The sequence below is a fragment of the Nocardia sp. NPDC058666 genome, from assembly GCF_042714895.1.
Taxonomy (GTDB): Bacteria; Actinomycetota; Actinomycetes; order Mycobacteriales; family Mycobacteriaceae; genus Nocardia.
Genome location: NZ_JBHXRY010000013.1, coordinates 1 through 57,671, shown reverse-complemented (window position 1 = coordinate 57,671; position 57,671 = coordinate 1). Strand labels below are relative to the sequence as shown.

Sequence of the window (57,671 nt, the reverse complement as noted above, 5' to 3'; positions counted from 1 at the left end):
GATCGACGCGGCGTGCGCACCGACGGCGCCCACGGCCACCCCGGCCCACTGGCGGCGGCGCGGCTTGTCGACCAGCCAGCCGGCGGCGGCGATGCCGACCCAGCCCAGCGCGTGTTCGCCGAAGTGCGACATGCCGCGCGCGGCGGAGATCACGGCCGGGTTGGTGCCGATGGTGCCCTGCACGGCGTTGAGGATGGCGACCTCGACCGGGACCTCGACGTAGTCGCCGCAGCAGCCTTCACCGCAGCAACCGTCTTCGGCCATCTCGATCTCGGGAACTTCTGACTGGGTCACTTGGCGGTTCCGTTCAGGCCGAAGGTCTTCTCCCACGCCGCCGTGCTGGTGAGCTCGGCGTGCGCGGCCCGGTAGCGCTGCTGCATTTCCGGGAAGCGGGCGGTGAGTTCCTTGCGCAGGCGCAGGGCTTCCTTGAGCAGGTCGCGGGCCTGGCGCGGGTCGCGCTTGCGGTAGACGACGCCGCGGCCGTCGGCGGTGGTCACGGTGACACCGTCGACCTGCGAGAGCAGGTACCAGCGCGCGTCCAGGGTCGGCACGTTGAGCTGCGGGGTCTCGTAGGTGGCCGGGTCGGCCTTGCGGAAGTTGTGCACCACACCCTTGGCCAGGCGGGCGACCTTCGCGAGGGGGTTGCCCGGTTCGCCGACCGCGCCGACGCCGTGGCGGTTGGCCAGGGGCAGTTCGGTGGACGAGGGGACGACGACCGCGTCCGGGAACTGTTTGCGCATGGCGTGGATCTTGCCCAGCGCGGTGGGGAGCAGGTCGAACAGGCCTTCGGGTCCGGCCAGGAAGTCGCGGATCGCCTCGTTCTGGATAGCGACCGTCGAATATTCCAGGCAGAGAAGGTGTTTCAGCGTGGCCTTGACCGTGTTCACGATCATCGGCTTGCCGTCGCCGGGCAGGTACATCGAGGCGACGACCAGGCGGTTGCGCAGGTGGAAGTAGGCCTGCCAGTCGATGGCGTCGTCCTTGTCGGACCAGGCCATATGCCACACGGCAGCACCCGGCAGCGTCACCGTCGGGTAGCCGGCTTCGCGGGCGCGCAGGCCGTATTCGGCGTCGTCCCACTTGAGGAACAGCGGCAGCGGCTGACCGATCTCCTCGGCGACCTGGCGCGGGATCAGGCAGGTCCACCAGCCGTTGAAGTCGACGTCGATGCGCCGGTGCAGCAGCTTGGAGTTGTCGCGATCCTTGAGCGGGTTCTTGGAGAAGTCGTGGTCGTATTCGACGTTGGGCGCGGCGCCCCACATGAAGATGCCGCGGTCGATGACCTCGCCCATCACGTGCAGGTGCGAACGTTCCTGCAGGTTGAGCATCTGCCCGCCGGTCAGCACCGGCGACTTCGCGAAGCGGGAGAAGGCCAGGGCGCGCAGGATCGAGTCCGGCTCGATCTCGATGTCGTCGTCCATGTAGGCGATGAACTCGGCATCGGTGGACTTCAACGCCTCGTACATGACCCGGCTGTAACCACCGGATCCACCGAGGTTGGGCTGGTCATGGATGGCCAGGCGATCACCGAGAACGCTTGCGGCTTCGGCGAATCCGGGCTCGTCGACGACCTTGCGGGTGCCCTGGTCGGGGATGATCACCGCGGCGATCTTCTCCAGGACGAGGGGGTCGGAGCCAAGGGCGCCAAGGGTTTTCACCGCGTCGGTGGGGCGGTTGAAGGTGGGCATGCCGACCGCGATGGTCCCGGTGCCGGGCGCTTCCTGCGATGCGTAGTACCCGCCGGACAGCAGCGTGACGGCGGTGTCGGTGGTGATGTCGAACCAGATCCAGCCGCCGTCTTCGAACGGGCCCAGATCGGTTTCGAACTCCACGACGACCGAGTCCGCGCCCTGTGCGACAGCGAATTCCTTGCCCTGCACGTGAATTCGCGAACCGTCGGCCTTGGAGCGGTAGACGTCGGCGCGGCCGTGCCCGGCAAGTTCCAGGCGAAGCACGACCGACTTCAGCACGCTCCAGCGACGCCAGTAGCTCGCGGGCAGCGCGTTGAAGTAGGTGCAGAACGACACCTCCGACTCCGCGCCGATCGACAGCGCGGTGCGGCTGGTGGCGTGTGCGCGGCGGGCGTTGGTGGTGGATTCCTCCAGGTAGAGGGTCCGCACGTCCAGTGGCTCGCCCGGGCGCGGCAGGATGACGCGCTGCAGCAGCGAGATGGCGCGGGTTTCGGTCTGCACGTCTTCGAGCATCGCCTTGGTCATGCCTCGTCCACCAGCGGCGCGCCGGATTCCAGGTGCGGGCGCAGGACATTTTCGAACATGGTCAGCGCCGAACCGATCGCCATGTGCATGTCCAGGTACTGGTAGGTGCCCAGTCGGCCGCCGAACAGCACCTTCTTCTCGGCGGTTTCCTTCTTGGCGCGCTCGCGGTAGGCCAGCAACTTGGCACGGTCGTCGGGGGTGTTGATCGGGTAGTACGGCTCGTCGCCGGTCTGGGCCGAGCGGGAGAACTCGCGCATGATGACCGTTTTGTCGGTCGGGTAGTCGCGCTCGGGGTGGAAGTGGCGCGGCTCGATGATGCGGGTGAAGGGGACGTCGGCGTCGTTGTAGTTCATGACGCTGGTGCCCTGGTAGTCACCCTGTTCCAGCACCTCGGTCTCGAAATCGATGGTGCGCCAGCCCAATTCGCCTTCGGCGTAGTCGAAGTAGTGGTCGAGCGGGCCGGTGTAGACGATCGGGGCATCCGGGTTGGCGGCCACGATCTCGTCGCGCACGTCGAACCAGTCGGTGTTCACCCGCACGTCGATGAGGTCGGAGGCGGCCATGTTCTCCAGCCACTTCGTGTAGCCCTCCTTGGGCAGGCCCTCGAAGGTGTCGTTGAAGTAGCGGTTGTCGAAGTTGTAGCGCACCGGCAGGCGGGTGATGTTGCCCGCGGGCAGCTCACGCGGGTCGGTCTGCCACTGCTTGGCGGTGTAGTCGCGCACGAACGCCTCGTACAGGGGACGGCCGATCAGCGAGATCGCCTTCTCCTCGAGGTTCTGCGCGTCACCGGTCTCGACCTCGGCGGCCTGCTCGGCGATCAGCGCCTTGGCCTCCTCCGGAGTGAAGTACCGGCCGAAGAACTGCGAGATCAGACCCAGCCCCATCGGGAACTGGTACGCCTGCCCCTTGTGCATCGCGAACACGCGGTGCTGGTACCCGGTGAACTCGGTGAACTGGGTGACGTAATCCCAGACCTTCTTGTTCGACGTGTGGAACAGGTGCGCGCCGTACTTGTGGATCTCGATCCCGGTCTGCGGCTCGGGCTCGGAGTAGGCGTTGCCACCCAGGTGGTAGCGGCGGTCCAGCACCAACACCCGCTTGCCCAGCACATTCGCTGCACGCTCGGCGACGGTCAGCCCGAAGAAACCGGAGCCGACCACGATCAGGTCGTACTGGTTTGCCGGGGCAATGGAATCTGCGTTGACGGATTTACCCGAAGACGATGCGGCGGTCACGGGTGCCCAGCGTATCGGAAGACCGCAAATTATCCCGGCGGAGTCTGCGACCAGTCTTTGACCTGGGGTTATGCCGTCGGTCGGCAAGCGGGGTTGTCGGGCGGGCTCGCACCGCTGCCTTCGACGTGCAGAACGGCGCCGGACCTCAGTACTGCGGGTAGGGGTGGTGGCCGGCCCGGCCTGCCCGTATCCAGCGGCCGGTGGATGGGGCGGCTGCCAGGAGCAGGATCAGCAGGGGCGTCGCGCCCACCACGGCCACCCCGAGTAACGCGAAGCCCACCTCCCGGCCTTCGACATCCATCGGAGTGAGCGCCGCTGAGCCCCCGATGGCGAGCAGGGCGATCGACGACAGAAGTATGAGTAGTACCCGACCGGCGGTCTTGCGTCGGAACAGCAGGATGGAGCCGAGCAGCAACAGCAGGGCGGGCGTCGCGCCGACCATGAGAGCGACCGTCGCCTCCTCGCGACCCGCTTCGTCCGTCGCGCTCGTAGCTTCGGTGCTCAGCAGGAAAGCCAAGCCGAGGCCGAGGCCACCCAGCGAGACCAGCGACAGCAGCAGTGCGATCACCGCGGCGGTGATCGCGGTGCCACCGCCGGGGCGAGGCTGTCCGTAGCCGTATGGGTACGGGGCGTAAGCCGGTGCGCCGTAACCATTTTGGGCGTACGGCTGCTGCCCGTAACCCGGTTGGCCGGCGTACGGGTCCTGCCCGTACCCCGGTTGCGCGTACCCCTGTCCCGCGTACGGGTCGTGGCCCTGTTGGCCGTACGGATACCCCATGGTGTCCCCCTCCTTGCGTGTCGCCGCTGCCTCGTGCCCCGGTTCCGCACCGTCGGCGGCGATGCTGACCTGCTGAAACTATACGTTCGGTCCGACAACACTTTCCAGGCGAGCGCGGGTGTAGGCCGCGGTCCACGGTAGGACCGCGGGCAGCAGTACGAGCGCGCCGAGCACGGTGGCCGAAAGTGCCGCTGCCCAACTGTGATTCACGATCGCTGTCACCGCACCGGGTACCCCACCGAGGCCGATCGGAATCGAACGGATCACCGATTCCTGCGCGAACCAGTGGATTCCGTACCCGGAGTTGTAGTTCACCAGTGTCGCCAACAGGCCGAGCAGGCCCAGACCTATCTGAGCGGAAGCGGCGACGATGATCATCCAGCGGCCGGTGTCGTCGCGACGGGCCAAAAGCACGCCCCCGTAAGCGAATACGAAGGTCGCGACCAGTGCGCCGAGGGTGGCGAACAGGGTCAGCGAATCGTCGAGTTCGCCGGGGTCGCTCACGAACGACCGCACCAGCACCACCGCGCCGACCAGATTCGCCACCGCGGCGAGCCCGGCCAGGCACGCGGCGACGATCGCCGTCACCTCACCACTGTCGGATTTCGTCTCCAGCACGACCATGCTCCGACCGTATCCCGTGCCGCCGCCCGGCGTGGTGCGGCCGCGCTACCGGGTGATGATCCACCGTCGCGTCGGCTCGCTCAGGCCGAGCAGCGCGATCACCACGTTGAGCACGAACCAGAAATCCAGCGGCCCGAACCGCCACCCGTGACTGGCCGCGTTGAGCCCGATCACCAGCAGCGTCGCCCCCGCCATCACCCCCGCCATGGTGAGCAACACCCGCCGACCGACCATCCGCCGCCGCAACAGCAACACCGCCCCCAGCAGATAAACCACCCCCAGCCCACCCACGATCCCGGCCCCCACGTAGTCGAGGTCGATCTCCCGCCCGACCACCCGCAACACCGCGGTCGTCGCCCCGACCGCGATCCCCGCGACACCGACCAGCACCCCGAGCCACCCCGCGATCCGCGCTGTCACCCCCCGCGAAGGCCGCTGCACCTGTTCCACCACTGTCCCCGCTATGTGTCGACGTCGCCGTCAGTTATACGGCGCGATGCCCGTTCGAGCACGCGGTAGGCCGATCGGCCGCCCCTGTCGCACATTCGTGCGGGTTTCGGCAACGCGGTGTCACCGACGAAACCGCGTCCGGACAGTGATCGTCCGGACGCGGTGGTCACCTCTACGTCGGATTGGCCGCGGCATAAGCGCGGACGGCTTCCAAGATGTACTCGGCGGTCCCCTCGCCGTGCACGTCATAGTTCTTTCGGAAGCGCGGGTCCGCCACGTACATTTCGCCGAGGTCGACCAGGTACTCGTTGGTGACCGGCTTGCCCTGCGTGCCGCCACCGAGCCAGGCGCGATGGCGGTCGACGATTGCCTGAACTTCTGCGCTGTCGACGGGAAGCTGTGCGGCAGCGGCACTTCCGAAGTCGGCGGCGATGTCGAGTTGGGTCTGTTTGAACGACTGTTTCTCCGCCTCGGTCAGCGACCGCCACCAACGGTCGCCGCTCGCGTAGGCGTCCTTGCCCCAGCGCTGCGTGACTTCGTCCTTGTACTGCGTGTGGTCGAAACCATCGAAAACCTCTGCGGCCATGAGGGGTTCACCTCTTTCTGTCTTGTGCAAAGTGGTCGACACCGATTCGATCTGCCGCGCTACCCGATCCTGTTGTTGCCGAAGCAGTTCCAGGTGGGTGCGCAACGCACCGGCGGTGTCCTGTTCCCCGGCGAGGACCTCGGCGATCACGGGGAGTCCGAGGCCGAGTTCGCGCAGCAGCAGGATGCGCTGCAGTCGAACCAGAGCGGTCTGGTCGTAGTAGCGGTAGCCGTTGGCGCCGATGCGGGTCGGCTCCAGCAGTCCGAGTTGCCCGTAGTGGCGCAACGTGCGACTGGTGGTTCCCGCGGCTTTCGCGAGGTCCTGAATGGACCATTCACCGACCATGACCTGCTCCTTTCCCGTCGATACCTCCACTGTGCAGGTTGACGCTACGTCAAAGTCAAGCGCCGGCGGCCACCCGTTCGCGACCGGGCCGGACGACGGGGCGCGTGCCGGGGTCGCGCGGCACCGACTTCGCCGGGATCTGCGCCAGGACCGTGCCCGACAGCGCGACAGCCAGCCCGACGATCTGCAGCACCGTCAACGCCTGCCCCAACGCGATCCACCCGATCACCGCCGCCGAGATCGGACTGAGCAACCCGAGGAACGACACCGAAGTCGCTGGTAGGCGCGAGATTCCGCGGAACCACAGCCAGTAGGTCAGCGCGGTACCGATGATGCCCAGGTAGAGGTAGCCGCCGATCGCGCGCCCGTCGAGTGCGGGCGGTGCGCCTTCGAGCAGCAGGGCCAGCGGGGCGATGAACAGCCCGCCCGCAGTGAGCTGCCAGCCGGTCATGGCCAGCGGGCCCACGCCCGCCGGTCGCCCCCACTTCTTGGTGAGCACGTTCCCGGCCGCCATCGACGCCGCACCGACCAGCCCGGCGACCACGCCGACCGCGTCCAACTCGGCGTTGCCGCGCAGCACGACCAGCGACACCCCGACCACGCCGATCAGCCCCGCGACCACCTTCCGCCGCGTCGGCGCTTCGGCCAGCAGCACCGCCGCGAAGCCGAGCGCGAACATCGGCACGACCGCGCCGAGCACCCCGGCGACACCACCGGGCAGCCGGTACGCCGCCAGGAACAGCAGCGGGAAGAACGCGCCGATATTGAGCACGCCGAGCACCGCGGCCCGCCCCAGCCACTTGCCGTGCGGCAGCACCCCGGTCACCGCGAGCAGTACGAGACCGACGGGTAGTGCGCGCATGAGGGCGGTGAACAGCGGCCGGTCAGGGGGCAGAAATTCGGTGGTGACGGCGTAGGTGGAGCCCCACACGATCGGGGTGACGGCGGTGAGCACGAGGGTGCCCGCGAGGCCGGTCGTGCGGGTTACGGTCGTCATGATCACTCCTCATTGATAATCTCAACATTGAAATATCTACTCGCGAAGGTATCTCCGCGTCAAGTAGATGAACGTTAAGAGTTTCAATCGAGAGGGAACTGATGCGCGACGCCGTCGACCTGATCACCGAGCACTGGCACCAAGCGCGACCCGACGTCGACGTGTCGCCGATGGCGATCATCGGCCGGATCAACCGGATCTCCCGCATCCTCGAACAGGAACTGAAAGCCTTCTTCGCAGGTCACGGCCTCGAACGCTGGGAGTTCGACGTGCTGGCCACCCTGCGACGCTCCGGCGGCGACACCGGCCTCACCGCGGGCGCGCTCAACCGCGCCGCCATGATCACCTCCGGCGCCATCACCAACCGCATCGACCGCCTGGCCGCGAAAGACCTGGTCCGCCGCGTCCCCTCCCCCGACGACCGCCGCTCGATCTTCGTCCAACTCACCGACGAGGGCCGCGAACTGGTCGACCGACTGCTCCCCCTGCACGTGGCCAACGAGCAGCGCCTGCTGTCCACACTGGGCGCGCGGGATCGCGAACAACTCGCCGAGCTGCTGCGCACGCTGGCCGTCGCACTGGACGACACCACGCTCGATTGAGCCGAAGGACCGGCGTAATCGCCCAATTCGCGTCGTTTTAGTCAGTTTTCTGATTTTTCGACGGCGTTTTGGGTGATTACGCCAGTCACTCCCCGTCGTGGGGTCCGGGCACGGTGCCGTGGATCGGCTCGCCGAGGACGTCGGCTTCCGAGGGGATCTGCACGGCTTGCGGATCGCCGGGCGAAACCACCAGGGGCACAGGGGCCGGTGGCGTTTTCAGTCTCGGCCTGCCCGAAGCGGTGGACGGCAGCTGGTCGCCGGCGTCGGGGACGAGTTGGAGCAGGGTGGAGAAGTCGACGACTTGGGCGCCCAGCGTCTGCGTGGCGACGATGACGCCGTTGGTGTACATCCGGTAGGTGCCTGCCCGTTGCGGGAGCAGCATTTCCGGGCCGATCGGCTCGCCCACCACACTGTTCGGGCCGCCGATGCGGCGGTATTCGGTATCGATCACCGACTCGCCTGCCAGCGCTTCGATGGTCAGATCGGGCTGGGGCTCGGGAAGCCTTGGAGCAGGGGCAGTTTCGACGAGTTCGTCGGGAGCGGGGCCGACTTCGAAGGTTTCGATGTCGGCGGGCCTGCCGCCGTCGGGGGCCGCGGAGTATTCCGAGCGCAGGATCTGCCCGTCGCGCAGCAGGACGGTGCCGGTGGTGGCGGCGACGGCGTCGGTGGTGCGCGAATCCTCTTTCACCGTCCCGGGATACGCCTGGCAGTCGGTGGTGTCGCAGGTCTGCGCGTAGGCGTAGCGGCTCTCGGCCAGCGCGTAGGAACGGGCCGCGATCGCTTGTGCGCGTAGGGCTTCGAAGGCACCCTGGTCGGCCCAGTTGGCTTGCATTTCCGCGGGGAGCACGCCCGCGAGGTAGTCGTCGAGGTCGACGCGGTTGACGGTGCGGTAGGACTCGCCGTCCAGCGCCACCCCGAGCGCGCCTCGGTAGCCGGTGCCGCCGCACAGGGTCAGGTGTTCGTCGGCCGGTCGGCCCGCGCCGGCACCGAGCGGGTAGACGAACGGATCGTCAGTTGCGTCCTGCCACAACACTTCTCCGTCGCAGCCCTGGGTGACGACCACGTTCGCGCCGCCGTCGGGGAGCGGGGTGAGGTGGGCCGCTTCGCCGGGGCCGATGGTGCGGCCCGCGACGTGCGCGCCCGCGGCCGCGAAGGTGTCGAGGGTGGCGTCGTCTTGCGCTTGGAGTCGGACGCCGATCGTGGTGGGCCCGATTTGCCCGAGATCCGCTCCGGGGTAGTAGTGCCCGAGAATGTCCTCCGCCGACCAGCCCGCTTGCGCGTTCTCGAAGGCGCCGACCTGGCTCATGCCGCGGCCGTGTCCCGCGCCGACGGTGGGCGTGATCTGACCCGGCAGGATCTGCCACAGTCCGATCGCCCCGGTCAGCGCCAGGACAGTGCCGCTGACCAGCACCGGAAGTGGCACGGTCTTGACGATCGGCACGGTCCGGCGGCGGGTGTTGCGGTTGGTCTCGGTCTTGGCTCTCATCATGCGCTCCCACGGGTTTCGCGGTTCTACCGGCGGAACTCGCGTCGGCATGTCGTCGTCGCCGGGCGGGATCCGAGGGCTACATTCGAGCAATCACATAAGTCTCGAGTAAAGGTTGAGATGTGTGACGTATGTTAACTAGTGTGATGTGTGAGGTTAGAGGAAGCAAGCATCACATGCACTGAATGCCTGACTCGAATTCGTTCGCGGCCCGCCTCGACCTGGACTGCCAGAGGCTGCGACGAGGCAGTACTCGCGGAAGCGGAAGGTCGAGGCCCACGGAGCCGCGAACACGCGGCACCAGCCGCCGGAAAACGCCTGCTCGACCCTGATAGGAGTCGCACGTGCGATACCGAAAGCCGAAACGTTCCCTAGTGCTCCCGGTGGTCACGATCCTCGCTGTCGGCGCTCCGATCGGCGCGTTCGCCCTCAGCGATTCCACCGACTACCGCAGCGCGAACGATTCCCAGCTCGCGGCCGTGCCGACGCAGTTGGCCGAGGTCGCGCTCACCTCCGTCCCCGACATCACCATCCCGCTGCGCGACCTGACAGGGCTTGACCTACCGGACCTGCACTTGTCGGACCTGCGCATGTTGCAGCTGCCGAACTCGATCCCGATCCCGCCGGGATTGCCGGTGCCCCCGGGCGTGGCGCTGCCCACGGAGATCCCGCTGCCGCAACTACCGACGAAGCCGCAGCCGACCCCGCAGCCCGCACCGGGCGCGGCGGCACCCGGCGCACCCGCGGCACCCAACGCTGCCGCTCCGCCCGCGCGTCCGCCGGTTCCGAGCACTGCGGTCCCGACGGCCCCAGCCCCGGCCCCGGCCCCGGCTCCGGCTCCGGCCCCAGCTCCCGCGCCGGCACCGGCACCGGCAGCACCCCAAGCTCAAGCCCCTGCTCCGGGCGCACCCATCCCAGCGCCAGCAGCTCCGGCCCCGGCCGCTCCGGCCCCCGCCGCGCCTGTCCCCGCAGCACCCGCCCCCGCCGCGCCTGCCCCCGCAGCACCGGCGCCGAGCGCTCCTGCCCCCGGACAGGACGCGGGAGCTCCGGGTGTCCAAGCAGCTCCACCGGCACCGGCGGCTCCCGTTCAGGCCGCACCGATCCCCGCCCCGTCACCCGCAGCCGCACCGATCTCCCAAACCCGCTCAGCGGGAGCACAATTCATCTCCATCCCCGAAAACCTGGAACCCGGCACCACCCCCGACACCCCCGCCCTCTCCCCGGGCGCAGTCGGCTCCGACGTCATCGACCAGGTCGGCGCACAGGTCAAAGAGCTCACCCAGGAAACCCCGTTCAGCATGGTCGCCGTCACCGCACGCGACCTCGCCAACACCACCACGAAACTGCGTGCGCGCCAGAAGGATGGCGTCTGGGGCCCCTGGTACGACGCCGATCCGGTCGACACCAGGGCCACCGATCACACCCCCGCCGACGCACCGACGGGCACCGAACCGATCTACGTCGGCGAGACCACCGCGGTGCAGATGTTGGTGACCCGCAAGCCCGCTTCCGGCCCCGATCACGACCCGGCGCATCTCACCGACGCCGCGCTCAAGGCCGTGCTGATCAACCCGGGTCGGGCCGCGATCGATGCCGCGCTCAACGATGTCGCCGCGGCGCTACCCGGTGGCGGTCCGAAGGTCATCACCCGCGCGCAGTGGGGTGCCGACGAGTCGATCCGCTGCCAGGAACCGACCTATGACGACGGTGTCGGCGGTGTGACCGTGCATCACACGGCCGGTCGCAACGACTACAGCCGCGCCGAATCGGCGGGCATCGTGCGAGCGATCTACGCGTATCACGCGGAAACGTTGGGCTGGTGCGACATCGGCTACAACGCGATGGTCGACCAGTACGGCCAGATCTTCGAGGGTCGCTACGGTGGCCTGGATCGGGCGGTGCAGGGCGCGCACGCCGGTGGTTTCAACGAGAACACCGTGGGCGTGGCGCTGATGGGCAATTACGAGACCGAGCAGCCCAGCAACGAGTCGGTCACCGCGATAGGCAAGTTCATCGGCTGGCGGTCGAAGCTGGCCGGGATCGACCCGCAGGGCGAGACCACGATGTATTCCGAGGGCACCGAGTTCACGTTCTACGAGCAGGACGAGGCGGTCGAGCTGCCGGTGGTGTTCGCGCACCGCGATGTCGGCAATACCGACTGCCCCGGCGACGCCGGTTACGCGATGATGGATCGAATCCGGGCGATCGCGGCGGGCAATTCCAGCACCTACACCTCGCCCGCGACGGCCTACCGTCCGCAGAGTCAGCAGGCCCGCGCGCCCCAGGGCAATATGGCCGAGCTGGGCGCCATGGTCGACAAGTTCCTCGGACTGTCCGGCGATAACGCCATCGCCAAGCACTGGGTGGCGAAGGGCGGGGTCGACGGACCGTTGGGCGCGCCGCAGTCGGATCTGATGTCGGCGGCGCAGGGCCGGCAGTACGCGAAGTTCGCCAACGGGTTCGTGTATGCGGGCGAGAACGGCGAGGTCTTCGAGGTGGTGGGTGCGATTCTGGATCGGTACCTGAGCTTGGGTGCGGATGCGGGCGTGCTCGGAGTGCCCACTGCCGGTTCGTATTCGGTGCCCAACGGGCTTCGCACGGATTTCCAGCACGGGTCGTTGGTGCTCAACGAGCTGACGGGGATCGTCACGACGTTCTGGAAGACGTACGACGAGACCTACAAGCAGGAAATGAACGATCCGAAGCTCACCGCGCCTACGTCGGAAGTGCCTGCCGTGGAACCGATTCCAGCGCAGCAGCCCGCCCCTGAACCCGCCCCGGCCGGTTGACCCCGGCCACGGCGAAGAACGGCCGGTGCACCCTCTTCAGAGGGGCACCGGCCGTTTTATGTCAGCTCCACCAACGTTCGAGAACCATCGCGACACCGTCGTCCACGTTGCTCCCCGTCACTTCGTCGGCCGCGGCGCGAGCCTCGGGATGCGCGTTGCCCATCGCCACTCCCAGTCCGGCCATGGTCAGCATCGGCACGTCGTTGGGCATGTCCCCGAACGCCACGATCGACGAATTCTCCACGCCGATCCGAGCGGCGACCTCGGCCAAACCGGACGCCTTGGTCACCTTCGGAACAGCCAGTTCGATCAGACCGCTCTCGGTGGAGTAGGTGATCTCGGCCCGGTCGCCGATCAGCGGCGCCAGCACCGCGCGCATGTCGGAACTGCGCGCCGAGCTGAGGCGGATCAGCATTTTGATCGCCGGTGAGTCGATGACTTCGGCGTGCGACACCACGGTGTCGTCGGGGTTGAGCCAGGCGTGTTCGTACGTGGGCGAGCTGACGAACTGCTGGGTCACGGCGTCGTGCGCGCTGGCGCCGACCCGCTCGGTGGCCAGACCGCAGCCGGGTAGGGCGTGTTCGGCCAGGTCAGCGAGCCAGCTCAGGGTGTCCACGTCGAGGGTGTGGCTGGCCAGGACCCGGTCGGTGGCGCTGTCGTAGATCACCGCGCCGTTGCCGCAGACCGCCAGCGGCGCGTACCCGAGTTCGCTGACCACCGGTTCGATCCAGCGTGGTGGTCGGCCGGTGGCGAGCACGAAGGTGGCGCCGTCGGCCACCAGAGCTTCGACGGCGGCCTTGGTGCGCGGAGACACCTTGTCGGAGTCGTCGATCAGCGTGCCGTCGACGTCGCTGGCCACCAGCCGTGGTTTCGGGTGCAGGTGCGTCATCCAACTATCCTGCCGCACGTCACCACACACCGACGCCTGACTGTCCCTATGATCAGGGCCTGATTACCCGATCCAGAGGGGACTGATGACCGGCTTCCTGTTGCGACGCACAGTCAATTACGTTGTGCTGCTGCTGCTGGCATCTTTTTTGACGTTCAGCCTCGCCTCGCTCACGTTCAACCCGCTCGAGAGCCTCGAGCAGCGCAATCCGCGACCGCCGCAGTCGGTGATCGACGCCAAGGCCGAGCAGTTGCATCTGAACGAGCCGATCCCGCAGCGCTATCTCACCTGGCTGGGCAGCGTCGCGCACGGCGACTTCGGGACCACCCTTGCTGGGCAGCCGGTGAGCGAGGAGCTGGGCCGACGGGTGGCGGTGAGTCTGCGGCTGCTGATTCTCGGGTCGATCATCGGCACCGTGCTCGGCGTGCTGATCGGTGCGGCGGGCGCGATCCGGCAGTACAAGTTCAGTGACTATTTCTCGACGGTGCTGTCACTGCTGATCATCTCGACGCCGATCTTCCTGCTCGCGACATTGTTGAAATACGGTGCACTGCAGATCAATACGATGACCGGTTCGCAGATCTTCCTCTACACCGGCGAGACCTCGGCCACCCAGATCACCGGCTTCTGGAACCAAATGGTCGACCGCGCACAACATTTGGTGTTGCCGACCCTGGCGCTGGCGCTGGGCGGCATGGCCGGTTACAGCCGCTACCAACGCAACGCCATGCTCGACGTGCTGCAGAGCGACTTCATCCGAACCGCGAGAGCCAAAGGCCTGTCCCGCAATCGGGCGCTGTACAAACACGGCTTGCGCACCGCGCTGATCCCGATGGCCACCCTGTTCGCCTACAGCCTGGGCGGCCTGATCACCGGCGCCACCTTCGTGGAGAAGATCTTCGGCTGGCACGGTGTGGGCGAGTGGCTGATCGATGCGATCAACGCCCAGGACCTCTACGTGGTGGTCACGGTGACCGCGTTCGCCGGCCTGGTCGTGTTGGTGTCGGGCCTGCTGTCCGATGTCGTGCTGGCCCTGCTCGACCCGAGGGTGCGTGTGTCGTGACCGAGACCGAACTCCTCGTCGTCGGCGCTCCCGAGGTGGCAGCTGCCGGCCGCCGCAGACTGGTGTGGCGTCGTTTTCTGCGTAACAAGCCCGCCGTGGTCGGCGCGGTGATCCTGGTGCTGCTGCTGGTGGCCAGTTTCGCGCTGCCGCCGCTGCTGCCGTGGGACTACCAGCAGATGGACTACAAGGCGCTGCTGAAACCGCCGAGTCTCGAGCACCCGTTCGGCACCACCCAGATCGGCCAGGACGTGCTCGCGCAGACGATGCGCGGGCTGCAGAAGTCGCTGATCATCGGTTTCTGCGTGGCGTTCTTCTCCAGCATCATCGCCGCGACAGCGGGCGCGGTGGCCGGGCTGCTGGGCGGGTGGACCGACCGCGCGATCATGTGGCTGGTCGACCTGTTGCTGGTGGTGCCCGCGTTCATGATCATCGCGCTGTTCGCGCCGCGCACCAAGGGTTCGGGGTCGATCGTGATCCTGATCGTGTTGCTGAGCGTGTTCGGTTGGATGATCGCCGCGCGCATCATCCGCGGCCTCACGTTGAGCCTGCGCGATCGCGAATTCGTCCGTGCCGCACGGTATATGGGCGCACCGACCCGCACGGTGATCATCAGTCACATCGTGCCCAACATCGCCTCGATCCTGATCATCGACACCACCCTGGCCGTCGGCGCGGCCATCAGCGCCGAAACCGGTTTGAGCTTCCTGGGTTTCGGTGTGCAGCCGCCGGACGTTTCGCTGGGTTCGCTGATCGCGGCGGGCACCAAATCCGCACTCACCTACCCGTGGTTGTTCCTGTTCGCCGGTGGCCTGCTGATCACGATTGTGTTGTGCGCCAACCTCGTTGGCGACGGTCTGCGTGATGCCTTCGATCCCGGTGCCCGTGGTGCGCGCAAGGATCGCAAGAAGGTCGTCGAGCGCAAGGACCAGGCGCAGGTGGAGTTGAAGAAAGCCGAGAAGCGATGACCGTGTCGACCGCGCCCCTGCTCGAGGTCACCGACCTGCGGGTGTCGTTCCCCGGCGAAGAAGGCCGGGTGGAGGCCGTGCGCGGGGTGAACTACACCGTCGCCGACGGCGAGGTGCTGGCCATTGTCGGCGAGTCCGGTTCGGGCAAGTCGGTGTCCTCGCTGGCGGTGATCGGCCTGCTGCCCGACCAGGCGCGGGTGCAGGGGTCGGTGCGCCTGCGCGGGCGTGAACTGCTGGGTCTGGGCGACAAGCAGATGTCGAAGCTGCGCGGTTCGTCGATCAGCATGGTCTTCCAGGACCCGCTGTCCGCACTGACCCCGGTCTATCGTGTCGGCGACCAAGTCGCGGAAGCTCTTCTGGCACACGGGAAGATGAGTCGCAAGGAAGCGGGCGAACGGGCGATCGAGCTGCTGGAACTCGTCGGCATCGCCGATGCGCGGGCCCGATCGCGGGCGTTCCCGCACGAGTTCTCCGGCGGGATGCGCCAGCGGGTGGTGATCGCCATGGCCATCGCCAACGATCCCGCCCTGATCATCTGCGACGAGCCCACCACCGCCCTCGACGTGACCGTGCAGGCCCAAATCCTGGCGCTGCTGCGCAAGGCCCGTGACATCACCGGTGCGGGCGTGGTCATGATCACCCACGACATGGGCATCGCGGCCACTGTCGCCGATCGGGTCGCGGTGATGTACGCGGGCAAGATCGTCGAAACCGCTCCTGTCGCAGAACTTTTCGCCGCTCCACGGATGCCGTACACGGTCGGCCTGCTCGGCTCCATCCCCCGCATGGACGGCCCGCCACGCACCCCGCTGATCCCCATCCTCGGCGCCCCACCGGCCATGCACGCGCTGCCGCCCGGCTGCTCGTTCGCGCCGCGCTGCCCGGTCGCCATCGACGACTGCACCGCCGCCGAACCGCCTTTGGAAAAGGTGAGCCCCGGCCATTCCGTGGCCTGCATCCGCACCGCCGAGGTCGGCACCGAGCAGCTGTTCGCGGCCTACCGCAAGGAGATCCCGACACCAGCGCACCCCGACCGGACCGACGAGAACGTAGTCCTTCGCGTCACCGACCTGGTCAAAACCTTCCCACTGACCTCGGGTGTGCTGTTGCGTCGCCGCACCGGCGAGGTCCGCGCGGTCGACGGCATCAGCTTCTCCGTACGCGCCGGCCGCACGCTGGCATTGGTCGGCGAATCCGGGTCGGGCAAGTCGACCACCCTGTCGCAGATCATGGACCTGGTCGCGCCGCAGTCCGGCAGCATCGAAGTGCTCGGCAACGACGTGGCCACCCTCACCAAACCGCGCATCCGCGAGATCCGCCGCAAGATGCAGATCGTCTTCCAGGACCCCAGCGCATCACTGGACCCACGCCTACCGATCTTCGACGTGCTCGCCGAACCGCTGCGCATCGACGGACGGTCCCGCGAAGAAGTCAACCGACGAGTACCAGAGTTGTTGCGGCAGGTCGGATTACAGCCCGAACACGCCGACCGCTACCCCTCGGACTTCTCCGGCGGACAGAAACAACGCATCAGCATCGCCCGCGCACTCGCACTGGATCCGCAACTGCTGGTCCTCGACGAACCCGTGTCGTCGCTGGACGTTTCGATCCAGGCCGGCGTACTCAACCTGCTCCGCGACCTACAGGCTTCACACGGCCTTTCCTACCTGTTCGTCTCCCACGACCTGTCGGTGGTGCGCAACCTCGCCCACGACATCGCGGTGATGTTGCAGGGCAAGATCGTCGAATCCGGCCCGGCGGAACAGATTTTCGCCGATCCTCAGCACGAATACACCCGCTCGCTGATCGCCGCCGTCCCGGAACCGGTGGTCAGCGGCTGAACGTCGGTCCGGCCGAAAACAGGAGGCACCATGAGAACCCGTCGAGTACGAGCAGGTACGCGATTGCGTTGTGCCGCAGTGATGTTGACCGCCGGGTTGCTCGTGGCGGGGTGTGGCGGCGGTGACGAGCAGGCGACCGGACTCAGCGATGCGATCGGTGCCACCAGCGACATCAACCCCACCCCGACCGACGCGCTGCGCGAAGGCGGCAACCTGCGCCTGGCGACCACCGACTACCCCGCCAACTGGAACGTGCTGTCCAACGACGGCAACAACGGGGAGATCGGCGAAATCGTGCGCACGATGCTGCCGCGTTCCTACAAGATCGACGCGGCGGGAGAGCTCAGCGTCGACACCGACTACTTCACCGATATCAGCCTGACCAGCACCGATCCCATGCGGGTGACCTACACGATCAACCCGAAGGCGGTCTGGTCGGACGGTTCGCCCATCACCTGGGAAGACCTCGCCGCGCAAGCGCACGCACTGAGCGGGCGCGACAAGAGCTACCTGATCGCCATCACCAACGGCTTCGAATTCGTCGACAAGGTCGAACGCGGCACCGACGACCGGCAGGCGGTGCTGTCGTTCAGCAAGCCCTACGCCGACTGGCGCGGTCAGTTCTCCGGCAACTCCACCCTCTACCCGAAGTCGGTGACCGGCACGCCCGAGGCGTTCAACACCAGCCTCGCCGACGCGATCAGCCTCACCGCCGGGCCGTTCATCGTCAGCGCGACCGATCGCGGTCAGGGTCGAATCACGTTGGGGCGCAACCCGAAATGGTGGGGCGCGAAGCCGGTTCTGGACACCATCACCTACAGCGTGCTCGACCGCACGTCGTGGGTGGCGGCGCTGCAGAACAACGAGATCGATCTGGTCCGTCTGTCGACCATCGACGACGTCAAGACCGTGCGCGGTACCGAAGGACTGGTCGTGCGCCGGGCGCCGGGTAATCGCTGGCGCCACATCACTTTCAACGGCGCACCCGGTTCCATTCTCGAGGATCCTGCTGTGCGCGTGGCTGTTTCGAAGGCGATCGATCGTCAGGGTATCGCGAACGCCATCCAGAACGGCCTGGTCGAGAACCCGCAACCCTTGAACAACCACGTCTTCGTGCAGGGCCAAAAGGGTTACCAGGACAACAGTCTCGGCTTCGACCCCACCGCCGCCGCGAAGGAACTCGATGCACTCGGCTGGAAGCTCACCGGCGACGTCCGCGAAAAGGACGGCCGCAAACTCGTCATCCGCGACGTGATGTACAACGACCCCATCTGGGTCCAGGTCGCCCAGATCATCCAACAGAACCTGGCAGCGATCGGCGTGAGCCTGACCATCGACACCAAGCCCGCCGCAGGCCTGTTCACCGATGTCATCCAACCCGGCGACTTCGACGCCGCCCAATACGTCTACCAGGGCGACCCCTTCCCCCTCAGCAGCATCCGCCAGATCTACTACTACGACCCCACCGACCTCCAATCCAACTACGGCCGCATCGGCTCCCCCGAACTCAACGCCCTCATCGAACGCACCCTCTCCGAACTGAACCCCGAGAAGTCCATCGACCTGGCCAACCAGGTGGATCGGAAGGTATTCGAGGAAGGACATTCGCTGCCTTTGACGCAGGACGCGGGCAATTTCGGTGCGCGCACGACACTGGCCAACATCGGCTCGCCCGGTTTGGCAACGTATGACTACACCAAGATCGGCTTCGTGAAGTAACCCACGCAGCGAACTGAAGAAAGGAGCGGTCCATGCGGATACGTTCATTGACCACCCGTTTGGCAATTCCGCTGGCTCTTGTCAGCTTGGTCGCGGCCGGGTGCAGTGCCGACGACAGCAGCCCTGGAGAAGGCCATGCCGCACTCGGCACCACCAACGACATCAACCCGAAGGATGTCAGCGAACTGCGCGACGGGGGCAATCTGCGGTTGGCTCTCACTTCGCTGCCGGAAAACTGGAATGGCCTGCACTCCGACGGTAACGACGGCGATACCGGTTCACTGCTGCGACCGGTGATGCCGCGCGCATTCAAAACCAATGCCGCAGCGGAACTGACGGTCAACAACGACTACTTCACCGATGTCGCCCTGACCAGTACCGAACCGCAGCAGGTGACGTACACGATCAATCCCAAGGCGGTCTGGTCGGATGGAACGCCGCTGACATGGGAGGATATTCAGTCCCAGGCCAACGCGCTCAGTGGCAGGGACAAGGCCTTCCTGATCGCCGGCAACAGCGGCTTCGACCGGGTCGAAAAGGTCGAACGCGGTGTCGATGACAAGCAAGCGATCATCACCTTCAAGGCGCACTACGCCGATTGGCGCGGCCAGTTCGCGGGCAACTCGGTTCTTTTCCCCAAATCCGCCACGGCGACGCCGGAGGCATTCAACAACGGTCAGGTCGATGCTCTCGGCGCGTCCTCCGGGCCTTTCATCGTCCAGTCTGTCGACCGCGGGCAGGGCCGGGTCGTGCTCGGCCGCAATCCGAAGTGGTGGGGTGCTACGCCGAAGCTGGACACTATGACGTTCAGCGTGCTCGACAGCTCGGCGTTCGTTCCGGCGTTGCTGAACAACGAGATCGACGCGGTCGGTGTGGCCAGCCGAGACGAGCTGAAATCGGCTCAGAGCACGCCTGGCGTCGCAATTCGCCGGGCACCCGGTAACAGCTGGGGTCACTTCACCTTCAACGGCGCGCCCGGCTCACTACTCGCCGATCAGGGTGTGCGCGTAGCGATTTCGAAGGCGATCGATCGACAGGGCATCGTCAACGCGATGCAGACGGGGCTGGTCCAGGACCCCCAGCCGCTGAACAATCACGTCTATCTGCGCGGCCAGGACGGCTACCAGGACAACAGCCTCGGTTTCGATCCGACGGCCGCGGCGAACGAGCTCGATGCCCTCGGCTGGAAGCTCAACGGCGACGTTCGCGAAAAGGACGGGCGCAAGCTGGAGATCCGCGACGTCATGTACAACGACCCGAGCAACATCCAGATCGCCCAGATCATCCAGCAGAATCTCGCGCAGATCGGCGTCAAGCTGAACATCGAGACCAAGCCGGGCGCCGGACTGTTCTCCGATGTCCTCCAGCCGGGCAATTTCGATGTAGGCCAGTGGTTCTGGGGCGGCGACCCGTTCCCGCTCAGCAGTCTCACCCAGATCTACGGCTACAACCCGGACGATATCCAGGGCAACTACGGTCGCATCGGGTCACCCGAGATCAACGATCTCATCGAGCAGGCCGTCTCCGAACTGGATCCGGCGAAGGCCAAGGAGCTGGCCAACCAGATCGACCGGAAGATCTTCGAAGAGGGCCATTCGCTGCCGCTGTTCCAGTCTCCGGGCAACGTCGCCGTGCGTGACAATCTCGCCAACTTCGGCGCGACCGGCCTGGCCTCCTACGACTACACCAAGATCGGCTTCGTGAAGTGAGCCGGGAAGCCTTCCTGAAGTGACCATCACCCCGGCGCGCGCACTCACCTACCCGCTGCTCGTCACCAGCGGCACCCTCGCGGTCATTGCCGCGTGGGTGCCGTTCGCCGACATCGATCAGTTGAGTGCGCTCGTCGTGGTCGCTCTCGCCGTACTCGCCTACACCGCTTATCAGTTGGGTCTGGCGTTCGGTCTGTTCCCGACCGGATTGGTCGCGACCGGCACCGTTCGCGGGAAACGAGTTCGGCAGCAGTATCGGCTGGTCAGTCGTTCGTGGCTGGAGATCAGCAGCGGTGATCGGGTGGTGTGGCAGCCGGTTTTCTATGATCCGGAGTTATCCACATTCGTCCCCACGAATCTGGAACTGACCGGCCGTTCCATCCTCGACGGCAGCACCCGCTTCTATCCGTCGGGGCGTGTCCGCACCACCGAACCCGCGGGCAAACTCATCGACAACCCCTCCCGACCCACCACCCCACCCGGGTATGGCATCGCCCGCCGCCTGATCCTCGACGTCCAGCCGGCGATCGGCGCACCCCTGGTCGGCCTGCTCTGGGTCTACGTCATGCACGGCGGTCTCGGCGCGTTCGTCGCGTCCACCACGGTCGCCGCCGCCGCGTTCACCTGGCTGTCCGCCATCCGCGGCTCCGACCCCAGCTGAGACCCGTTCGGACAGTTGATCACCAGGCTCTGAGGGATTTTTCTTCTCGCTTGGGCTCAAGGGGTCAATGCAACAGTCTCTATCGAGACAGGAAATGTTGCATGGCAGCAGTACCAGCCACCCGGACAATCGTTGCCCAGTTCTGGCAAGGAATCAGTGCCGGCATGTCGACCCCTGCCGCCGCGGCAGCGGCGGGGGTAGCGAACTCGACCGGACTTCGGTGGATAGCAAACACTGGCGGAGTGAAACCACGCTTGCCCGACCCTGACCTGCCACCCGGTCCGCGACCGAGGTTGAGCCTGCACGAACGAGAAGAGATCGCGATCGGTGTCGCTGCCGGTGCATCGATCAACGCCATCGCCCGCGGGTTGGGTCGAGCGCCGTCGACGATCTACCGCGAGATCCGCCGCAACGGACCCAAAACCACGACCACCGCGACGGGCCCGGCCCGGTATCGACGCCATCACCGCTTCGGTGCACCGCCCGGCGGGATCGCCGGAGGCACCGCCTACCGGGCGTTACGCGCACAAAAGCGCAACGACCTGCGTGCCCGCCGCCCCAAGCCCGGCAAACTCGCCCTCAACACACGGTTGCACGACCAGGTCGCAGCCCGGTTGACTCAACTGCACAGCCCAGTCCAGATCGCTGGAGCATTGGCAGTGGAGTTCGCCCACGACCCGGAGATGCGCGTGTCCCACGAAACGATCTACAAAGCCCTCTACCTGCAAGGACGCGGCGGACTGAAACGTGAACTCGTGACCTGCCTACGCACCGGACGAGCGCTACGCAAACCCCGACGCAACCCCGAAACCGGTCGTGGTGGGCACCGGATCACCGGCATGGTCAATATCAGCGAACGTCCCGCCGAGGCCGATGACCGGGCCGTGCCCGGGCACTGGGAAGGCGATCTGATCATCGGCGCTGACCACGCCTCAGCGATCGGCACGATCGTCGAACGCCGATCCGGGTACGTGATCCTGCTCCACCTACCCGATGATCACACTGCGGAATCAGTTGCCGCGCAGACGATTATGAAGATGAACAGGTTCCCGGCGATGCTACGTCGGACGTTGACCTGGGACCAGGGCTCGGAAATGGCCGGACACGCGAAGATCACCACGGCCACCGACATCGACGTCTACTTCTGCGACCCACACTCACCCTGGCAGCGCGGGACCAACGAAAACACCAATGGTCTTCTGCGCCAGTACTTCCCGAAAGGCACCGATCTGTCGGTATTTCCCGACCATTACCTTGACTACGTCGCTGCCGAGCTCAACACCCGCCCCCGCAAACGCCATGGCTTCCGAACCCCGGCCTATGTCCTGGATGAGATACTCGCCCAGGACATGGCTGTTGCATCCACCGACTGAATCCACCTCGGCCGATGTTTGCGTGAAAGCCTGGTGATCGACCGTCCAGGTCTGGCATCAGGCCCACAAGCCCGGTTCGCATCTGTTGCGAGCCGGGCTTTCGCTTGTCCACGTATGGAAGGCGCACCTCAACAGGCGCTTGCAGCTTGCTACCCTAGGGGGGTATGGTAACCGCATAGCCCGCCCGCGGCCGGCTTCCACCTCGCAGACTGAAACGGAGCAGCCCGATGAACGCAACAGGTAAGTTCGCCGGATTCACCCTCGGCCTCGTGGCGGTGTTCGGGATCGCCGCAGGTGTCGGGGCCCTGGTCGGGCCGGAACCTTCCGAGCCGGCCGAGCACGACGAGCACTCGGCCACGCCCGAGCTTCCCGGTGGTCTGCTGGCCAGCGATCAGGGCTACACCCTCGCCTTGGACAAGCCGAACACCACCACCGCACCGCAGTCGCCGACAAGTTTTCGCATCCTCGACGCGAACGGCGCACCGGTCATGAAGTACGTGAACAGCCACGACAAGGACCTGCACCTGATCGTGGTCCGGCGTGACATGGTCGGCTTCCAGCATGTGCACCCCGTCCTCGATCCGGCCGGGACCTGGGCCGTTCCGCTGAACCTCAGCCGGGCCGGCGACTACCGGGTCTACGCCGACTTCACCCCCGAGGGCGGCTCGAACCTGACACTCGGCGCGGACCTGCGGGTGGCAGGCAACTACGACGTGCAGCCACTCCCCGCCCCCGCTGCCACCGCGCAGGTCGGCGAATACACGGTCACGCTGAACGGCACGGTCGCACCGGGCACCGCGTCGAAGGTGACACTCTCGGTCAGCCGCAACGGCACCCCCGTCACCGACCTGCAGCCCTACCTCGGCGCCTACGGTCACCTGGTAGCCCTGCGCGCCGCCGACCTCGCCTACCTGCACGTTCACCCCGAAGGCACACCCGGAATCACCCCCGCAGGGCCCGGCATCGACTTCGTGGTGAACGCCCCGAGCGCGGGCGACTACCGCCTGTTCCTCGACTTCCAACACCAGGGCGTGGTCCGCACCGCCGAGTTCACGGTGAAGGTCGCCACCCCGAACGCGACCGGTGCGAGCGACCCCGCCCCGACCAGCGCACCCGCAGACCACGGCACCCCCGACCACGGCCACTGACGCGCCCTGGACCGCCCGCAACCCCTCAGCAAGAATCAACACCAGGAACGAAGGAGCACCCATGACCACCGTGACACACCCACCGGGCACCGGCCAGGTAGAACTGGTGATCGGTGGCATGACCTGCGCTTCCTGCGCGAACAGGATCGAGAAGAAGCTCAACAAGCTCGACGGCGTCACCGCCACCGTCAACTACGCCACCGAGAAGGCGCGCGTCGACTTCACCGGCGGGATCTCCCCCGAGGACCTGATCGCCACTGTCGAGCAGGCCGGTTACACCGCAGCACTCCCGGCCCCGAAGAAGACCGAGCCCGTCGCCGAAGTGGACCCGACCGCGTCCTTGCGCACCCGCCTGCTGGTCTCGCTCGTACTCACCATCCCGGTGATCGCGATGGCGATGATCCCCGCACTCCAGTTCACCAACTGGCAGTGGCTGTCGCTGACCCTGGCCGCACCGGTCGTGATCTGGGGCGCGCTGCCCTTCCACAAGGCCGCGTGGACCAACCTGAAGCACGGCACCGCCACCATGGACACGCTGGTGTCGATGGGCACGCTGGCCGCGTTCGGCTGGTCGCTTTACGCGCTGTTCTGGGGCACGGCGGGCACGCCGGGGATGAAACACCCGTTCGAATTCACCATCGCGCGGATGGACGGCACGGGCAGCATCTACCTCGAAGCGGCGGCGGGGGTGACCACGTTCATCCTGGCCGGGCGGTATTTCGAGGCGCGGTCCAAGCGGCAGGCGGGCGCGGCCTTGCGGGCGTTGCTCGAGCTCGGCGCGAAGGATGTCGCGGTGGTTCGCGACGGTGTCGAAACGCGGATTCCGGTGGAGCAGTTGGCTGTTGGTGACGAGTTCGTCGTGCGGCCGGGCGAGAAGATCGCCACCGACGGTGTGGTCTCCGAGGGGACTTCGGCGGTCGACGCGTCCATGTTGACCGGTGAGTCCGTGCCGGTGGAGGTCGGTGTCGCTGACTCGGTCACCGGTGCCACGGTGAACGTCGGTGGGCGAATCATCGTGCGCGCCACCAGAATCGGTTCCGACACCCAACTCGCCCAGATGGCACAGCTGGTCGAAGACGCACAAACCGGCAAGGCGCAGGCCCAACGCCTGGCCGACAAGATCTCCGGCATCTTCGTCCCGATCGTGATCGCCCTGGCCGTGGCCACGCTCGGATTCTGGCTCGGCACAGGCGGTTCCGTCGCAGCGGCGTTCACGGCGGGCGTGGCGGTGCTGATCATCGCTTGCCCCTGCGCCCTCGGCCTGGCCACCCCGACCGCGCTGATGGTCGGCACCGGACGCGGCGCGCAGCTCGGCATTCTGATCAAGGGCCCCGAGGTGCTGGAGTCCACCCGCAAGGTCGACACCATCGTGCTGGACAAGACCGGCACCGTCACCACCGGCAAAATGACACTGCTCGAGGTGGTCCCAGCCGCCGGTGAACAGCGCGATAAGGTGCTGGAACTGGCTGGTGCGCTGGAGGATTCGTCGGAACACCCGATCGCGCAGGCCATCGCCAAGGGCGCACGCGACGAGTTCGGCACGCTACTGCCCGTGGAGGGCTTCGCCAATATCGAAGGTCTCGGCGTGCAGGGTGTGGTCGACGGGCACGCGGTGATCGTGGGCCGGGCACGACTGCTGGCCGACTGGTCGCAGCCGCTGGACGACAAGCTGGAAACCGTTATGGCCGAAGCGGAATCAGCCGGTAGGACAGCAGTGGCCATCGGCTGGGACGGCAAGGCACGTGGCGTGCTCGTCGTCGCCGACGCGGTGAAACCTACTTCGGCGCAGGCGATCTCGCAGTTCCGCGAGCTCGGCCTCACGCCGATCCTTCTCACCGGCGACAACGCCCGCGCGGCCCGCACCATCGGCGACGAAGTCGGCATCGACGAGGTCATCGCCGAGGTGCTCCCGCAGGACAAGGTCGACACGGTGAAAAGACTGCAGGCCGCAGGCAAGGTCGTGGCCATGGTCGGTGACGGTGTCAACGACGCGGCCGCCCTGGCCCAAGCCGACCTCGGCCTGTCCATGGGCACCGGCACCGACGTCGCCATCGAAGCCAGCGACCTCACCCTCGTCCGCGGCGATCTGCGCGCCGCCGCCGACGCGATCCGCCTGTCCCGCCGCACCCTGGCCACCATCAAGGGCAACCTGTTCTGGGCCTTCGCCTACAACGTGGCCGCCATCCCGTTGGCCATGGCGGGCCTGCTCAACCCGATGCTGGCCGGCGCAGCGATGGCGTTCAGTTCGGTCTTCGTGGTGACCAACAGCCTGCGCCTGCGCGGGTTCAAATCCACCGCGCAGTAACTCACACGCGAAGGGCGGGACGGCAAACGATTTGCCGCCCCGCCCTTTTCGCGCTCAGAAGATGTGCTGGTCATCCGCGGAGATGGCGAAACCGTGCCCGCCCGCCACACAGCGCACGCCCTGCGTGGACGAGCTGCAGGTGTAGCCGTGCACGGTCAGGGATTCGCCGTAGTTCAGCACCGTGCCGCCGGATTTGCCGCCCGGCGGGAAGCCGATGAAGATGCCCTGGCTGGTGCACAGGAACTCCGACTTGCCCTGGTAGAGGTGCGCGGCGACCTTGCGGTCGGGGGCGTCGGTGCAGTTCGGCAGTTTCGGCGTGATGAACTTGGTTTTGCTCAGCTGGCAGCCCACACCGTGGGGCGCCATGGTCAACACGCCACATTTGATGTTCCCGGTGGGCGACTGGAAGTAATAGCTGCCGTCGATCTGAAATTTGCTCGCATCGACGGGCGTGAAGCCGCCATTGGCCGGAGCCCCGCTCGCGGGCGCGCCGTCCTCGGGTGCGTCCGAGGACTCGACCGGCGCCTCGGTGGACTCGCCCGGCTGAGCAACGGTGGTGACTGTGCCCGCCCCCTGGTCGATGGCCCCGTTGCAGGCGGTGAGCACCCCGGTCAGCACCACGAACGCGGCTGCTACGACTACTGATTTCACGATTGCTCCGTCTCTGTACTTCCGACACTCGACAAGCAATCGCGCGGTGACACAGATTCGTTTACAACGATAAGAAACAAAAAAATGGGCGAGGTCCCTGAGGACCTCACCCATGTGTTGAGCGGATGACGAGATTCGAACTCGCGACCCTCACCTTGGCAAGGTGATGCGCTACCACTGCGCCACATCCGCGTGCATTTCCGAAGCCTGTCCGGGTTACCGGGGGACTTCGTGGTGCGAGTAGGAACTCTAGCGGGTGTCGCCCGAACTACGAAATCCGGGCTCACTCGACAGCGGCGGGACCCGGCCGGCGGCAGCGGCGACGGACCCTGTTAAGCACGCGACAAGAGGTCGAAAGGCGTTGCGCGGGAGGCTGTTCCCACCGACAGGAGGAACACATGAAGGTTCACGCACTGCTCATCGCGCCCGTGGCGGCCATCACACTGGCATTCGCCGGCGCCGCCCCGGCTCAGGCCGACGGCTTCATCGGCACCGACAACTTCAGCGCCGAGTACACCGCCACCGACTACCCGAATTCGTGCCTGATCGTGCAGAACCACATCGGCAGCCAGCTCACGGTCCGGCTGGACTATCCGACCGGGTACAGCCATTGGACGATCGAACCGGAGGCAGTGGTGTGGCTGGACGGGTACGACGGCCCGGTGACCTCACCGAGCGGGAACTGGCAGCTTCACGTGTACCCGCCCGTGCTCCACTCCTGGGTCTTCGACCCGTACCGCACCCGCGGTGGTAGCTGCAACGGGTCGTGGATCTACACCGCGAACTGAGCGGTGCCCGTTCTGCGGCGGGCATCGGCGATCGGGCCACTCGCTCACGGAAGTCCTTGCGGGGGCAGGTTTTTCACAGGGTGAATCTATGGGAGGAACAGGATGAAGATTGCAGGATTCATTGCGGCGGGGGTGGCTATGGCCGCGGTTGTGGTGGGGGCAGCGCCCGCACAGGCTGACTTCACCGACCCGGTGGAGTTCACCGACAGCGGGGAGAACGTCGAGGACGAGGCCTTCGGGGAGTACGCGGTCAACCGCACCGAACCGGGGTCGTGTCTGGTGGTGCAGAACCACACCGGCGGGCGGGTGACGCTGCGGTTGAACTACCCGACCAGCAGTGGGAAGTGGACGTTCAAACACGATCAGGTCGGCGTGCTGATGCGCAACGGCAGGCTGGTGACCTCGCCTTCCGGGAATTGGAGCGTGCGAACGAACCCGCCGATCGTCTACAAGTGGGTCTACGACGGCAAGCTGAACAGCCGTCGGGGATGCAACGGGTCGTGGGTTCTGACGATGAACTGACCGCGCGAGGGCCCGGAGCCGCACACTCCGGGTCCTCGCCGCGGGTCCCCAGCGCTGCGGGATCGCTAGCTCACGGCCACGACCGACTCGAACGCTGACCGATGGTCCGCCGCCCACTGCGCGTAGGTGCGCGGTGGGCGGCCCAGGACCGTGGCGATATCGTCGGTGAGCAGTTCGTTGTGGCCGCCTCGGATGAAGGACTGACCGATCAGGGAGCCCTCCACGAAGGCGGGCGGCAGGCCCGCGGCGACCATGAAGGTGCGGGCGTCGGCTTCGGTGATGTCGGTGACCGTGATCGGGCGGTCGAGGATCGCGGCGAGGTCGGCAGCCTGGTCGCGGGTGGTTTGCAGGGTGGGTCCGGTCAGGGTGTAGGTCTGGGCGTGGTGGTCTGGGGTGCGCAGGGCCGCGATGGCGACTGCGGAGACATCGCGCGGGTCTACTACTGCTTGTCTGCCGTCGCCGGTGAGGTTCGGGACGGGGTGGCCTGCGTGCAGCGGTTCGATCCAGCTGAAGGTGTTGGTGGCAAAGGTGTTGGGGCGCAGGATCGTCCACTCCAGGCCGGAGTCGCGCACGGCCTGCTCCCCCGGAGCGTGCCAGGAACCCGGGGCGCCCAGGCGTGGGTCGCCCGTGCCGACGGCGGACAGTTTCACGATCCGTCGAACTCCGGCTTCCTTCGCGGCAGCGATCAATTGGGCATCGGTGTCGGTGCCGTCGGGGCCGGGGATGCCGACCAGGAACGCGGCCTCGATGCCGGCCATGGCGGGTGCGAAGGTGGTCGGGTCGCGGTAGTCCACGCGGACCACCTCTACGCCGGCGGGGAACTCGGTCTGCTGTGGGTCTCGGGTTGCCGCTCGGACGGCGATTCCGTCGGCCGCCAGCTGTGCGACGATGCCGCTTCCGATGGTGCCTGTCGCACCGGTGATCAGGATCATGACACCAGCATGGCCGCCCTACCGCCTGCGAATATAGGAGAAATCGGCACGGACATCCGGGCCCGCGACGCCTACTATCGCAGGGGTGCGATACCTGACTTCGACGGAGCTCGAGACCCCCGTTCCCACACCGGAGTCGTTGCGTCCGTGGCTCACCGAGCTCACCAGTACGCCGGTGCTCGACGTGGGTGATCAGCCCTTCGCGCATACGCCCGAGGCGACCACGACGGTGGTTCTTCGCACCGAAAAGTCCGGCAGGCGTGCGGCTTACGTCATCGGGGCGCAAACTAAAGCGGCGTACTCACAGGCACAGGGGCCTGCCGGGTGTGTGCGACTGCGGCTGGAACCCGGTGTGACACGCCAACTTCTCGGCGTGAGCGCGAGCGAACTCACCGATCGCGCGGTGTCACTGGCCGAATTGCCCGGCCCGCTCGGCACTTTCGCCACCGACCTCACCAGTATTCCCGCCGACGAGGCCATCTCCTACTTGGAACACACACTCCCCCACCATGTTTCCGAGACCGACACCGAACGCGCCCACCGAATCGTGCTGCGCGAGGCGATCTCGTCCCTCACCACCGACACCGCACCCTCCATCCCCGACCTGGCCACCCGCTTGGCCGTCAGCGAACGCCAGCTCCGCAACATCTTCCAGACCGGAACAGGCATGTCCCCCAAGCACTTCGCCCGCATCACCCGCCTGCGCCAAGTCCTGGCCTACGCAGGCAACACCCCCTGGTCCCACCTGGCCGCCCACACCGGCTACTACGACCAATCCCACCTGACAGCCGACTTCCGCACTCTCATGGGCGTCCCACCCGCCGCCTACCTCCGCGGCAAACTCCCGGCCCCGACCCGCTGCCAGCTACCACGCTGACAGCCTGGGGGTCGCGCTGAGCAACCCCAGCGCGACGAGCCATGTCAGGCGTCAGGGTCCTGCGCCTTCTCAGCCTTGCGTGCATGGCGCTCCGCCGATTCGGCGTCGTCGAGAGCCGTGGCCTCTTCCAGGGAAGGTGCGCTGCCGCCGAGTCGCTTCGGGACCCAGTAGGCGCCGGGTTCGTGGGTGTAGTCCTTTTGCAGGTCGGCGAGCATTTCCTGCATGGTCGTGCGCAGTTGGGTGGTGAGGTCGGCGGCGGGTTCGTAGGGGTGGATGGGGGCGCCGACGGCGATGGAGATGGGGGTGTTGGTGCGGCCGAGGCGTTTCGGGAAGCCTTTGGTCCAGACTCGTTGGGCGCCCCAGATGGTGATCGGGATGATCGGGACGTCGGCTTCGATGGCCATGCGGGCCGCGCCGGACTTGAATTCCTTGATCTCGAAGCTGCGGCTGATCGTGGCCTCGGGGTACACGCCGACGAGTTCGCCGTCGCGCAGGTACTTCACCGCGGACTTGTACGAATCGGCGCCCGCGGTGCGGTCGACGGGGATGTGCTTGAGGGTGCGCATGATCGGGCCGGAGATGTTGTTGTCGAACACCTCCTGCTTCGCCATGAACCTGATGTAGCGGCCAGGGGTACGCGCGGGCAGGCCCGCGTAGGTGAAGTCCATGTAGCCGGTGTGATTGATCGCCACCACGGCACCGCCGGTGGCGGGGATGTTCTCCGCCCCCTTGACGGTGAACTTCAGACCTTCGAGGAAGAAGACGGTTCGGGCCAGGCCGATGATCGACCGGTAGACGGGTTCCACAATTGCCACAGCCTAGCCGCACAGCTTCGGTTCCGGCAGGGTGCCGTAAATGGGCGGTGTCACCGTAGAATCGCGGCGGTCGCCTCGCGGACCGAATCCGCTTCGCGCACACCGGTACCCCCGGCGAGTCCGCTCGCCCGACAGTCATCGCCCGCGGTTTCGCACACGGGTGCAACGGCCTAGGAATGAGGAACAGTGGAACGCGCCCAGCTCGCCCTGACCCGCCCGTACGCGCTGGTCGCGGGACTGACTGTCGCCGCGGCCCTGGTCACCGGGTGCGATTCGGTTTCGGGCATTCCGGGCGATCCGGTCGAGGTGACCACCACTACCGCCGCGACGACCACCACGACCGCGACGACCGCGACTCAGGCTGTCGCACCGCCCCCCGCAACCCCGTCGTTACCCGCCGACGCACCGCAGGTCGGCGCCGTCGCGGGCAATCCCGACGCGGTGACCGCCGTGCGCCGCTGGGCCGCCGATCTACAGACCGGCACGGTCGAAGAACTCCAGGAAAAATGCTGGACGATCCCGCCCGCCACCGTCGCGGAAATGTACGCCGCCCCACAGACGGTGCTGAAGGCACTCACAGGACCCGGCACGGCCACCGCCGACGCCGTGACCTGGCGAAACAGCACCACCACCGTCACCGTCGACCGCGAATCCATCGCGTCGGGCTATGCCTGCGGCAGGGTGTTCGCAGCCGGTGTCGAGCCCGCTTACGACGACGCCGACGCCCGCCACACCGTGCGCCGCTACCTCGCCCGCGCCACCGGCAAACCCCTCGACGCGGCCGACATCGAAGCAGACCATCCACTGACCTGCAAGGCCTCTCCCGCCAGTTGGGATCCCGACGGCACCGGCAACCCCGTAGCACCCCCCTTGACAGGCAACTCGGGCAAAGTAGGCAATGTCACCTCCTTCGCCGGCGACGAGTTACGATCCGAGCAGATTCGTGGCGACTACCTGGCAGTTCACGTCCCCGTGACCACCTCGCCGGGCGGCACGCGGGCCCGCACTTTCACGGTGACAACGACAGCTGAGGGCTATTGCATCGGTGACGTAACGATTTAGCCGTTACCCTGGTTGGCTGGTACGCCGCAAGCAGATCAGGGGGCACTGAGGCGGTCACTCGCCACTGATCCGGCGAATCAGATCCTGGTAGGAGGAAACAGCTCGTGCAGATCACCAGCGTCGGACATGCCGGCTTCCATATCCGAACCGAGGCCGGGACGATCCTGTGCGATCCGTGGGTCAACCCCGCGTACTTCGCGTCGTGGTTCCCGTTCCCGGACAACTCCCAGCTGGACTGGGAGACCCTCGGCGACGTCGACTACCTCTACGTCTCGCACCTGCACCGCGATCACTTCGACGCCGCGCACCTGGCGAAGTACGTGAACAAGGACGCCACGGTCCTGCTGCCCGACTACCCGGTGCTGGATCTGCGCCGTGAGCTCGAGGCGCTGGGCTTCACCAAGTTCTTCGAGTCCGAGGACTCGGTCAAGCACACGATCACCAATTCCCAGGGTTCGTTCGACTTCATGATCGTGGCGTTGCGCGCGCCCGCCGACGGTCCGATCGGCGACTCCGGGATTCTCATCTCCGACGGTGAGACCACCTGTTTCAACATGAACGACGCGCGCCCGGTCGACATGGACGTCATCCACGACGCGTTCGGCGACATCGACATCCACCTGCTGCAGTACTCGGGCGCGATCTGGTACCCGGCGGTGTACGACATTCCCGCGCGGACCAAGGCCAATTTCGGCAAGCAGAAGCGTCAGCGCGGTATGGATCGCGCGCGGTCCTACATCGAGCAGGTCGGGGCGACCTGGGTGGTTCCGTCGGCCGGTCCGCCGGTGTTCCTCGATGCCGAGCTGCGCTATCTCAACGACGATCGCGGCGACGAAGGCAACATCTTCCCTGATCAGATGGTGTTCCTCGATCAGATGAACATTCACGGCAACCCCGGCGGGATTCTGATGATCCCCGGCTCGGTCGCCGATGTGCGCGGCAAGGAACTCGACCTCGCGCACCCGTTCGACCCTGCGCAGATCTACGGCGACAAGGCCGCCTACATCGAGGAAATGGCGCAGCGTTTCGCGCCCGTGCTGGCCGCGGAGAAGGCGTCGTGGGAGACCGGCGAGGGTTCACTGCTCGAGCCGCTGCGCGAGCTGTTCGAACCGATCATGAAGCAGAGCGCGCTGATCAGCGACGGCATCGGCTACCCCGTCGGGCTGGTCATCGGCGACGAAACCATCGTCCTGGACTTCCCGCACCGCACTGTGCGCGCACCGCTGGAAAGCGAAGGCCGCTACCGCTACGGCTTCCGCATCGCCCCCGAACTGGTGCGCACCGTCCTGCGCGACAACGAACCCGACTGGGTCAACACGATCTTCCTGTCCACCCGCTTCCAGGCGTGGCGCATCGGCGGCTACAACGAATTCCTCTACACCTTCTTCAAATGCCTCACCGACGAACGCATCGCCTACGCCGACGGCTGGTTCTCCGAGGCCCACGACGACTCCGCCGTCACCGAACTCGACGGCTGGGAAGTCCAACGCCGCTGCCCCCACCTCAAAGCCGATCTCTCCAAATTCGGTGTGGTGGAAGGTAATAACCTCACGTGCAACCTGCACGGGTGGCAGTGGGATCTGGAATCGGGACGTTGCAAGACATCGAAGGGCCACGAGCTCCGCTCACGCAAACTCTGAGATCACAAGGGGCGGTCGGCATTTCAGCTGCCGGTCGCCTCTTTCTCGTTCTGCACCGCCTCGGCCCAGTAGTAGTTGAGCGCCGGGACGATCAGTTCGACCGGGATCATTACGATGTAGAACACGTGCGGTAAGCCCACGGCGGCGATGGACAGGAAGCGGGCCAGGCCGCCGACGAAGAAGATCGCGCCGAGCAGGTTGATCGGAACAGCCTTGGTTTCAACATCTTTCGCGCACCAGATGTAGGCCAGGCCGTACGCTGCGAAGAGCACCGAGTAGAAGCGCAGATCGGAATCGATCGTGGCGTTCACTTCGCCGCCGCCGATGATGGTCGCGGTACCCCAGAACTGGTGCGATAGTGCGATCAAGGTGCTGCCCGCACCGAAAATGACCAGCCAGATCTGCAATGCTTTCCGCATCATGCCACCCTTTATTAAACTGCAGTCTAATAGCTCCTCTCAGGGTAGGCCTGACTGATCCCGCCGGTCAAGAGGCTTACGATCGGCACCGTGCCGCCACGTCGTCGACTGTCTCCGGAAGAACGCCGGAACGAACTGATGGATGTCGGGGTGCGGTTGTTCCAGGAGACCGCGTTCGACACGGTGACGCTCGACGATGTCGCGGTGAGCGCCGGTGTGTCGCGGGCGCTGATGTATCACTACTTCCCGACCAAGGGCGATTTCTTCGGCGCCATCTGGAAGCGCGCGCACGATGAACTGCTCGAAACCGCGCGAATGGACGGCGAGCGGCCGGTGCGCGAACTGGTCGAGCACTCGCTGCGAGCCCACCTGGACTTCTACGCTCGACACGCGGCGCTGGTGTACATCGCCAACCGCAGCGCGATCTCCACCGATCCCGCTGTGCGCGGGCCTGTTTCGGCGGATCTCGCCGCCATCTGCGAGCGGATTCTCGCCGCCTGCGGGGCAACCGGGCGAACCCGGGATCTGGCTGGTGCCGCGCTGGCGGGATGGATCGCGTTCGTGCGGGAGGTTTCCATCGAATGGTTGTTGCACCAGCGGATTACTGGTGATGACGTGTTGCAGTTGTGCATGGAAGCACTCGACGGGGCGGTCGGGGCGCACCTGGATCTGTCCGCGCTGCCGATCGCCTGACCTCGCCGCGACCATGACACGCCACGCCCGGTGGCCGTCGATTCGGAAAATTATGGTGGTTCATACCTCCGGCCCATCGACCATAATTGATTGACCCATTAATTATGGTTCGGATGCAGGCCGCTCGATGACTACACAATCGTCGCGGGTGCCTTACCGGGAAGCGGAGCCCGACACGCGACGAGCCTCCTCGAGGATTCGCAAGGTTTCTACGGCGTCGCGGGGGTCAACGGGGACGGGTGTGCCGTCGAGGAGGGTGGCTGCCATGCCCGCGTAGAAGGCTGGGTAGTTGCCGGGGAGGGTGGGGATGGGGCGGAGGTTTTCGCCTGCGCCGAAGGTGCCCCACTTGTCGGGTGTGACTGTGCCCCAGGGTTTTCCGTCATCCGGGCAGCGGCCTGCTCGTAGGTCGTCTTCCTGGGGGTCGAGGCCGGAGACGGTGTAGGCGTTGGTGGAGCCGAGTACTCGTAGGCGTGGACCTAGTTGGGGCGCAACGGCACTCATCCATAGGTGGGATCGGGTGCCGTTGGCGTGGGTGAGGGCTAGGAAGGCGTCGTCGTCGGCTTTGACGTCGGGGCGGCGGCGGTCGAGTTCGGCGTAGATCTCGGTGACGGGGCCGAACAGGGTCAGGGCTTGGTCTACTAGGTGGCTGCCCAGGTCGAAGAGGATTCCTGCGCCGTCTTCGGCTTCGCCTACTTCGCGCCAACCGCCTTTGGGGGTCGGGCGCCAGCGTTCGAAGCGGGATTCGAAACGGCGGATCTCGCCTAGTTCGCTGCGGTCCATCAAGTCACGCAGGGTGAGAAAGTCGTTGTCCCAGCGGCGATTTTGGAAAACGCTCAGGGGCAGGTTTGCTTGTTCGGCCGCGGCTACCACTTCCTCGGCGACGGCTGCGGTTACCGCGAACGGCTTGTCGACCACTACCGGTAACCCGGCGGCTAACGCCTGCAATGCCAGTGGGGCGTGCGAGCGGTTGGGGGTGGCGATCACGGCGAGGTCGATGCCTGCTGGATCAGCGAAGAGCTCATCGGCGCTGGACACGACCCGCACGCCGGGATGTTCGGCCCTGGCCTGCGCGGCCCGTTCCTCGGACGAGGTGACCACCGCGGCCACCCGCATCCGCGGATCCGCCGCGATCAACGGTGCGTGGAACACCGACCCGGCCAGCCCGTATCCGATTACCGCAACTCCGAGCTGGTCCATCGCTGCTCCTTCGTGGGGGGTCAATCCACCGTAGCGCGCAGTCGCTCTGCGGTTCGACAGTATGGTCGGCCGCCGATGGCGCAGTCCTATGCGACGAACTCCGCGCAATCTATCGACGGGCAGTACTGGCCACCACCACCGCGCACAACACGATCAAACAGCTCAATATGGCTGTAGCCGAGAGCTTTCCTTCCGCAGCGTCGAGCAGCGCGGCAGCGACCAGTTGGCCGGCCACCGAGGTGAGCCCGAGCAGCAGCACGCCGATCATGCCGACTGTGACGGCGGCCAGAGCGATGAAAGCTACGCCGATCAGGCCGCCGGTGTAGAGCCAGGGGTTGGTGGGGAATTCCGCGGGGAAGCCGGTGGTGGAGAGGGTGTAGAGGTCGAGCAGGAGCAGGGCGGTCAGGCCGACTACGAAGTTGATCAGGGTGGCGGTGAAGGGGCCGCCGACGGTGGCGACTCGACCGTTGACCGCTTGCTGCCAGGCCAGGAAGATGCCGGCGAGGGCCGGGAGGACGATCAGCAGGGCGGGGATGTCGGGGACGCCGGTGGTGACCGTGGTCGGGGTGGAACTGCCGGCGGCGGAAAGCAGGACGCCGGTGATGCCGAGGGCGGCGGCACCGAGACGCCACGGGGTGATCGGGGTTCGGCCGTTCGGGGCGAGGCCGAGGCGGTCGACAACGAGGCTGCTGAGAAGTTGGCCCGCGACCACCGCAACGGTGAAGGCGGTGACGCCGATCGCGGCGATGGTGAGGCCTTGAGCTGCGACGAAGAACGCGCCGCACAGTCCGCCGAGTAGTTGCCACGCAGGCAAGGAGCCCTGTGACACCGCAACCCGCACCTCGGTAATCCTGGCTCGCAACGCTGAGCTGCAAGCGAAGGCGATCAGCAGCGCGATGAGCCCCGCACCGAAACTGACAGTCGCCGCCGCAACCCCATCACCCAACCGCGCCCCCAACGCCCCATTGATCCGCCCCTGCACCGCGACACCAGCCCCGATACAGAACCCGAACACCAACCCGAGCTTTTTCCGCCTCCCCGCGTATTCAGCGGGTCGTCCGGAACCTCGATCGTTGGCAGTCGGGCTCACGCTATCCGTCTCGGCAGTCTGAGGTGGTTGGGGAGTTACCCATGTTCTCGCTGTGATCAGCTGGTTGGTTCTCATTCCTACCCTGCGCAGCGGATCATCAGATCTTGGGTAGTTGGCGGACCACCTGAACCAGCAGCGATTCGGCGATCTGACAATTCGCCGCCCTGTCTACGTCGGGTCCGGAGACCGACAGTTTCACCGTTTCGTATCGCTTTTCGTCCATCGCCCGGTGCCGGTACGTCCGCGAGCACCCATCTGTCGCCCCCACCATCGGATTCGCGCCGCGCAGTGTTATGCCGTCGACGACCACCGAACCTTCCGGTTCGGCAGCTTCTCGCGAGAAGACGAATTCTCGCGAGAAGTCGACTATCAACACCCTACTGCCGTACCAACGGCACTGATGCACGGATTCGTGAGTGGTCGGCCGCGGGGTGAGGCGGCTGAACGCCGCGGACAGGGCAGCGCGGTCGACGAGCCCGCACGGGTCGACCGCTGCCAGCGAGATGGCGGCGTCGGCCGAGCGGGGAGCGGTACGCAATGTCCGAGCGAGATCGGCGATAATCCGGTCGGCGATCGCGCATCCGTGCTGCTCGGCAAAGGTCTTGTCGAGCTCGAAGAGGATTCCGGATCGCCCGTCGTCATCGGTGCTCGCGATCGCACGGCCACAGTATTGCGCGCCTTCGAGCACAGTGACACCGTCGACGACCTTGCGGTTGGGTGGGACATCGCGAAGATCGACCCCGAGCTCCAACCGCATCCCGTCCCCGTTGACCAACTGCTCCTGATCGGCGTAGCAACCCCACTGTTTTTCGACGTCGAAACGCCACGATGCGATCGGCGTCGGCCCGGTCTTCAGTGCGACGCTGTCACCCAGCGCAGACCTGAGCCAGGCGCAGGAATCGATCTGTCGCAACTCGGCCAGCGAAATTCCCACGGGTGGCGCAACTTTCGAGCCGTCGCCCTCTTGCACCAGCCAGTACAAACCCGAAGTGACGACCAGCATCAACACCGCGGCCGAGACCACGAGCGCTCGACGAGCTCGCGACGACGATGCATCGATCCGAGACTTCGTCCACGCATACCGGTCACGCGCGAAGTCCGCCGACGCTCGCACCATCGAGTCGAACCGAGAGCCGTCGGGCTCGGTGTCCTCGGTGTGGATTTGTGCCTGGGCGGCATCGAGCAGCCCGGCGACTGTGCCGGCCGTGCTGTCGATCTCCTCGATGACCGCACTCGGCCACTCCGGCCGTTGCGCACCGACGTACGCGATGATCTGCGCGGGTGAGGGTCGTGATCGAGGATCCTTGCGCAGGCAGGCGGCGATCAGTTCGCGCAACTGTTCGGGGACCGCGGCGAGGTCTGGCTCCCGTTGCGCGATGTTGAACAGCGTGTAGGGCACCGATGGGGCGGTGAACGGTGCGACCGCGCCCGCGGCAAAGGCGAGTACCGAACCGAGTGCGAATACATCTGCGGCAGAAGTCAGTTCGGAACGAACGGACTGTTCCGGTGACAGATAGTCGGGCGGTGCGGAGCCGCTGTCACCCAGGACATCGACGCCGACCAGTTCGATGCCGTCGCGCGTCAACGACACGGTGTCGGGACGCACCCGTTGATGAACGAGCCCGGCCGCGTGCACCCCTTGCAGAGCCTGGGCAACGAAGAAGGCCAGAGCTCGCACAGCCTCGACCGGAAGCGGACCGAACTCTGCGACGGCTCGATCCAAACGCATGCCGATTGTGAATGTGCGCGCCAACCAAGGCATTTCATCGTCTGCGTCGACGTCGAGCACTGCGGCGTTACCCGGACCACCGACTCGCATCGCCGACACCGCGCCGTGCCGAAACCGGATCCGCAGGTCGTCTTGCTCGAGCAATCCAGGCAACACCTGCTCGACCACCCGCAACGAGCCATCGGGTGCGGCGGCCAGCAGGACGCGGAAGTTCGGCTGCGGATCGAGTAGGCCGAGCACTCGGAATCGGCCGAGCTGAGTCGGATCGGCAGGTGAGGGCGGGGTAATCGTCATGGTTTCGCGAATTTCGCCAGAATGGGTTCCAGCGCTGCTCGGACCCGCTCGCAACCGTCGGTGACGACTTTGCGGTCGACGTTGATTTGGTAGGGGTCGAATTCGGCGAAGATCATTTCGGCCTCATCGTCGCGGGTGGGTTTGATCGTGAGTTCGTACGCACACTTGGCGCCGCGGTCGTCGACCATGCCGAGCCAGCCGTCGAGATCGACCGGCTTGTAGTTGCTCGACGGGGAAGGCGGCTTGTTGTCGACGCGTTCGCGCTCTTTGAACGTCAGCGTGAATCTGCCGTGGTTGCCGGTGACCCAGCAACTCTTGCTACCGGCCGGGTACTTTTTCGCCGGGTCGCCGACGGTACGGAGGTTCACCGAGCGATCCATCACCTCGCAGGCGTTCACCAGGTGAATCGAGCCCGCAGCGACCTTCCGCAGCGGAGGGTTGACCGCCAAGCGGCGGATCACCAACGCCAGCGCGCGCTCAGCCAGCGGACAGCTGTCGGTAAGGCCCTGCGCTTGCATATTCACAGGCATTTGCAGGCCTGACTGCGTCTCCACGAAACGATCGCACAGCGGACCCTCGGCGCGTTCACCCTGCACCGGCAGCCACGCGATGGTGTTGCCTCTCGGCCGTGCGTTGTCCGACGCGAAGGTCTTGCCGATCGACAGATCCAGCGCCAACTTCTTTCCGTTGGGATCGATCATCCCCACTGAGCAGTCAGTCGTCCCAGTTCCCTTCTGTGCCGACCGATACGTACCGAGCTCACCGAGGACGTCGGGACCCAACAGCGCGCAGACGTCGATGAGCATGGACTCCCGGTCGCTCAGCGCCAATGGCGGATCCACCATCGCGACCGCGTTACCCGGCATACCGACCCCGACCAGCGCCGATCCGACGAGCACAGCGACGGAAACCAACGCCACGGCGACCAACGACCGGATGCCGTATCTACGCCGACCGGGCTGCGGCGGCGACGGCGGCGGCGCTACGACGGCGGTGCCCGCTGCCCACGCGGCCGCGTCGCGCTCGTACTCGGCGACCCGTCGACGAATCCGCACCGGCCACACCGGCTCCATTTCCAGCCGCTGCGCCGCGGCGAGCAGCTCCGTCGGCGTGGGTCGCCGTGCTGGGTCCTTGTCCAGACAAGCGTCGACGATGTCGCGGAACGGTTGCGGCACCGCGCTGGTATCCGGTTCGACGTAGAGCACGTTGTAGAGCGTCTGCGGCGTGGAACCGGCGGCGAACGGACTCACGCCGGTGGCGGCCATCGCCAGAACGGCCCCTGCCGAGAACACATCGCTGGCAGCGGTCAGCGGACGGCATTCGGCTTGCTCGGGCGACATATATGCCGGGGACCCGATCACCGCGCCGGTGGCGGTCAAACTGACGTCGCCTTCGACGGCACGCGCGATGCCGAAGTCGATGAGTCGCGGTCCCTCGTTGGCGAGCAACACATTGCTCGGTTTGAGGTCGCGGTGCACCAGACCGGTGCGGTGGATCTCGAGCAGTGCCATCGCCAGCCCGATAGTCAACAGTTTCAGGCCGCTGGGACTGAGCCGTCCGAAGTCGGCGACCACCTCGTGCAGCGATGGACCGGCGATGTACTCCGAAGCCAGCCAAGGCTTTTCGGCGCTGACGTCGTGCCCGACGACACCGGCGGTATAGGCACCGGTGACCCGACCCGAAGCGACGACTTCCCGTTCGAACCTGGCCCGGAACTCGGCACTGGTGGTCAGATTCTCGTGAATCTGCTTCACCGCGACGAGCCTGCCGTCGGGTGCCCGACCGAGCAGCACCCTGCCCATGCCGCCGCTGCCGATTACCGCGAGAATTCGGTACCGGCCGAGCATGTCGGGATCTCGTCGATCACGTGGTTGCATCGCCGTATCACCTGTCCTCTGCGAGCAGCGCGTACTGCGCGGCCGCGCGTTGCCGAATGTCGAGTTCGAGGTAGCCGTTCAGAATCACCAAATCCATGCCACGGTGAACAAGGCATCTGAAACGGCTAGGGACGACGATGGTCTTGTCGGGTTGCTTGCGCTCCCAGCACGCGACGTCGGGAAGGGAGGCGACGCCTGCCATCGCGACGTAATCGTCGTCGAACGTTCCCGGCAGTCGCGCTGCCTCCGATTTTGCGGCCTCCGCGCTGGCGTGCCGGCGCAGGAACTGGTTGTTCGCCACCGCCATCTGCGACACCGAGGCTGCGCGCAGGTCCGCAAGAAATTCGGACGGGCGCCCCGCCAACAGCGAGAAGGCACGCGGGCCATACACGGCGAAGGTACTGCCGCCCGTATCGCCGTTCAGTTCGGCTCCGGCGGTCTGGACGACTCGAGTGAGCAATCGGTCCGGGTCAGCACGCAGATTCGGCAAGTCGGACTCGGAAGTCGGGGTGAATCCCTCGAGGTCGGCGAGCTGAGCACGGTAGGTCTTGGTCAGCACTTCGGCCAAAAGCTCGGCCCGCGGTTCGAGAACCTTGGCGAAGACACGGATCACCAGGTTCTTCCACGTCAACCAGCTACCCACCGTCGGCACCGAAGGTCGCCAATGTGCCAGTGCGCCTGGATATTCCGGCACGATGATCGGGGCGTTGTCCGCACCCTGTTCGAAGTCCGCGCGGGCCATCTCCGCCGCCGCCGCTCGCGCGATGTCCTCGCTCGGAAAGGCCAGTATCGAGATCGCGAGTGACTTCTCGTCCTTTTCTGCCGACTGCCCGTTGTAGGCATTCACACCGAACGCCCCGAGGATGTCGTACTTGCCCGCCGCAGCACTCTGGGCAGCGGCGAGAATGTTCATACTGGGCACCAGCCCGCGGTGATCGCCCAGGACACCACCGCCACGCGACCTGTTGAGGTCGGGGTCGATGCTGCTGGCGAAGCTGATCCGCTCGCCCAATCGCAGTGACTCCACCAGGATGCCGCGTGCGTGGCTCGGCCCGATGTCATAGTCCGCCGACGGCCGGACGGTCGCGTAGCTGCCGTGATCCGGCTGGATCTGCGCGCTATCGCACCCGACGAGCAACCCCACCAGAAGTAGTGCCGGCCCCGCAGCACGAGACAGCCTGAACCACACGATCTCTCCCCCTAAGACCAGTCTTCAAACATTTTGCTGGTCACTTCAAACCCGTTGGGAAAGTTAGCATCTCGGGCTCGGGCCCGCTACCGCTGCGGAAGTCTGGTGATCAACGCCCCGAGGATTGTCTCGCTGACCGCGCATCGGTCAGGCCTCATCTCGCTGTCTCGCACCTCGACACTGACCGTCTCATGCGAATTCGACCCCACAGGACGGAAGCGGTACCTACTGAGGCAGCCGGATTCGGTAGGGGAGCCGATAACTGGGCTATCATTGCTGTAAACCGTTGCGCCACCACCGACATCGACGTGGCGGTATGAGGCGATCGAGGCATCCGCGTCCGTGGGTTGGGCAAGGACGAGCTGAATTCGCTGGGATCCAGCCCACTGGCAGGCGTGCGCTGACGACACCCCCGGTGCTTGCGAACCTGCCGCCGCGATCTCGCCCTCTGTGACGAGCGCGCAGGGATCGACCGAGGACAACGAACGGGCCGCGTCCGGTTGCGTGACCAGCGATGACACGGACGCGATGAGACGTTCGACGACGTGCTCGGCGAGGGCGCATTCGACGGCTGTTCCCGCGTCGACGCTGATCCCCCATGACGCCTGCCCGCCCCCGGCGACGGCGAAGGCGCACTCGCGGCCACGTCTGAGCAGGTCGAGCTGACCGACAGTGCGCCCGGTCGAGGCGAATCCTGCCAGGGTGACGCCCATTTCGATGCTGATGCGGTCGGCACCCGAGTCGACATCGCAGCCCCATGACGTCGTCGGCGTCCAGTCCCACGATGCGGTTTCGCGGCGCGCTCCCATCTCGATGGCCCCCGGCAGTGTCGGGCCGACGGCCTGGCGTGCCCATGCGCATGTATCGACTCCGCGCAGTTGGGCCAGGGTCGGCATGGTTGCCGCTGGGTCGGTGGTGGTTGCGATGGCAGGCTCGTTGCCGCGCAACAACATTGCCGTCGCGGTCGCGGCGATGATCACGGTGATCGCGGCCAGTGCCGATCCGATGAGTAGCCCCCGGCGACGTTTCGGGGGTGGGTTCGGTGGCGGGGGTGAATTCCGTGGGGTGGGGTCGAGGATGATCTGGGTGCGCTCGGGGTCGTTCGTCAACGCCTGTAGCGCTGCGGCTTGCTCTTTGATGTCGTGGTGGATCGGCTCCGGCCAGGGGCGCTGCATGGCGAGAACCCCTATGTAGTCCAGGATTTGGGTCGCGGTCGGGCGGTGGCGGGGGTCTTTGCGTAGGCAGCCTGCCAGGAGTTCGCGCAGCTGTTCGGGGACCGGGGTGAGGTCCGGTTCGGTGTGGACGATATTGAACAGGGCGACAGGGGCCGAGCTCGCCGCGAACGGGCTCTTGCCGGTCGCCGCCATGTAGAGCAGCGAGCCGAGGGAGAAGATGTCGCTGGCCGCGGTGACAGGTTCGGCGGCGGCTTGTTCGGGGGACATGTAGGCCGGGGAGCCCAGGACGCTGCCCGCTTCGGTGAGAATCTCGTTCGATTCGACGGCTTGGGCGATGCCGAAGTCGATGACTCGCGGGCCATCGGGGGCCAGAATGATGTTGGCGGGCTTGAGGTCTCGGTGAATCAGGCCCGTCGTGTGAATCGAGTGCAGCGCCGAGGCCAGTCCGGAGGCCAGGATTCGCAGGCTCGCGACCGGGAGCACGCCGTACTTCTGCACCGCGCTGTCCAGCGGCATACCGGCGATGAATACCGAAGCCAGCCAGGGGATTTCGCCGGACGTGTCGAAATCGACCACGGCGGCGGTGAACGCTCCCGAGACACGGGTCGAGATGGCTACCTCGCGATGGAAGCGGGCACGGTAGTCGCCGTCGTCGAGCAGGCGCGCGTGGATCTGTTTGATCGCTACGAAACGACCGTCGGGGCCGTGGCCGAGCAGTACTCGGCCCATTCCGCCCGCACCCAGTACACCGAGAATTCGGTAGTGCGACACCATATTCGGGTCGTCTACCGACAGCGCCTTGATCAACTTCCCACTCCCCCGATACATGCTCGCCACGGCAGGAGTACAGCTCACCTGTCGTTCGTCCAGAACCTAACACCAGACCCGCTAGTCCGAGTGTCGCGGCGGCATCCAGGTGGGGGTCAGGAGGGCGGAGGCTAGGAGGACTGTGCCGAGTAGGGCGATGGTGGTGGACATCGAAAAGTGTTGGGTGGCAATGGCTACGAAGGCGAATACTGCCAGGGCGACGATTTCGGAGAGTAGGCCGGAGATCGAGGTGACGGTGGCTCGGGCCGGGCCTTCGATGGCGGCTTGGAGGCGGGCGCCTGCTACTACTTCGGCGTTGAAATCTATGCCGTAGGCGACGCCTATGCCGATGAATCCGATCCAGATCCACGCCGGACCTGCGGTTGCGCCTACGGCCAATGATCCTGCGATGAACAGGATTCCGGCCAGGAACAGGGCTGCGGCGATTGTGCGGGAGGAGAGGGATTCTGTGTGGCCCGCCAGTAGTGAACCGATCAGGGAGCCTGCGACGGTGACGCCGACGAGTAGGGCCGAGGTGCTGGTGGAGGCGCCGCCGGAGACTGCTAGTAGGCCGAAGTATTCGTCGAAGGCGGTGACGCCGTAGAGGAGGGCGCCGAGTAGGACGCCTCTGCGGACTCGGCGGACGTGGAGTGCTTCGGCGACACCGGTTTTGAGCATGGAGAGGTAGCGGGGCTGGGGTGAGATGGGTTTGACGTGGGGGCCGACCGGTTCGGGTGCGGGGTCGTCGTCCAGGTCGTCGACGGCGGTGGCGGAAATGGCGACCGGCGCGCTCGGTAGGGCCAGGGCGGTGAGGGTGTGTAGGACGCCGATGCCCACGCTGACCCAGCCGACCAGCGCGTATCCACCGAGGGCGAAAAGTGGTGCGGCAGAGAGGATTGCGATCAGTACGGTGAATTCCTGCGCACCACGCGCCCACCCCATGATCGACGCGTAGGCCGACGGTTTGTCGCGGGCGACAAGATCGTCGTAGATCAGCGCTTCGAAGGTGCCCGATTCCAGCGACCCGGCGACGCCCCAGATCATGAACCCCACCGCGAAGCCGAGAAACGACGGCGCCACCATCCAGATCGCGAAACACGAAGCCTGCAACACACAACTGAGGATGAGCAGCCTACGACGCGACACCGTGTCGGCCCACGCCCCCGAAGGCACCTCGAGCACGAACGCGGTCACCGACCAGATCGCCAGCAACAACGAAATCTGCGCCGTACTCAGCCCATGGTCGGCGAACAGCACGCCGTACAGCGCGTAAATCGGCAACAGGTCACGCGTGCCCTTGAACAGCACCGCACGCACAGCGAGATCGCGAACCGGCTCACGCCTCAACCAGTCCACCGCCCCCCGAAACCGAGAAGATCAACAGCCGTAGATGAGCATTCGCATGGGCTCTATCGTTCGCGCCGAAACCTGGCAGGTCAAGCGATTATCCGCACGCGATCACTCGTAGTGGAATCGGCACGACAGCACGCGGATGACCCCATCGTCGACGCGGTAGACCAGGCGGTGCTCCTGCGTGATCCGGCGCGACCACCAGCCGGAAAGATTGTGCAGCAGCGGCTCCGGCTTGCCGATGCCACCAGCTTGCCCGTTGACGGCGATGTCGTCGAACAGGCGGTTGATCTTGCGGGCCGCGGCACGGTCGTTGGTTACCGTCCACACGTAGTCGGCCCAGGCTTCGCTCGAGAAGTCCAGTTTCACGCCACACCGGCCGCGTCGCCGGTCGCATCATCATCGGGAATCTCGATTTGTTCCTGGGGAGTGAAACCGCCCGCTGCGAATTCATCCAGGCCACGCTGGAGGTGTCGCGCGTTCGCGGGCGTGCCGAGCAGGTGCGCGGTCTCCTTCAACGCCTCGTATTCGCGTAGCGACACCACTACGGCGGCCTCGTGGCCTGCGCGAGTGACAACGACTTCCTCGAGGTCATCGGTGGCAGCGTCGAGCACGCTGGCCAGAGTTGCGCGCGCTTCGGTGTAGCTGATCTGCCTCATACTTCAACTGTACAGGATTCCTGTACGTCGATCGCGTGATCAAACGAGGGGGATCCAGCCGTTGGCGGCCAGGGAATCGTCCTCGTCGGTGGGGGGGAGGGCTCGGCCTTCGTTGAGGTCGTTGATGAGGTCGGCTACGGGGTGGGAGTCGCTGTAGTGGTAGCCCTGGGCGAGGGCGAAGCCCAGTTCGGTGAGGACTGCGGCTTGGTATTCGGTTTCTACGCCTTCGGCGATGACCTGCAGGTCCAGGGATTTGCTGAGGGCGGCGATGACGCCGAGCAGGGGTGGGGCGGGGGAATCGGAGCGGATGGCGGCGACGAAGGACTGGTCGACCTTGAGGATGTCGCTGGGGATGGTGGCCAGGCGGCTCAGGGAGGAGTAGCCGGTGCCGAAGTCGTCGATGGCGATGCGCACGCCACGCTCGCGCAGGGTGTGCAGGTTGGTGATCGCGGTCTGGGATTCGGCGGCCAGTTCGGACTCGGTGACCTCGAGGACGAGCTGGTCGGCGGGCCAGCCGGTGTCGGACAGGATGGTCGCGACGCGTTCGGCGTATTCGGTTTCGGCCAGTTCCAGGCCGGACACGTTGACGTTGAGCGTGAGGTTCAGGGAGGCGAAGCTTTCCTGCAGGCGGGCGGCGTCGGCGCAGGCGCGGCGCAGGACCAGTTCGTCCAGGTCGGAGATGAGGTCGTATTCCTCGGCGACGCGGATCAGGCCCTCGGTGGTGACCTCGGGCTGCGCGCTGGACGACCAGCGCAGCAGCGCTTCGACACCGACCGCCTGGCCGCCGTCCTCGGTGAGGCTCACGATCGGCTGGTAGTGCACGTCCAGCGCCCCGGTGTCGATGGCCTCGCGCAGTTCCACCGCCAGCGGCAGCTGACGCGACGATTCCAGGACGGTGCGGTTGCGGCCGGCCTGCTTGGCCCGGTACAGGCCGACGTCGGCGCGGCTGATCAGCAGCGAACCGGATTCGCCGGGCTGCCAGGAGGTGACACCGGCCGAACATCCCATGGTCACCGCGGCGCGTAATTGCTCGGTGAGCAGGATCGCGGCCTGTTCGGTGGTGCCGGGCAACAGCAGCGCGAACACGTCGCCGCCGAAGCGGGCCAGGACTTGGCCGGGGGCCAGCAGGTCCAGCCAGGTGTCGGCGACGCGTTGCAGCACGGCGTCGCCTGCGCGGTGGCCGAGGTGGTCGTTGATCTTCTGGAACCGGTCGAGGTCGACCAGGACAAGGGCCATGCCCTGCCCGCCGCGACTGGCCGCGTCGATGGCCGGGTTGAGCTGTTTCTCGAAACCGCGACGGTTGAGCAGCCCGGTGAGCACGTCGATATCGGCTTCGGCGGCCATTCTGGTGAGCACGCCGACGCACACGCCCGCGCCGAAGGTGACACCGGCGGGGATCAGCCCGGACCACCACGGCAACCCGCGCGCGGGCAACACCAGCAGGCACAGCACCATCGCGAAACCGATGTGCGCGGCGGCCTGCGACCAGGCGAAGAACAGCGCGGCGTCGCAGGCGACGAACACGAAGAACGAGGCAAGGGTGATGCCGCCGACCAGGTTCGGGAAGTCGAAGACCGCGATCGCGACGAGAATGGTCGCGGTGGCCAGGTAGGCGTGGTGGAGGGCGTGCGGCATCCGCGGACCCCACAGCAGCAGCGTGAGACCCAACAGCACGGAGATGGCCGCCGCGACACCGACGACGGTGCGATTGCCGTCGTCACCCGGTGCCACCGCAGTGATCATCAGGCCGAGGACACCGCCGAGAACGTAGAACGCCCCCGTTGTCCTGGCCATAACCTTCGCCGTCGCCAACGCCGATGCCGCCCGCACCCGGGTTCGGGTATCGCCGCGCGCCCCGATTCCTCGCACGAGCACCAGCCTAGATGTTGATGGGTCACGGTGTTTGCCACATCCCACAAATGGGTTGCCAGCAAACTATGAGCGCATCTTACGGCTTCAACACGTCGGTGCCCACGAACGGGACCAGCGCCTGCGGCACGCGCACCGAACCGTCGGCCTGCTGGTGGTTCTCCAGGATCGCCACGATCCAGCGAGTGGTGGCCAGGGTGCCGTTCAACGTGGCCGCGATCTGCGTTTTCCCGTTCTCGTCGCGGTACCGGGTCGACAGCCTGCGCGCCTGGAACGTGGTGCAGTTCGAGGTGGAGGTGAGCTCGCGGTAGGTCTGCTGGGTGGGCACCCATGCCTCGCAGTCGAACTTGCGCGCGGCCGAGCTGCCCAGATCACCGGCGGCCACGTCGATCACCCGGTAGGGCACGTCGATGGCGGCCAGCATCTCGCGCTCCCACGCCAACAGCCGCAGATGCTCGGCATCGGCCTGCTCAGGCGTGGTGTAGACGAACATCTCGACCTTGTCGAACTGGTGCACGCGGATGATGCCGCGGGTGTCCTTGCCGTAGCTACCGGCCTCGCTGCGGAAGCACGACGACCACCCCGCGTACCGCTTCGGGCCCTGGCTCAGGTCGAGGATCTCCTCGGAGTGGTAACCGGCCAGCGGCACCTCCGAGGTGCCCACGAGATACAGATCCTCGGCGGGCAGGTGGTAGACCTCGGCCGCGTGCTGGCCGAGGAATCCGGTGCCCGCCATGATCTCCGGGCGGACGAGCACCGGCGGGATCATCATGGTGAAGCCGTTGGCCACGGCCTTCTGCGCGGCCAGCTGCAGCAGCGCCATCTGCAGCAACGCGCCGTAACCGGTGAGGAAGTAGAACCGCGAGCCCGACACCTTCGCGCCGCGCTCCATGTCGATCAGGTGCAGCGATTCGCCCAGTTCGAGATGATCTTTGGGTTCGAAGTCGAAAACCGGTGGGGTGCCGACGGTTTCGAGCACGACGTAATCGTCCTCGCCACCGGCGGGCGCGCCTTCCTGCACGACGTTGGAGATCGCGCGCTGGGCGGCGTCCAGGTCGGCGTCGGCGGCGTTCTGGGCGGCCTCGGCCTCTTTGACCTTCGCGGACATGTCGGTGGCGGCGGCCAGCAGCGCGGGGCGCTCTTCCTTGCTCGCCTTGCCGATCACCTTGCCCATCGCCTTGTGTTCGGCGCGCAGGTTGTCGGCGGTGGCCACCGCGGCCCGGCGCGCGGCATCGGCTTCGAGCAGGGCGTCGACGAGCGCGGGGTCCTCACCGCGGGCCCGCTGCGAGGCACGGACGGCTTCCGGGTTCTCGCGCAGGAATCGGAGGTCGATCATGAAAAACAGCCTAGTTGTTTACGCAACTCTTAATCGCCGCGGCCTATCCCAATCGGCCCGCGCACGGGCATAGTTGCGGTGTGAGTACCTCTTTCGACACCGCCGTCATCGACACCGCGCTCGCCGACCTCACGGAGGGGGAGCGGACCTGGGCCGCGACGGGTCTGCGACGCCGCCGCGAACTCCTCGACGAGCTGCACGCGCTCACCGCCCGCGACGCCGAGGCCTGGGTGGCCGCGGCGCGCACGATCAAGAAGCTCGACATCGACAGCCCGCTGCTGGGCGAGGAGTGGATGTCGGGTCCGATGACGATGCTGGCGGGCGCGCAGGCGTTGAGCGAGTCGATGGCCGCGCTGGAGCAGGGCGTCAGCCCGCTCGACGGTGTCGCGCTCACCAGCGCGCCGGGCGGTCGGGTGGCCGTGCCCGCGCTGCCGCACGGCATCTTCGACAAGCTGCTGCTGAGCGGTTTCAGCGCGGATGTGTGGTTGAAGCCGGGTGTCGATGCCGGGACCGCGCGTCGCAAGGCCGGGTTGGCGCAGCTCGAGCCGACGAAGACCGGCGGGGTGGGGGCGGTGCTCGGCGCGGGCAACATCATGTCGATCGCGCCGCTGGACACGCTGTACGAGCTGTACGCCAACAACCGGGTCGTTGCACTGAAACTCAACCCGATCACCGACCCGCTCCTGCCGGTGTTCCAGGCGATCTTCGCGCCGTTCATCGAGCTCGGCGTGGTGCGCATCCTCACCGGCGGCGCGCCCGAGGGCGGGTACCTGGTGAATCACCCGCAGGTCGCGCACGTGCACATGACCGGCGGCGCGCCCACGCACGACGCGATCGTGTGGGGGCCGGGGTCCGACAAGACCGGCGCGCCGGTGCTGGACAAGCCGATCACCAGCGAACTCGGTGGGGTCGCGCCGTGCATCGTGGTGCCCGGTGACTGGTCGGCGGCGGATCTGAAGTTCCAGGCCGAGCATGTGGCCACGCAGCGGCTGCACAACGGCGGCTACAACTGCGTGGCGGCGCAGACCGTGGTGCTCAGTGCGGATTGGGCGCTCAAGGAGCAGTTCCTGGTCGAACTGCGGGCCGCGATCGACAACGCGCCGGCGCGCACGGCCTACTACCCGGGCAGCGACGGTCGCGTGTCGGGCGCGCTCGCGTCGTACCCCGATGCCGCTCGCGCCAACGGGCGACTGCTGGTCGAGAATCTGCCCGCCGGTGACACTCCCCTGCTGCGCACCGAGTACTTCTCCCCCGTGCTCGGCGTGGTCGAACTGCCGGGCCTCGGTGGTGAATTCCTCAGCAACGCCGTCGATTTCGCCAATGACGAACTGATGGGAACGCTGGGCGCCAACATCATCGCCGACCCCGCGACCATCACCGAACTCGGCGCGACACTCGACACCGCGATCGAGAAACTGCGCTACGGCACCGTCGCGCTGAACGCCTGGACGGGCCTGGCGTTCCTGACCCCGCGCGCGAGTTGGGGCGCGTACCCCGGTCACACCATCGACGACATCCAGAGTGGCATCGGCGTGGTCCACAACGCGTTCCTGCTCGACGACGTCGAACGGACCGTGGTCCGCGGCCCCTTCCGGCCGGCACCCCGCGCGATTCTCGGCGGAGAATTCACCCTGAGCCCGAAGCCGCCGTGGTTCGTGTCCAACAAGACCGGCAGCTCCACCGGCCGCAAGCTCACCGACTTCTACGGCGACGGCAAACTGCGCCGCCTGCCCGGCATCTTCTTCTCCGCACTGCGCGGCTGACCCGGTAGTTCGCGCGGACAAATACACTCGTCGACGATGTCGAAGAAGCAGAGCAATCCAGCACAGGGACCCGCCGCGCCCGGCCGCGGCGGTGCCCTGCACGTGTCCGCGTCGAAACTGCGCTGGGGGCTGCTGATCGCCGCCCTCGGCGCGATTCTGGCCGCCACGGTCACCATGGCCGTGACGGGCTTCGACACCGACAAGGTGGAAGCGCACCAACCCGGCGCCGAACCGGTCGTGCGGGACAAGGAGTTCAGCAAGGCCGCGCAGGGCGACTGTCTGACCTGGTCCAAGCCCGATCGCAGCGACCTGGTGAAGGTGAACTGCGGTGACAAGCATCTGTTCGAAGTGGCCGGTGTCATCGATCTGAGCGCCTATCCAGGGCGCGAGTTCGCCACCGGCACCCGCCACCCGGACTCGCTGCGGATGACCGAGCTGCGCGACGAACACTGCGTGACCGCGGTCCAGAAGTACCTGGGCGGGCGGTTCGACCCGCGCGGCAAGTACATGGTGAACGTGATGTCGCCCAGTCCGGCGGGCTGGGGCAACGGCGACCGGACGTTGCGGTGCGGGGTGCAGGTGGGCGGAACCGCCAGCAGCCCGGCCACCACCGGCAGCATCGCCGACCCCGCCACCGGCCAGTCCAAGGTCCACGCGGTGGGCACCTGCTTGGGCATCAACCAGAACCTGCCCACCGATCCGATCGACTGCGCGCAGCCGCACTCGGTGGAGATCGTCGGCACCGTCGACCTGGGCAATCACTTCACCGGCGGGCCGCCGTCGGAGGCCGATCAGGACAAGTACGTCGAGGCCGAATGCAACCGGTTGTCCAGCGAATACCTGGGCAGTCCCGATGCGATTCGCAACAAGACACTGACCATGTTCTTCGACGTGCTCGAACCCACGAGTTGGCTCGCGGGCAGCGATCAACTGGACTGCTGGCTCGGAAAAGGTGCCGACCGTGAGGGTTTCGCGCCCATCGTCGGGTCCGCGCGCGGGGAGATCTTGATCGACGGACAGGCTCCGGTGCCCCCGCCGAACTCCGGACGGTCCACTCCGGCGCCGCTGCCGGGTGCCGCGCCGCTGCCGCCGCAACCACAGCCGAGGTGACGTTGTCCGAACGGATGCCGGCGGCGCGTTTCGAGGAACTGGTCAGCGATGCGCTCGACCAGATCCCGGCGCAGTTGTCCAGTGCCATTGACAATGTTGTGGTGCTGGTCGAGCCCCGAAACGACGAGGAACCGTCGCTGCTGGGGCTGTACCACGGCATCGCGCTGACCGAGCGCGACAGCTACTACGCCGGATCGTTGCCCGATACCATCACGATCTACCGGGAGGCTATTCTCGACGTCTGTAGCTCGGACGACGAAGTGGTCGAAGAGGTCGCGATCACCGTGATCCATGAAATAGCACACCATTTCGGGATTGACGACGACCGGTTGCATGAGCTGGGATGGGGTTAGCGAAATTGGGTGGGGAATTCATGGAACCGATCGACCCGCTCTCGCGTCCAAGTACTCGTAGGGGGAATTCTCGTGGTTCCCGATAGCCGCCACCAGAAGGAGTCGGGTCATGGTTGGACACGTTCTCGTAGCACCTGAAATCGTCCTCGCAGCATCCGCCGAGCTCGATCTGCTCGCCGAACGCATCGCGATCGCGGCCGGCCTGGCCGGGCCGACGACGCATGTGCTGCCCTCGGGCGCCGAAGAGGTGTCGCTGCTGGCGGCATCGCACTTCAACAAGGCCGCGGCCACGCACGACAGCTCGGTGGCCCAGGCCATCCTCGAGCTGCACCACGCGGCCGCGACGCTGCGCTCGCAGCTGGCCACGCATATCGGGGAAGACGCGGTTCGCGCGGCGACGATCAACGCCGTCCAGATCTGACGCCGCGAACCCGTCGATGATCATTTACTCAGGGGAGAAAAAAGCATGACCGCAGGTATCACCGGGGTGTTCTGGCTGCCTCGCATGGCAGAAGTCAACTCCACCACTCTCAACGCGGGCGCGCACGCGGTCCCGATCAGCGCCGCCGCCACCTCGTGGGGCACGCTGGCCGCCGTGTGGGGCGACGCCGCCTTCACCATCACCCGCGTGATCGCCGAGGTCGGTGTCGGCCTGCAGGGCGTCAACGGCATGGCCGTGTTGGCCCGCCTCGCGCCGTTCGCGGGCTGGGCCAGCCAGCAGGGCATCATGGCCGCGACCATGGGCACCAAGTGCGCGGCCAACGCCACCGCCTACACCGTCGCCTCGATCGCGATGCCGAGCCTGCCCGAGATCCTCGCGACCAACACCGCGGTGGCCGCCTCGGCCAACCCGCCCGGTGTCGTGTCCGGTGCCTTCGAGGCCGCCGAGGTCGTGCGCCATGCGATGGACATCCGCGCCGCGCTGGTGATGGAGACCTACGAGGCCGCCACCACCGCCACGGTCGTCACGCCCGGTGAGTTCTCGATGCCGCCCGCGATCGCCAGCGGTGCGGGCTCCGCGCAGGGTGGCGACTTCGGTGGCGGCGACCCGGTGCAGACCGCGATGGCCGCAGCGCAGGCCCTGGTATCCAACCCGGGCGTGGTCAGCGCGGCCACCCAGGCCGCCAACACCGCCGGTGGCGTGCTCACCAGCGGTGTCAGCACCGTGGGCAACATCGGCGCCTCGGCGATCTCGGCGGCCACGGCCACCGTGCCCGCCGGTACCGCGGCCCCCGCCATGATGGGTGGGCTCGGTGGCGCCGGTGCCGCGATCGGTGGCGCGGCTACCGCGTCGGCCGGTCTCGGTAGCGTCAACGCCGGTTCGCTGAAGCTGCCCGAAGGCTGGGGCGCACCCGCCGCCAATGCCACGGCCAGTGCTCCGGTGTCCGAAGCTGTGGTCAACCGTGCCGATTCCGCACCCGTGCGCAACACCGGCACCGGCGCGGGCAACCCGCTGATGGGTCGCGGCCAGAAGGGCGAGGAAGACGAGGAGCACGACGGCATCGACTACGTGCGCTCCGACGAATTCACCGACGGTCGCTACGCGGCCGAAGGCGTGATCGGCGCCGACCTCGCCGGAACGGCCAAGTGACCGTTCTGGGCTCGGGCAGCGGAGGTTCGCTGCTCGGCGCCGTCGTGCTCTCGCTCGACGACATGCAGTACCTGCTGGAAACACTGCAGTTCGACGAGATGCCCGTGGTGCTCGACGCCATGGGCCGCTATGACAACGTCACCGCGCACGACGCCGCCATGAACGCGGCACAAGACGCCCTGACCGAACGCGAGCTGCTGTTCGGTCAGGTGGTGGCACCGGAGCTGGCCGAACGGCTGCGGGTGCTCTACCGGCCGCAGTGGATCATCGCGATGCGGTGGGTGGTGGCCGGTCAGGTGAACCGATTCTGTCTGGCGCAGGGCGACGACCGCGCGGTCGTTGCCCTGCGCGGGCCGCAGTCGTATGTCATCGACGACGCGGGGCTGGATCTGCCCGGCGCGGTACTGCAGGCACTGGGCCCGGTGGAAGCGCTCGAGCTGTACGGAATGAACGCTCCCACCGAGGATTTGGCGCCGATCTTCGGCGACACCGGTGACGCGGCCGCTACCGCGCAGCGCCTAGGCAAGGTGGGCAATCCGGCCACCGACGCGCAGACGTTGGCCTCGGCGCTGGTGGAGATCAACTCCTACGCCGAGATCGTCGGGGTGGCCTACGGTGACGGCACCCGCGATATCCAGGACAACCACATCGCCGTATTCAACACGCGCGCAGGCAGATTCATCATCACTGCCAGCGTCGCCGACGACGGGGTGAAGTGGTCGTCCATCGCCAGCGGGACCAACGCTCGCCTGCGCACGGCGGTGGCGGATCTGATCGAATCGCTGCCGGTGCGCACCGAATTCCCTTCGGCGACAGCTGATTCCCGGTCTTAACCCATCGGGTCGTCGGCTGAGGGTTCTGCCTGGATGGTGAACGGTGGGGTGAACTTGCCCCACCGTAGGCATTCCCAGCCGCCGTCATCGGTGGGCAGCAGTTCGATGGTTTCGGTGTTGTCGAGGTGGTTGTTCGTGGTGAACGGCGGGGCCACCCCGGCCAACCACTTGCCCAGTAGACGCATGCTGGCGCCGTGGTTGACGATCACCACGTCACCGTCGGCGTCGTCGGTGAGGAATTCCTCGCGTAGGCCGTCGAGTACGGGTAGGAAGCGGGCCAGCACGTCGTGGCCCGTTTCGCCGCCGGGGGCGCTGACGTCGAGGAAGCCGTGGTGCCAGCCGCGGTAGATCTCCTGGAACAGCTCGTGCGCCTCCCGGTCGGAGCGGCCGTCGAGGTCGCCGACCTGCACTTCGAACAGGCCGTCCAGCACCAAAGCCGGTGTGCCCGTTGCCTCTTCGATGTGACTTGCGGTTTGGCGGGCACGTAAGGCGTCCGAAGAGACCAGCACCTGTGGTGCGCGTTCGAGGCTCGCGCCGAACGCTTTCGCCTGTGCCACACCACGTTCGGTGAGCGGCAGGCCGGGCACCTTCGTGTCCAGGATCTTCGCCACATTGCCCTCGGTCTCGCCGTGGCGCACCAGAATCAGTTTCGCGCGGGAAGTCATAGGTCCGCGACCCCCTTTCGCAATTGCGTCAACCATTCAGCGGCCGGCTCGTCCGACGGCGGCGGGGTGCCGACCGCCGCTGTCGCGGGCCAGGAGCCCAGGTATCGGACCTGTGTCGTGCGATGCAGTGCCTTCAGAGTTTCGGCCACGGCCGGATCGTCGAGGTGGCCGACACAGTCGAGATAGAAGCGGTAGGTGCCCATGCCTGTGCGGGTGGGGCGGGATTCGATGCGGGTGAGATCGACTCCACGCGTGGCGAATTCGGCGAACGCGCGCATGAGGGAGCCGGGCTCGTTGGGGAGTTCCAGGACCACGGAGGTGCGGTCTGCGCCGGTGGGTTGCGGGGCTACGCCCGGTTGGGTGACCAGGACGAAGCGGGTGATGGCTTGGTCGTGGTCGGCTACGCCGTCTGCCAGGGTGACCAGGCCGAGGCGTTCGCCTGCCAGCGCGGTCGAGATGGCGGCGTCGGCGGTGCCCGCGGCGACGTCTTCGGCGGCCGCGGCGTTCGAGGCCGAGGTGAAGGGGCGGGCTTCTGGCATGTTGCGGGCTACCCACTCGCGGACCTGGGCTGCGGCGACCGGGTAGGCGGCGAGGGTGCGGACGTCGGCGAGGGTGGTGCCGGGGCGGGCCAGGATGGTGAAGGTGACCTCTAGTTCGGTCTCGGCGATGATTTGTAGGCGGGGGCCGATGGCTAGGGAGTCGAGGGTGGCGGGGATCGAGCCTTCTACTGAGGATTCGATCGGGACTACTGCGGCTTCGACGCTGCCGGTGCGGATCAGGTCGAGGGCGGCGCCTTGGGTGGGCGCGGGGACTCGTTCGACGGGGGCGTCGAAGGCTCCGGAGGTCTCGAACTTCGCGAGGGCCATTTCGGTGAAGGTTCCGGATGGTCCGAAATACGCTATACGCGGCACAGTGCAACTTTAGCGACTTGTCCTGGGTAGGACTGGTCCTGGGCTGTGCGCCTTGCTGTGTTTTTGGAGCGCTGGCGCGCTCGAGCGGGCCCCGGGGGGCCCTGATCTTCCCTCCCTGCGGGTACTCCTTCGTCGCACCCTCCGGTCAGTCCAGATCAGGGCGGGGCCCTTTGGGTAGGGACTTCCTGGTGACTTCCCGGACCGAAAAGGCGCTGTCTCTTTGGGTTGGGCCTTGTCGGTGGTGACCCGGACCGAAAAGGTGGGGGTGTGTTTTGGAGTGCTGGCGCGCTCGGGCGGGGGCTCTCGTAGTGGGTTAGTTGTCCAGGACGCTCAGGGCTTCGGTTATTGCCTGTTCGTGGGGGGTTTCTATTGCCAGTAGGACTGTGCGGGTTGCTTCTATGGCGGCGGGTTTCAGGGAACGCAGGAAGGCTAGGTCTGGGGTTTTCAGGGCGGTGGGGATGTCTTCGCCGCAGAGGGCGGCTACGGTGCCTGCTACTACGGCCAGTGCTCGGGGGCCGCTGGTGGTGTGGGCGGTGAAGCCTTGGGGGGCGTGGGCGGCGCCTGCTAGGTAGGCGGCCAGGTCTGGGTCGGGGATGTCGGCGTCGACCGGGTGGGGGGAAGTGCCTGGGGGGCGAATCAAATCCGCTACCAGGCTGCGGCGGGCGGGGGGTGAGAGGTTGAGCAGGACGGGTTCGGCGGGGGTGGGGTGGGCTTCGCCGTGGTCGTCGTGCGTCATTTGTTCACCGTATCGGCTGGGGTGTCGGGGTGTCCTCTTGCGTGGCGGGCGTTTGTAACTTAGCTTAGGTTTACCTAATTCAACGTTGCCGGAGGTTGTCATGTCGAGCCCCACCACACTCCTCGCGCCGACCATCGCCGAGCGAGTGCGCAGTGCGTGCGCTCATGCCGAGACTGCGGTGCTCGCGCTGCCGGGGATCGATCCGGTTCCTACCTCGCTGCATCATTTGCGTCGGTGTGGGGACGCGGTGATCGCGGTGCCCGAGTCCTGTCTCGCGGCGGCGCTGGCGGCTACGGCCAATGAGACCTCGGCGGTGCTCGAGCTCACCGATCACGCGCCGCTGCCCTTGCGTGAGCCGGTTCGGGCGCTGGTGTGGTTGCGGGGGTGGGTGCGGCAGGTGCCCGCGCAGGCTCAGCGGGCGCTCGCGGTCGAGATCGCCAAGGAGTACCCGCATCCCGGGCTGCTCGATGTCGGGCACGGGGTGACTTTGTTGCGGATCGTGGTGAATTCGGCGGTGCTCGCTGATACGACGGGGGCCGAATCGGTGGATCATGCCGACTTGCGGGCTGCCACGGCTGATCCGTTCTGTGAGATGGAAAGTGCTTGGCTGCAACACATGTCGGAGGACCACGCGGATGTCGTGGCGTTGCTGGCTCGGCATCTGCCGACTCGGCTGCGTGGCGGGATCGTGCATCCGTTGGCTATCGACCGGTACGGTCTCACGCTTCGTGTCGAGAGTGTCGACGGCGATCATGATGTGCGCCTACCTTTTCCGGCGCCGGTCCATGACGTCGAGTCGCTGAGTCGTGCGGTTCGTGTGCTGGCGGGGTGTCCGTTTTTGAACGGCATTCGGCGTATTTGAGCTGTGTTTTTGGAGCGCTGGCGCGCTCGAGCGGGCCCCGGGGGGCCCTGATCTTCCCTCCCTGCGGGTACTCCTTCGTCGCACCCTCCGGTCAG

General features: G+C 66.5%; 53 protein-coding genes and 1 tRNA gene (1 of these 54 running past the window's edge). 24 read left to right on the top strand and 30 right to left on the bottom strand.

What is annotated here, in order from left to right; genetic code table 11:
* The 8 genes from ACFWVD_RS23560 to ACFWVD_RS23525 all read right to left on the bottom strand — a co-directional run.
* Window positions 1-264, bottom strand: the start of a protein-coding gene (locus ACFWVD_RS23560) for a phosphatase PAP2 family protein (RefSeq protein WP_379246356.1). Its footprint begins 294 nt before the window's first position; only the first 264 of its 558 coding nucleotides appear in the window; its start codon is at window positions 262-264; its stop codon lies beyond the left edge, outside the window.
* A 26-nt stretch (window positions 265-290) separates the two neighbouring features.
* Window positions 291-2,216 (bottom strand): glycosyltransferase, encoded by a 1,926-nt coding sequence (locus tag ACFWVD_RS23555; RefSeq protein ID WP_379246188.1) that lies wholly within the window; start codon window positions 2,214-2,216, stop codon window positions 291-293.
* The gene (gene glf / locus ACFWVD_RS23550) at window positions 2,213-3,451 is read right to left on the bottom strand and encodes a UDP-galactopyranose mutase (RefSeq protein ID WP_379246183.1); all 1,239 of its coding nucleotides are present in this window, start codon (window positions 3,449-3,451) and stop codon (window positions 2,213-2,215) included. The genes ACFWVD_RS23555 and glf overlap by 4 nt, the downstream gene beginning before the upstream one ends.
* A gap of 145 nt (window positions 3,452-3,596) precedes the next feature.
* Window positions 3,597-4,229, bottom strand: coding sequence for a hypothetical protein (locus ACFWVD_RS23545; protein WP_379246181.1), 633 nt, complete (start codon window positions 4,227-4,229; stop codon window positions 3,597-3,599).
* Window positions 4,230-4,307: 78 nt separating this feature from the next.
* Window positions 4,308-4,853 carry a hypothetical protein gene (locus ACFWVD_RS23540; RefSeq protein WP_379246179.1) on the bottom strand — a complete coding sequence of 182 codons (546 nt, stop codon included), beginning with the start codon at window positions 4,851-4,853 and terminating at the stop codon, window positions 4,308-4,310.
* 45 nt (window positions 4,854-4,898) lie between these two features.
* Window positions 4,899-5,294, bottom strand: a complete 396-nt coding sequence (locus tag ACFWVD_RS23535) for a hypothetical protein (RefSeq protein ID WP_379246177.1) — start codon at window positions 5,292-5,294, stop codon at window positions 4,899-4,901.
* 181 nt (window positions 5,295-5,475) lie between these two features.
* The gene (locus ACFWVD_RS23530) at window positions 5,476-6,234 is read right to left on the bottom strand and encodes a MerR family transcriptional regulator (protein WP_379246175.1); all 759 of its coding nucleotides are present in this window, start codon (window positions 6,232-6,234) and stop codon (window positions 5,476-5,478) included.
* A 55-nt stretch (window positions 6,235-6,289) separates the two neighbouring features.
* Window positions 6,290-7,231 (bottom strand): EamA family transporter, encoded by a 942-nt coding sequence (locus ACFWVD_RS23525; protein ID WP_379246173.1) that lies wholly within the window; start codon window positions 7,229-7,231, stop codon window positions 6,290-6,292.
* Window positions 7,232-7,332: 101 nt separating this feature from the next.
* On the opposite strand from ACFWVD_RS23525, the gene ACFWVD_RS23520 reads away from it, so the two are divergent.
* Window positions 7,333-7,833: a MarR family winged helix-turn-helix transcriptional regulator gene (locus tag ACFWVD_RS23520; protein WP_379246171.1), complete on the top strand. Its 501-nt coding sequence runs from the start codon at window positions 7,333-7,335 to the stop codon at window positions 7,831-7,833.
* 85 nt (window positions 7,834-7,918) lie between these two features.
* On the opposite strand, the gene ACFWVD_RS23515 is transcribed toward ACFWVD_RS23520, so the two are convergent.
* A complete protein-coding gene (locus ACFWVD_RS23515; RefSeq protein WP_379246169.1) occupies window positions 7,919-9,319 on the bottom strand; it encodes a SpoIID/LytB domain-containing protein in 1,401 nt (466 codons plus the stop codon).
* Between the two features lie 344 nt (window positions 9,320-9,663).
* On the opposite strand from ACFWVD_RS23515, the gene ACFWVD_RS23510 reads away from it, so the two are divergent.
* A complete protein-coding gene (locus ACFWVD_RS23510; RefSeq protein ID WP_379246167.1) occupies window positions 9,664-12,108 on the top strand; it encodes an N-acetylmuramoyl-L-alanine amidase in 2,445 nt (814 codons plus the stop codon).
* A 61-nt stretch (window positions 12,109-12,169) separates the two neighbouring features.
* On the opposite strand, the gene ACFWVD_RS23505 is transcribed toward ACFWVD_RS23510, so the two are convergent.
* Complete coding sequence (locus ACFWVD_RS23505) at window positions 12,170-12,997, bottom strand: HAD family hydrolase (RefSeq protein ID WP_379246165.1); 828 nt, start codon at window positions 12,995-12,997, stop codon at window positions 12,170-12,172.
* An 85-nt stretch (window positions 12,998-13,082) separates the two neighbouring features.
* Between ACFWVD_RS23505 and ACFWVD_RS23500 the strand changes: the two genes are divergently transcribed.
* The 9 genes from ACFWVD_RS23500 (at window position 13,083) to ACFWVD_RS23460 (ending at window position 25,781) form a co-directional block, all read left to right on the top strand.
* Entirely contained in the window at window positions 13,083-14,060 is a 978-nt protein-coding gene (locus ACFWVD_RS23500; RefSeq protein WP_379246163.1) for an ABC transporter permease, read from the top strand.
* Window positions 14,057-15,025, top strand: a complete 969-nt coding sequence (locus ACFWVD_RS23495) for an ABC transporter permease (RefSeq protein WP_379246161.1) — start codon at window positions 14,057-14,059, stop codon at window positions 15,023-15,025. Before ACFWVD_RS23500 ends, ACFWVD_RS23495 begins: the two co-directional genes overlap by 4 nt.
* Window positions 15,022-16,866, top strand: coding sequence for an ABC transporter ATP-binding protein (locus ACFWVD_RS23490; RefSeq protein WP_379246159.1), 1,845 nt, complete (start codon window positions 15,022-15,024; stop codon window positions 16,864-16,866). Before ACFWVD_RS23495 ends, ACFWVD_RS23490 begins: the two co-directional genes overlap by 4 nt.
* Window positions 16,867-16,896: 30 nt before the next feature.
* Window positions 16,897-18,585 (top strand): ABC transporter family substrate-binding protein, encoded by a 1,689-nt coding sequence (locus tag ACFWVD_RS23485; RefSeq protein WP_379246157.1) that lies wholly within the window; start codon window positions 16,897-16,899, stop codon window positions 18,583-18,585.
* Between the two features lie 32 nt (window positions 18,586-18,617).
* On the top strand, window positions 18,618-20,294 hold the full coding sequence (locus tag ACFWVD_RS23480) for an ABC transporter family substrate-binding protein (protein ID WP_379246155.1): 1,677 nt from the start codon (window positions 18,618-18,620) through the stop codon (window positions 20,292-20,294).
* A 19-nt stretch (window positions 20,295-20,313) separates the two neighbouring features.
* Entirely contained in the window at window positions 20,314-20,955 is a 642-nt protein-coding gene (locus ACFWVD_RS23475) for a hypothetical protein (RefSeq protein ID WP_379246153.1), read from the top strand.
* Window positions 20,956-21,209: 254 nt separating this feature from the next.
* Complete coding sequence (locus ACFWVD_RS23470) at window positions 21,210-22,328, top strand: IS30 family transposase (RefSeq protein ID WP_379246355.1); 1,119 nt, start codon at window positions 21,210-21,212, stop codon at window positions 22,326-22,328.
* Window positions 22,329-22,555: 227 nt separating this feature from the next.
* Window positions 22,556-23,476 carry a hypothetical protein gene (locus tag ACFWVD_RS23465; protein ID WP_379246151.1) on the top strand — a complete coding sequence of 307 codons (921 nt, stop codon included), beginning with the start codon at window positions 22,556-22,558 and terminating at the stop codon, window positions 23,474-23,476.
* 61 nt (window positions 23,477-23,537) lie between these two features.
* Window positions 23,538-25,781 (top strand): heavy metal translocating P-type ATPase, encoded by a 2,244-nt coding sequence (locus ACFWVD_RS23460; RefSeq protein WP_379246149.1) that lies wholly within the window; start codon window positions 23,538-23,540, stop codon window positions 25,779-25,781.
* 54 nt (window positions 25,782-25,835) lie between these two features.
* Here ACFWVD_RS23460 and ACFWVD_RS23455 read toward each other — a convergent pair whose 3' ends face one another.
* On the bottom strand, window positions 25,836-26,432 hold the full coding sequence (locus ACFWVD_RS23455; RefSeq protein ID WP_379246147.1) for a hypothetical protein: 597 nt from the start codon (window positions 26,430-26,432) through the stop codon (window positions 25,836-25,838).
* 120 nt (window positions 26,433-26,552) lie between these two features.
* Window positions 26,553-26,624: transfer RNA gene (locus ACFWVD_RS23450), tRNA-Gly, on the bottom strand.
* 206 nt (window positions 26,625-26,830) lie between these two features.
* Here ACFWVD_RS23450 and ACFWVD_RS23445 point away from each other — a divergent pair.
* Both ACFWVD_RS23445 and ACFWVD_RS23440 read left to right on the top strand, forming a co-directional pair.
* Window positions 26,831-27,220: a hypothetical protein gene (locus ACFWVD_RS23445; protein WP_379246145.1), complete on the top strand. Its 390-nt coding sequence runs from the start codon at window positions 26,831-26,833 to the stop codon at window positions 27,218-27,220.
* Window positions 27,221-27,322: 102 nt separating this feature from the next.
* Complete coding sequence (locus tag ACFWVD_RS23440; RefSeq protein WP_379246143.1) at window positions 27,323-27,742, top strand: hypothetical protein; 420 nt, start codon at window positions 27,323-27,325, stop codon at window positions 27,740-27,742.
* Window positions 27,743-27,807: 65 nt separating this feature from the next.
* On the opposite strand, the gene ACFWVD_RS23435 is transcribed toward ACFWVD_RS23440, so the two are convergent.
* Complete coding sequence (locus ACFWVD_RS23435) at window positions 27,808-28,674, bottom strand: SDR family oxidoreductase (protein ID WP_379246141.1); 867 nt, start codon at window positions 28,672-28,674, stop codon at window positions 27,808-27,810.
* Window positions 28,675-28,759: 85 nt separating this feature from the next.
* Between ACFWVD_RS23435 and ACFWVD_RS23430 the strand changes: the two genes are divergently transcribed.
* A complete protein-coding gene (locus ACFWVD_RS23430) occupies window positions 28,760-29,551 on the top strand; it encodes a helix-turn-helix domain-containing protein (RefSeq protein WP_379246139.1) in 792 nt (263 codons plus the stop codon).
* 44 nt (window positions 29,552-29,595) lie between these two features.
* Here ACFWVD_RS23430 and ACFWVD_RS23425 read toward each other — a convergent pair whose 3' ends face one another.
* Complete coding sequence (locus tag ACFWVD_RS23425; RefSeq protein ID WP_379246353.1) at window positions 29,596-30,357, bottom strand: lysophospholipid acyltransferase family protein; 762 nt, start codon at window positions 30,355-30,357, stop codon at window positions 29,596-29,598.
* Between the two features lie 195 nt (window positions 30,358-30,552).
* Between ACFWVD_RS23425 and ACFWVD_RS23420 the strand changes: the two genes are divergently transcribed.
* Window positions 30,553-31,428 carry a hypothetical protein gene (locus tag ACFWVD_RS23420; RefSeq protein WP_379246137.1) on the top strand — a complete coding sequence of 292 codons (876 nt, stop codon included), beginning with the start codon at window positions 30,553-30,555 and terminating at the stop codon, window positions 31,426-31,428.
* Here ACFWVD_RS23420 and ACFWVD_RS23415 read toward each other — a convergent pair.
* Window positions 31,376-31,486 (bottom strand): hypothetical protein, encoded by a 111-nt coding sequence (locus ACFWVD_RS23415; RefSeq protein WP_379246135.1) that lies wholly within the window; start codon window positions 31,484-31,486, stop codon window positions 31,376-31,378. The genes ACFWVD_RS23420 and ACFWVD_RS23415 overlap by 53 nt on opposite strands.
* Window positions 31,487-31,532: 46 nt before the next feature.
* On the opposite strand from ACFWVD_RS23415, the gene ACFWVD_RS23410 reads away from it, so the two are divergent.
* The gene (locus ACFWVD_RS23410; RefSeq protein ID WP_379246133.1) at window positions 31,533-33,068 is read left to right on the top strand and encodes a Rieske 2Fe-2S domain-containing protein; all 1,536 of its coding nucleotides are present in this window, start codon (window positions 31,533-31,535) and stop codon (window positions 33,066-33,068) included.
* Window positions 33,069-33,091: 23 nt separating this feature from the next.
* On the opposite strand, the gene ACFWVD_RS23405 is transcribed toward ACFWVD_RS23410, so the two are convergent.
* Complete coding sequence (locus ACFWVD_RS23405; protein WP_379246131.1) at window positions 33,092-33,475, bottom strand: DUF4345 domain-containing protein; 384 nt, start codon at window positions 33,473-33,475, stop codon at window positions 33,092-33,094.
* 102 nt (window positions 33,476-33,577) lie between these two features.
* Between ACFWVD_RS23405 and ACFWVD_RS23400 the strand changes: the two genes are divergently transcribed.
* A complete protein-coding gene (locus ACFWVD_RS23400) occupies window positions 33,578-34,180 on the top strand; it encodes a TetR/AcrR family transcriptional regulator (protein ID WP_379246130.1) in 603 nt (200 codons plus the stop codon).
* A 153-nt stretch (window positions 34,181-34,333) separates the two neighbouring features.
* On the opposite strand, the gene ACFWVD_RS23395 is transcribed toward ACFWVD_RS23400, so the two are convergent.
* The 11 genes from ACFWVD_RS23395 to serS form a co-directional block, all read right to left on the bottom strand.
* Window positions 34,334-35,377 carry a Gfo/Idh/MocA family oxidoreductase gene (locus ACFWVD_RS23395; RefSeq protein WP_379246128.1) on the bottom strand — a complete coding sequence of 348 codons (1,044 nt, stop codon included), beginning with the start codon at window positions 35,375-35,377 and terminating at the stop codon, window positions 34,334-34,336.
* A 109-nt stretch (window positions 35,378-35,486) separates the two neighbouring features.
* Window positions 35,487-36,392 (bottom strand): DMT family transporter, encoded by a 906-nt coding sequence (locus ACFWVD_RS23390; protein WP_379246127.1) that lies wholly within the window; start codon window positions 36,390-36,392, stop codon window positions 35,487-35,489.
* Between the two features lie 172 nt (window positions 36,393-36,564).
* Window positions 36,565-38,490, bottom strand: a complete 1,926-nt coding sequence (locus ACFWVD_RS23385; RefSeq protein ID WP_379246125.1) for a hypothetical protein — start codon at window positions 38,488-38,490, stop codon at window positions 36,565-36,567.
* The gene (locus ACFWVD_RS23380; protein WP_379246123.1) at window positions 38,487-40,367 is read right to left on the bottom strand and encodes a serine/threonine-protein kinase; all 1,881 of its coding nucleotides are present in this window, start codon (window positions 40,365-40,367) and stop codon (window positions 38,487-38,489) included. Before ACFWVD_RS23380 ends, ACFWVD_RS23385 begins: the two co-directional genes overlap by 4 nt.
* Before the next feature lie 7 nt (window positions 40,368-40,374).
* A complete protein-coding gene (locus tag ACFWVD_RS23375) occupies window positions 40,375-41,511 on the bottom strand; it encodes a hypothetical protein (protein ID WP_379246121.1) in 1,137 nt (378 codons plus the stop codon).
* A gap of 131 nt (window positions 41,512-41,642) precedes the next feature.
* Window positions 41,643-43,559, bottom strand: coding sequence for a serine/threonine-protein kinase (locus tag ACFWVD_RS23370; RefSeq protein ID WP_379246351.1), 1,917 nt, complete (start codon window positions 43,557-43,559; stop codon window positions 41,643-41,645).
* A gap of 60 nt (window positions 43,560-43,619) precedes the next feature.
* Window positions 43,620-44,894, bottom strand: coding sequence for an MFS transporter (locus ACFWVD_RS23365; RefSeq protein ID WP_379246119.1), 1,275 nt, complete (start codon window positions 44,892-44,894; stop codon window positions 43,620-43,622).
* Window positions 44,895-44,996: 102 nt separating this feature from the next.
* Window positions 44,997-45,257: a Txe/YoeB family addiction module toxin gene (locus ACFWVD_RS23360; protein WP_379246117.1), complete on the bottom strand. Its 261-nt coding sequence runs from the start codon at window positions 45,255-45,257 to the stop codon at window positions 44,997-44,999.
* Entirely contained in the window at window positions 45,254-45,547 is a 294-nt protein-coding gene (locus ACFWVD_RS23355; RefSeq protein WP_379246115.1) for a type II toxin-antitoxin system Phd/YefM family antitoxin, read from the bottom strand. The genes ACFWVD_RS23360 and ACFWVD_RS23355 overlap by 4 nt, the downstream gene beginning before the upstream one ends.
* 39 nt (window positions 45,548-45,586) lie before the next feature.
* Entirely contained in the window at window positions 45,587-47,416 is a 1,830-nt protein-coding gene (locus ACFWVD_RS23350) for a putative bifunctional diguanylate cyclase/phosphodiesterase (protein WP_379246113.1), read from the bottom strand.
* 79 nt (window positions 47,417-47,495) lie between these two features.
* A complete protein-coding gene (gene serS, locus ACFWVD_RS23345) occupies window positions 47,496-48,752 on the bottom strand; it encodes a serine--tRNA ligase (RefSeq protein WP_379246111.1) in 1,257 nt (418 codons plus the stop codon).
* Window positions 48,753-48,832: 80 nt separating this feature from the next.
* On the opposite strand from serS, the gene ACFWVD_RS23340 reads away from it, so the two are divergent.
* From ACFWVD_RS23340 to ACFWVD_RS23315, 6 genes are all read left to right on the top strand, one after another.
* Window positions 48,833-50,515 (top strand): aldehyde dehydrogenase family protein, encoded by a 1,683-nt coding sequence (locus ACFWVD_RS23340; protein WP_379246109.1) that lies wholly within the window; start codon window positions 48,833-48,835, stop codon window positions 50,513-50,515.
* 36 nt (window positions 50,516-50,551) lie between these two features.
* The gene (locus ACFWVD_RS23335) at window positions 50,552-51,625 is read left to right on the top strand and encodes a septum formation family protein (RefSeq protein WP_379246107.1); all 1,074 of its coding nucleotides are present in this window, start codon (window positions 50,552-50,554) and stop codon (window positions 51,623-51,625) included.
* Between the two features lie 14 nt (window positions 51,626-51,639).
* Window positions 51,640-51,978 carry a metallopeptidase family protein gene (locus ACFWVD_RS23330; RefSeq protein WP_379246349.1) on the top strand — a complete coding sequence of 113 codons (339 nt, stop codon included), beginning with the start codon at window positions 51,640-51,642 and terminating at the stop codon, window positions 51,976-51,978.
* A gap of 109 nt (window positions 51,979-52,087) precedes the next feature.
* The gene (locus ACFWVD_RS23325; protein ID WP_379246105.1) at window positions 52,088-52,399 is read left to right on the top strand and encodes a PE family protein; all 312 of its coding nucleotides are present in this window, start codon (window positions 52,088-52,090) and stop codon (window positions 52,397-52,399) included.
* Window positions 52,400-52,444: 45 nt separating this feature from the next.
* Window positions 52,445-53,569, top strand: a complete 1,125-nt coding sequence (locus tag ACFWVD_RS23320) for a PPE family protein (protein ID WP_379246103.1) — start codon at window positions 52,445-52,447, stop codon at window positions 53,567-53,569.
* A complete protein-coding gene (locus tag ACFWVD_RS23315) occupies window positions 53,566-54,402 on the top strand; it encodes an ESX secretion-associated protein EspG (RefSeq protein WP_379246101.1) in 837 nt (278 codons plus the stop codon). Before ACFWVD_RS23320 ends, ACFWVD_RS23315 begins: the two co-directional genes overlap by 4 nt.
* Here ACFWVD_RS23315 and ACFWVD_RS23310 read toward each other — a convergent pair.
* The 3 genes from ACFWVD_RS23310 to ACFWVD_RS23300 all read right to left on the bottom strand — a co-directional run bounded on the left by ACFWVD_RS23310 (window position 54,399) and on the right by ACFWVD_RS23300 (window position 56,714).
* Window positions 54,399-55,067: a histidine phosphatase family protein gene (locus tag ACFWVD_RS23310; RefSeq protein WP_379246099.1), complete on the bottom strand. Its 669-nt coding sequence runs from the start codon at window positions 55,065-55,067 to the stop codon at window positions 54,399-54,401. The two genes, ACFWVD_RS23315 and ACFWVD_RS23310, sit on opposite strands and share 4 nt — an antisense overlap.
* A complete protein-coding gene (pheA, locus tag ACFWVD_RS23305; RefSeq protein ID WP_379246097.1) occupies window positions 55,064-55,978 on the bottom strand; it encodes a prephenate dehydratase in 915 nt (304 codons plus the stop codon). The genes ACFWVD_RS23310 and pheA overlap by 4 nt, the downstream gene beginning before the upstream one ends.
* Window positions 55,979-56,291: 313 nt before the next feature.
* Window positions 56,292-56,714: a hypothetical protein gene (locus tag ACFWVD_RS23300; protein WP_379246095.1), complete on the bottom strand. Its 423-nt coding sequence runs from the start codon at window positions 56,712-56,714 to the stop codon at window positions 56,292-56,294.
* 100 nt (window positions 56,715-56,814) lie between these two features.
* On the opposite strand from ACFWVD_RS23300, the gene ACFWVD_RS23295 reads away from it, so the two are divergent.
* On the top strand, window positions 56,815-57,576 hold the full coding sequence (locus tag ACFWVD_RS23295; RefSeq protein WP_379246094.1) for a DUF2470 domain-containing protein: 762 nt from the start codon (window positions 56,815-56,817) through the stop codon (window positions 57,574-57,576).
* Window positions 57,577-57,671: the final 95 nt, after the last annotated feature.

Coding starts and splice junctions, on each gene's coding strand:
- ACFWVD_RS23555 (WP_379246188.1), bottom strand. CDS start 2,216: ATGACCAAGGCGATGCTCGAAGACGTGCAGACCGAAACCCGCGCCATC.
- ACFWVD_RS23545 (WP_379246181.1), bottom strand. CDS start 4,229: ATGGGGTATCCGTACGGCCAACAGGGCCACGACCCGTACGCGGGACAG.
- ACFWVD_RS23540 (WP_379246179.1), bottom strand. CDS start 4,853: ATGGTCGTGCTGGAGACGAAATCCGACAGTGGTGAGGTGACGGCGATC.
- ACFWVD_RS23530 (WP_379246175.1), bottom strand. CDS start 6,234: ATGGTCGGTGAATGGTCCATTCAGGACCTCGCGAAAGCCGCGGGAACC.
- ACFWVD_RS23525 (WP_379246173.1), bottom strand. CDS start 7,231: ATGACGACCGTAACCCGCACGACCGGCCTCGCGGGCACCCTCGTGCTC.
- ACFWVD_RS23520 (WP_379246171.1), top strand. CDS start 7,333: ATGCGCGACGCCGTCGACCTGATCACCGAGCACTGGCACCAAGCGCGA.
- ACFWVD_RS23515 (WP_379246169.1), bottom strand. CDS start 9,319: ATGAGAGCCAAGACCGAGACCAACCGCAACACCCGCCGCCGGACCGTG.
- ACFWVD_RS23505 (WP_379246165.1), bottom strand. CDS start 12,997: ATGACGCACCTGCACCCGAAACCACGGCTGGTGGCCAGCGACGTCGAC.
- ACFWVD_RS23500 (WP_379246163.1), top strand. CDS start 13,083: ATGACCGGCTTCCTGTTGCGACGCACAGTCAATTACGTTGTGCTGCTG.
- ACFWVD_RS23490 (WP_379246159.1), top strand. CDS start 15,022: ATGACCGTGTCGACCGCGCCCCTGCTCGAGGTCACCGACCTGCGGGTG.
- ACFWVD_RS23485 (WP_379246157.1), top strand. CDS start 16,897: ATGAGAACCCGTCGAGTACGAGCAGGTACGCGATTGCGTTGTGCCGCA.
- ACFWVD_RS23480 (WP_379246155.1), top strand. CDS start 18,618: ATGCGGATACGTTCATTGACCACCCGTTTGGCAATTCCGCTGGCTCTT.
- ACFWVD_RS23465 (WP_379246151.1), top strand. CDS start 22,556: ATGAACGCAACAGGTAAGTTCGCCGGATTCACCCTCGGCCTCGTGGCG.
- ACFWVD_RS23460 (WP_379246149.1), top strand. CDS start 23,538: ATGACCACCGTGACACACCCACCGGGCACCGGCCAGGTAGAACTGGTG.
- ACFWVD_RS23445 (WP_379246145.1), top strand. CDS start 26,831: ATGAAGGTTCACGCACTGCTCATCGCGCCCGTGGCGGCCATCACACTG.
- ACFWVD_RS23440 (WP_379246143.1), top strand. CDS start 27,323: ATGAAGATTGCAGGATTCATTGCGGCGGGGGTGGCTATGGCCGCGGTT.
- ACFWVD_RS23435 (WP_379246141.1), bottom strand. CDS start 28,674: ATGATCCTGATCACCGGTGCGACAGGCACCATCGGAAGCGGCATCGTC.
- ACFWVD_RS23395 (WP_379246128.1), bottom strand. CDS start 35,377: ATGGACCAGCTCGGAGTTGCGGTAATCGGATACGGGCTGGCCGGGTCG.
- ACFWVD_RS23385 (WP_379246125.1), bottom strand. CDS start 38,490: ATGACGATTACCCCGCCCTCACCTGCCGATCCGACTCAGCTCGGCCGA.
- ACFWVD_RS23380 (WP_379246123.1), bottom strand. CDS start 40,367: ATGCAACCACGTGATCGACGAGATCCCGACATGCTCGGCCGGTACCGA.
- ACFWVD_RS23370 (WP_379246351.1), bottom strand. CDS start 43,559: ATGTATCGGGGGAGTGGGAAGTTGATCAAGGCGCTGTCGGTAGACGAC.
- ACFWVD_RS23355 (WP_379246115.1), bottom strand. CDS start 45,547: ATGAGGCAGATCAGCTACACCGAAGCGCGCGCAACTCTGGCCAGCGTG.
- serS (WP_379246111.1), bottom strand. CDS start 48,752: ATGATCGACCTCCGATTCCTGCGCGAGAACCCGGAAGCCGTCCGTGCC.
- ACFWVD_RS23335 (WP_379246107.1), top strand. CDS start 50,552: ATGTCGAAGAAGCAGAGCAATCCAGCACAGGGACCCGCCGCGCCCGGC.
- ACFWVD_RS23330 (WP_379246349.1), top strand. CDS start 51,640: ATGCCGGCGGCGCGTTTCGAGGAACTGGTCAGCGATGCGCTCGACCAG.
- ACFWVD_RS23325 (WP_379246105.1), top strand. CDS start 52,088: ATGGTTGGACACGTTCTCGTAGCACCTGAAATCGTCCTCGCAGCATCC.
- ACFWVD_RS23320 (WP_379246103.1), top strand. CDS start 52,445: ATGACCGCAGGTATCACCGGGGTGTTCTGGCTGCCTCGCATGGCAGAA.
- ACFWVD_RS23310 (WP_379246099.1), bottom strand. CDS start 55,067: ATGACTTCCCGCGCGAAACTGATTCTGGTGCGCCACGGCGAGACCGAG.
- ACFWVD_RS23300 (WP_379246095.1), bottom strand. CDS start 56,714: ATGACGCACGACGACCACGGCGAAGCCCACCCCACCCCCGCCGAACCC.
- ACFWVD_RS23295 (WP_379246094.1), top strand. CDS start 56,815: ATGTCGAGCCCCACCACACTCCTCGCGCCGACCATCGCCGAGCGAGTG.